The sequence below is a fragment of the Pseudomonas sp. stari2 genome, assembly GCF_040760005.1.
Taxonomy (GTDB): Bacteria; Pseudomonadota; Gammaproteobacteria; order Pseudomonadales; family Pseudomonadaceae; genus Aquipseudomonas.
Window position 1 is genome coordinate 1,560,229 of record NZ_CP099760.1, and the last position, 55,769, is coordinate 1,615,997.

The following is a 55,769-nucleotide window of genomic DNA, read 5'->3' on the forward strand; positions in this document are numbered from 1 at the left end:
TCGAAGCGAATCACCGCGATGCGGAAATGCTTCAGGTAATCGTCGCTGAAACGGCCGAGGGAGAAGCCTTTCTCGCGCACGTTCTTGCCGGTCAGCCAGGCATCGGAAATCACTTTGAGCTCGTCCATCGGCGCCTGGCCCGGTTCGAAGATCTCCAGCGACAGGCCATCGCGGGTGCCACGGTTCCAGGTGTAGCGCAGGTCCTTCATCTCCTTGCCCTTGGCGTCCAGGTCAAAGCGATGCAGATCGACCCGGGCTTCCTCGCCCAGCTTGATCGCGGTCAGACCGATGTCCATGTAGTACGGCAGGTTCTCGGCACGCACCTGATAGAACACCGGACGGGCGTGGTGAATGTCACACAGGTCACGGAACTGCCAGATCATTTCCGCCCGTTGCTGGCCCGGACCGATCGGGTCGTACAGCGCCACCAGACTGCGACCGCGACGGGCGTACATCAGGAACGCTTCGTCGTTGGGATGAAACAGTAGTGCCTTGTCACCGGTCAGGGCCAGGCCGCCATCCGGTTGCGAGGAGGCCATCAGGATCTTTGTGGCGCGCTCCAGTTCATCGGGCGTCGGCAGATGAATCACCGGGCGGGCGGTACGCAGCAGCCAGGTCAGGGCGATCACCAGCAACAGCACCGCAGCGCCGAGCAGCGAACGCAGACCGCGCGGGGCATCGGCGTCGAGGGTGAACTGCCACCACAACTGATGGCTGTACGGCACGTCCTGATAGGCGAACAGCAACAGCCAGGTCGATGCGCCGAGTACGCACAGACTCGCCACCAGATACAGCGGCGAGAACGGCACTTCAGTCAGACGGCTCGGCCGATAGAAAGAACGACGGAACACCCCCAGCAGCGCGGCGGTGAGGGTCATCAGCGTGGCTTCTTCCCAGTCGAAACCCTTGAGCAGCGAGAGCAGGGCGCCTACGAGCAGCAGAATGGTGGTCAGCATCCACGCCGCTGACAGTCGGCGACGAAGGCCCTGAGCGAGCATCAGGCACAGTACGCCAATCAGGCTGGCGCCGAAGTGCGAAGCATCGACCAGACGATGGGGAATCAGATAGGCGATGTGCTCCAGTCGGGTATCGATTTCGGGCGTAGCGCCGGAAAACAGCAGCACTACACCGGACAGGAATACGAGTACCGCGAGGATCGGTGCCGCCAGACCAGAAGCTGCGCGCATGGTCTGGGTCTGGAACAGACGCTGACCTTCGTTGATCAGCAGCAGTACACAAGCCACCAGCAATGGCAGCACCACGTAGATCATGCGATACAGCAGCAGGGCGGCAGCCAGTGGTGCTGCGCCGAGTTTGTCCGCGAACGCGGCGAGCAGAATTGCTTCGAAAACCCCGACCCCGCCCGGTACATGGCTGAGCACGCCGGCAGCCAGGGCCAGCAGGTACACCAGCAGGAACGCGCCGAATGGCGGTGCTTCCGGCAGCAACATGTACAACACGGTGGCGGCAGCGGCGACGTCGAGGGCAGTGATGACCAGCTGCAGGAACGTCAGGCGTCGGCCCGGCAGGCGCAGGGTGCGGCGACCGACCTTGACCAGCAGATTGTCGCGATAGGGTTGTTCCGGCAGACGCCGACGATAAATGCCCATGGCCAGAATCGCGCCGAGCAGCAGCACGGCAGAGGCAATCGTGGCCAGCAGACCCTCGGACAGGCCCAAGGCCTGGGAGGCGGCCGGCAGGTCACTCAGGGTGGCCAGCGCCGCCAGCGGCGGCAGGGCACAGCCCAGCGACAGGCTGGCGAACAGGGTCATGTGCGCCACTTCCGAAGCGCCCAGGCCAAGTCGTGCATATAAACGGTAGCGCACCGAACCGCCGGACAGCATCGACAGGCCGATGGCGTTGCCGATCGCGAACGCCGTGAAGCCGCCGAGCGCGAGCGTGCGCGGCGGAATGGTTACGCCGGCATAGCGGCTGGCCGACCATTCGTAGCCCAGCAGAATAATGAAGCCGACGACGGTCGCGCCGAAAGCGCCAAGCAGAGCGGGCTTCGGTACATCAAGAATCGAGTCATGCAAAGCATAGAGGTCGAGTTCGCTGAGCAGATGGCGACAGGCAATCAACGCGATAGCGAACAACAGCAAAGTGACCGCCAGACCAATCGGTTGCCGGTATTTGCTGATTCGATCCAGCAGGCGCATACGCTCAGGCTTGATCGATGGATTCACGGTGAGGGTGTCTTGTGGATCAGACGAGTTGGCGCGCATCAATCACCTCTTGGATTGTGCGCGACAGGATGGGGGTATCCAGCCAAGTTACCAATCCCTGTAGAAAAAAATAATCACAAAATACTACGCCTCTCGTCGGGTATCGGCGAGGGCAGGTCTCGGATTGCAGACGTCTTGCCCGCGACTCAAGCATAGTCGTAACTCGGCGGGTCTGAAGATCCTGAGCGGTTCACTGCACAGTGACAGATCATTGTTGCGAAAGGACTTTTTCCACAGATACAAAAAAGGCCACTCTTTCGAGCAGCCTTTTTTGATGTTTGGTTGCGGGAGCCGGATTTGAACCGACGACCTTCGGGTTATGAGCCCGACGAGCTACCAGACTGCTCCATCCCGCGTCTGTGTGGCGGCATTCTACAGGCGAACGGCGGGGTGTCAACCGTTAATACCGCGAAGGGTCAAATAAGCGTGAAAACGCGTCAATCCGTCGCAGGAGGGCGGTAAGTTTCGGAATTGCAAAGGATTCCTGTTTGGCCCGGATGATTGCCCAATGAAAAACAGGCGCGCACAAAAAAGGCCAATCTTTCGATTGGCCTTTTTCGATGTTTGGTTGCGGGAGCCGGATTTGAACCGACGACCTTCGGGTTATGAGCCCGACGAGCTACCAGACTGCTCCATCCCGCGTCTGTGTGGCGGCATTCTACAGAGGATTGCCGGGGTGTCAACCTTGAATCCGGATAAAATCTGTTCTGGTTCAATTGGTTAGCTATTTTTCGAGGTCGCTGACGGGGCCGCAGGTCAGGCAGGGCGTGGGTTTCAGCTCTATTGGTCAGCGATTCCCGATTGAGAAAATAAATTCAAAGGAAGTTTCTTACTGCTGGAAAAGAACCTTCATACCACTGGTGCTATATACAGTTGTCAGTGAGATACTGCCGGTCCGGCATGCCACTTTTCCATTTCTGCTATGACTCAGCGAAAAATCATCCACATCGACTGTGACTGTTTCTACGCCGCCATCGAGATGCGTGACGATCCGCGTCTGGCCGGCAAACCGCTGGCGGTGGGTGGTTCGGCAGACCGGCGCGGGGTGATCGCCACCTGCAACTATGAGGCGCGGGCTTACGGTGTGCGGTCGGCGATGTCCTCCGGGCATGCCTTGAAACTGTGCCCGGACCTGACGATCGTCAAGCCGCGTATGGACGCCTACCGTGAGGCATCGAAGGAAATTCACACGATCTTTCGCGATTACACCGACCTGATCGAGCCGCTGTCGCTGGACGAGGCCTACCTCGATGTCTCGGACAGCGCGCATTTCGGTGGCAGCGCCACGCGGATCGCCCAGGACATTCGGCGCCGGGTTTCCAATCAATTGCACATCACGGTCTCGGCCGGGGTGGCACCGAACAAGTTTCTGGCCAAGATCGCCAGTGACTGGAAAAAACCCAACGGCCTGTTTGTCATCACCCCGGACCAGGTCGAAGACTTCGTCAGCGGCCTGCCGGTGAGCAAGTTGCACGGCGTCGGCAAGGTCACTGCCGACAAGCTGGGCAAGCTCGGTATCAATGACTGCCTGCAACTGCGCGAATGGGACAAGTTGGCGCTGGTGCGCGAATTCGGCAGTTTTGGCGAGCGGATGTGGAGCCTCGCCCGTGGGATAGATGACCGTCAGGTGCATAACGACAGTCGTCGCCAGTCGATCAGCGTGGAAAATACCTACGATGTGGACTTGCCGGATCTGCGCAGTTGCCTGGACAAGCTCCCTGAATTGCTGGAAACCCTAAAAACCCGCATGGCGCGGATCGACAGCAGCTACCGGCCGGGCAAGCCGTTCGTCAAAGTGAAATTTCACGATTTCACCCAGACCACACTGGAGCAGGCCGGGGCAGGGCGAGATCTGGGCAGTTATCAATTGATGCTGACGCAAGCGTTCAATCGGGGTGGCAAACCGGTACGGTTGCTGGGGGTGGGCGTGCGGCTGGAGGATTTGCGCGGCGGCTTTGAGCAGATGGAGTTGTTTGAGCGGTAGGACGCATAAAAAAGCCCGAAACAGGTTCGGGCTCTTCTATAAGCGTTGTCAGTTCGGACCCGGGTCTGCCACCAGTCGCCCGGCATCCTTGGTCAGCGACTTGAGGAACTCGGCCTGCAACTCGGGATCGTTGCGTGTCAGCTCGATCAGGCTCTGTTCCAGCTCGCTGGCTTCTTCTTCCAGGCCTAGTTCCGACAGGCGTTTGACCCGGTGAACCCACTGGCTCACTTCGTCGTCTTCCAGATCGTCGTAAATCAGCCCGTGTGCTTCCAGCAGTTTGCCGCGCAGGTGACTGCTGATCGTCAGGGACGAGTCGGAGTGCACATCATCCTTGGCGTCTTCGACACTGATCTGCAGTTTGCCCACATGGTTCAGATCGTTTTCAGCGAAAGGACTGTCCAGCAGGTTCAGGCGCAGCACACCGTTACGGTCGGTGGTCATGTCGAAGCTCTGCTTGCCGGCCTTGACCTGCACCGGACGCTCGCTCCATGGCAGGCTTGAGTACTCCATGCGCTTGTCGCGCTGGACTTCATCGATACCGGCCAGGTTCTGCTGCGCACGACCATGGGACTGCACGTTCATGAACGGGTTGAGCCCGGCGAATCCGTAGCTCAACCAGTCCTTGGTCACGCTGTCCGGCAGGGTGCCGAGGGCGAACACGTTGACCACATTCGCACCGACACCAGCCACCACCGCCACTGCACCCAGCGGAATCTCGTAGATTTCGCGCCAGGGTTGGTAAGGCGTGTAGCGGTCATAACGACGGGTGACTTCGAACTCGGTGACTTCGAAGGTCTTCTGTTCGTTGATCTTCACACGTCGCTGCGGTAGCTCAAGCACCTTAGGCTCACCGACATCGATCTGCAGGCTGTGATCGAGCAGCTTCCGCTCGACCCGCTCTTCGTGCTCGCTGCGCTGTGACATGTGATTGGCACAGCCGCTGACCAGCAGGGCGCCACACAAGGTGACGCCTCCGAGGCCTAAGGTGTTTCGCTTGAACATGAGGTCTCTATCTGGTTTCAGCGGCGGATACGGGCCTGCAGGAAGGACAGCACGTCGGCAACCGGCAGCGCTTGCGCCTGGCCTTCGGTACGGCTCTTGTATTCCAGGTTGCCTTCGGCGAGACCGCGGTCGCTGACCACGATCCGGTGTGGAATGCCGATCAGCTCCATGTCCGCGAACTTGATGCCCGGGCTGGTTTTCTTGTCGCGATCGTCCAGCAGCACTTCGAAGCCGGCAGCGGTCAGTTCCGCGTACAGCTTGTCGGTGGCTTCGCGCACCTGCTCGGTTTCATAGCGCAGCGGTACCAGGGCGATCTGGAATGGCGCCAGAGCGTCGCTCCAGATGATGCCGTTCTCGTCGTTGTTCTGCTCGATGGCCGCCGCCACCACGCGGGACACGCCGATGCCGTAGCAACCCATTTCCAGGGTGACAGGCTTGCCGTTCTCGCCCAGCACTTCGCACTTCATCGCCTTGCTGTACTTGTTGCCCAGCTGGAAGATGTGTCCGACTTCGATGCCGCGCGCGATGTCCAGAGTGCCCTTGCCGTCCGGACTCGGGTCGCCGGCCACGACGTTGCGCAGGTCGGCCACGGTCGGAACCGGCAGGTCACGCTCCCAGTTCACGCCGAAGTAGTGCTTGTCGTCGATGTTGGCACCGATGCCGAAGTCGCTCATCAGCTCGACCGAACGGTCGATGATGATTGGCAGCGGCAGGTTCAGCGGGCCGAGGGAGCCGGCGCCGGCGCCGATGGCGTCACGCAGCTCTGCATCGGACGCCATGACCAGCGGGCTGGCAACGCCAGGTTGCTGGGCAGCCTTGATTTCGTTGAGTTCGTGGTCACCACGGATCACCAGGGCGATCAGCTTGCCTTCTTCTTCGGCGTGCACGATCAGGGTCTTGATGGTCTTTTCAATCGGCAGATTGAATTTCTCCACCAGGGCCGCGATGGTCTTGGTGTCCGGGGTATCGACCAGGCGCAGCTCTTCGGTCGGCGCAGCGCGGGAGGTTTCGCGCGGAACGGCTTCAGCCTTCTCGATGTTCGCGGCGTAGTCGGAACCGTTGCTGAAGACGATATCGTCTTCACCGGAATCGGCCAGTACGTGGAACTCGTGGGAGCCGGCGCCACCGATGGAGCCGTTGTCGGCTTCAACCGGACGGAATTTCAGGCCAAGGCGTGTGAACACGTTGCAGTACGCTTCGTGCATGCGGTCATAGGTTACCTGCAGCGACGCCTGATCGGCGTGGAACGAGTACGCGTCCTTCATGATGAATTCACGGCCACGCATCAAACCGAAGCGTGGGCGGATTTCGTCACGGAACTTGGTCTGGATCTGGTACAGGTTGATTGGCAGCTGCTTGTAGCTGCTCAATTCGTTGCGCATCAGATCAGTGATCACTTCTTCGTGGGTCGGGCCCGCGCAGAAATCGCGACCATGACGGTCTTTGAAGCGCAGCAACTCAGGGCCGTATTCTTCCCAGCGACCCGACTCCTGCCACAGCTCGGCCGGTTGGGTGCTCGGCATCAACACTTCCAGAGAGCCGGCGGCGTTCATCTCTTCGCGAACGATGGCTTCTACCTTGCGCATTACTCGCAAGCCCATCGGCAGCCAGGTGTACAGGCCCGAGGCGAGTTTGCGGATCATGCCGGCGCGCAGCATCAGCTGATGGCTGATCACGACCGCGTCGGAAGGCGTTTCTTTCTGTGTGGCGAGCAAAAATTGACTGGTGCGCATGGTTGGCCGTTGTCGGTTGCTATGACTGGAAATGACGGAGCAGTGTACCGGCGAGAGCTGCCGACGTACAGAAGTGCAGGTCCGGCGGGAACCCTCCCACCGGGTGCGAGATGTCTTACGACTCTTCGGCGACTGACGCTGGCACGGGTTCCGGTGTCGGCGTCGGGCCTTCGCGGCGGCTTTCCTGGAACCAGTGCAAGGCGATCAGCACCAGGGTCGGGACGCCGAGCAGCGCGGTGATCATGAAGAAGTTGTGATAGCCGAACTTCTCCACCATCACCCCGGAGTAGCCGCCGATGAGGCGAGGCAGCAGCAACATGATCGAGCTGAGCAGGGCGTACTGGGTGGCGGAGAATTTCAGGTTGGTCAGGCTGGACAAGTAAGCGACGAACGCCGACGTGGCCATGCCCGAACTGAAGTTGTCGAGGGAGATGGTCACGATCAACATCTTCAGGTTCGGGCCCATGTCGGCCAGCATCACGAATAACAGGTTGGTGCCCGCCGACGCCGCGCCGCCAATGAACAGGATCGGCAGGATGCCAAAGCGCACGATCAACAGGCCGCCCATGCCGGCACCGATCAGCGTCATGATCAGGCCGAAGATCTTGCTGACGCTGGCGATCTGGTCCTTGGTGAAACCCTGATCGATATAGAACACGTTGGCCATGACGCCCATGACCGTATCCGACATCCGATAAGTGGCGATCAAGCCCAGCAACAGCAGGGCCTGCCAGCGGTAGCGCAGGATGAAGTCGTTGACCGGGGTCAGCACCGGCGCCAGGCCACGGCGCCCCATGGTCGAAAGGCACAGGCCGGTCAGCAGGGTATAGAGGATGGCGCGCAGGAAGGCCCGGTCTTCCAGCAGCAGGTCCAGCGGGCTCATGGTGCCGAACAGCACGCTGGCGAAATCGGTGTTGTAGAGCTGGGTGAACATCGCCGGTACGGAGACCAGCAGGACGATCAGCACGAACACCGACATCAGTTGATGCATGAACGTATAGCGCCCGGCCTGCAGTTGGGTGCGCAGCGGTACTGGCGGTTCACGCATCAGAAAGGTTGTGAGCAGGGCAGGGATCATCAATGCACCGAACAGCACGTAGGTGCCGGTCCAGGCGGAATGCTGATAGTTGAACCCGGTGGAGCCGAAACCTTCGGCGAAGAACAAGGCGCCAGCAGTCGCGAGCAGCGCTGCGACCCGATAGCCGGACATATAACTGGCGGCCAGCGCGGCCTGGCGGTTGTCTTCGGCGATTTCCAGGCGATAGGCGTCGACGGCGATGTCCTGGGTGGCGGAGGCGAAGGCGACGATTACGGCAATAGCGATCAGCCAGGACAAGTGTTTCTGCGGGTCGCAGAAGCCCATCCCGATCAGGCCGAGGATCACCAGCGATTGAGAAAGCACGAGCCACGAACGGCGTCGACCCAGCTTGCCCAGCAAAGGCAGGCGCCACTGATCGAGCAGCGGCGACCAGACCCATTTGAAGGCATAGGCCAAGCCGATCAGGCTCGCATAGCCGATCGTCTCCCGGGCTACACCGGCTTCACGCAGCCAGACCGAAAGTGTCGAGAACACCAGCATGTACGGCAGGCCGGCGGCGAAACCCAGCAACAACAGCACGAGCGTCGAAGGACTGGCATAGGCGGCGAGCGCGGCGCGCCAGGTTTTACGGGGCATGGGCTGAAGTCTGCCTCAAGATTGCGAAAACAAAGCGCGCACTCTAACCGCTGTGCTCTACCGGACGCCAGCCATGGCGCCGAATATCCACACGATTGTTCAGGATCGTAACGCCCTCCATACGCAATCGTGCCCGCTGCTCATCACCCGAAGGGCTGCCCACCGGCAGGCTGATCCGACCGCCGGCACCGAGTACCCGGTGCCAGGGCAGCTTTGTGTCGCCGGGTAGTTGGCTCAGGGTACGGCCGACCCAGCGGGCGGCGCGCCCCAACCCGGCCAGTTCGGCCAACTGACCATAGCTGACCACCTTGCCCTCAGGTACCTGGGCAAGGGTCGAGTAGAGTGCCGTGCGTCGGATTTGCGGATCGTTTTCGCAGGCTTGTATCGGGTCTGTCACGTGCGCCGTTCCTGAACAGGGTCGATTCATGGATTAAAGGTTAATCCGTGATCGCGCAATTGAGAAATGAACTCAACAGAAATAGCCGAGTCATTCCTTGTCAGGGGATTATTCCTACGGATAATGCCGACCCTTTTTTTGCAAACTTGAGCTCCCGATTCGCTTATGTTGTCCAGAACCCTGCTTTGCCTTGCTGTCTTCAGTGCGTCCACGCCTTTGCTCGCCGATACCGTCTGGTTGAAGAACGGTGACAGGCTGAGCGGCAAAATCACCCTGTTCGATGGCGGCAAGTTGCTGGTCCAGACCCAGTACGCCGGCGCGGTCACCATTGACTGGAAGCAGGTCAAGACTCTGGAGAGTGATCAGGAACTGCTGGTCAAGCAGGACGCGTACAACGGCGAAAAAGCCAAGTCGCTGACTGCCGCCGAAGACGGCAAGGTCACTCTGGCCAACGGCGAAGCGCCGAAAACCGTCGAGCTGGCGAGTATCCAGCAGATTCTAAAGCCCAAGCCGGTGGTCGAGGATCTGGTCTGGAAGGGCAATGTCGATCTGGCCCTGGATTATCAGCGTGCTGAAAAAGACACCAATGACTACGACATCGGCTTCAAGACCTCTGCGCGTCACGGGCGCTGGCGACACACCGCCGAGGGCGAGTACAACCGCGAAGTCCAGGATGAGGTGGTCACCACCAACAACTGGCGTGCTGAATACGCACTGGACCGCTTCCTCACCGACAAGTGGTTCTGGCAAGGGCGTCTGAACTACAAGCGTGATTACGTCGAAGAGCTGTCGCGCCAGCGGGTGGTTGGTACTGGTCCGGGTTACCAGTTCTGGGATGACGAGCTCGGAGCGTTCTCGCTCGGCTCACTGCTCAACCGCACCGACTACGAGTACAGCGATGGCGGCAAGGACAACTTCTATTCCGTTGCCATGAAGTGGGACTACAACCGCTACCTGATCGGCAAGAAGGTGCAGTTCTTCACCACCGGCGAACTTGGCAAGCCACTGTCGGACGTCGCCAACTATGCCCTGGATTCGGAAGTGGGCCTGCGCTACAAGGTGACGGACTGGGCCTCGCTCAATCTCAAGGCCGAGCGTGACATCATCAGTGGTACCAAGGACGCGGACCTGAACAAGACCCGCTACACCGCAGGTTTCGGCGTAGCCTGGTAACGCCATTTAAAAAAATCGCAACCTTCGACAGGTTGCGATTTTTTTTGTCTCGACAAAACAGACACCCACAAAAAAGCCCCGCTTTAAGGGCGAGGCTTCTTGGCTAAGAAGCTACAAGTTAGATAACTTGTACTTCTTCAGCTTGCATGCCTTTCTGACCGCGGGTAGCGATGAAAGAAACCTGTTGGCCTTCTTTCAGGCTTTTGAAGCCGTCGGACTGGATAGCTTTGAAGTGAACGAACAGGTCGTCACCGGATTGTGGAGTGATGAAGCCGAAGCCTTTTTCATCGTTGAACCACTTAACGGTACCGGTTTGGCGATTAGACATGGTGTAACTCCTTGAACAAAGATAACTGCGACTCAGGAAGAACCCTGGCCGAGACTGAGTGCAAAGAGCAGGAAAAATTCTTGTAGATGGTTGGATCGAAATTCAACATATCGTGTAGAGATTCTCAGTGACACAAGCAGCACAGTGGCGCCACCTTAACCCTTTTTCCGGAACGTGCCAATGCTTCTTGCGAAGGTTTCTCCGTTTTAAGGATCGGCGGTGTGACGGTTCGTCGCCAGACCGCGTAATTCCTGCACGTTCGGCGAGAATTGCAGCCCGGACTTTGAACCCGGCGACGCGCCCGGTAAGATGCCGGACAGATTTTTTCCACCTCGCTATTCAGGACACCCGCCATGAGCATCAAATCGGACAAGTGGATTCGCCGCATGGCGCAGGAACACGGCATGATCGAGCCGTTCGTCGAGCGCCAGGTACGTGGCAGCGACGACAGCCGGGTGATCTCCTACGGTGTTTCGAGCTACGGCTACGATGTGCGTTGCACCAACCATTTCAAGGTGTTCACCAACATCAATTCGGCCATCGTCGATCCGAAGAACTTCGACGCCGGCAGCTTCGTCGATGTCCACAGCGACGTCTGCATCATCCCGCCGAACTCCTTCGCCCTGGCCACGACCGTTGAATACTTCCGTATTCCGCGCAATGTCCTGACCATCTGCCTGGGCAAAAGCACTTACGCCCGTTGCGGCATCATCGTCAACGTCACTCCGCTTGAGCCTGAGTGGGAAGGTCAGGTGACCCTGGAGTTCTCCAACACCACCAACCTGCCGGCGAAGATCTACGCCAATGAAGGTGTGGCGCAGATGCTGTTCCTCGAATCCGACGAGGAATGCGAAGTCTCCTACAAGGACCGTGCCGGCAAGTACCAGGGTCAGCGTGGCGTGACCCTGCCGCGCACCTGAGCCGTCCATCCGGCAGTTACCGGGAATTCTTCGGCGGGTAGACACTCTATGGGGTGTACTGCCCGTTTCGCGAACAGCGCAGCGGGCCTTCGCCGAGGAGTGCTCCATGAAGATCGATCCGCAAATCACTGCCGAACTGGCAAGGCTCGAGCCCAATCAGGTTGGCGTATTGGCCTGGTCCTTGTTGGCACACCCGCCTATCGCCATGGCTGGCGGAATTCCTCACCAGCCCGATCCCGATACCCCCAACGAAGAACCGACCGAGCCCGGCGAACCTACATTGCCGGACAAACCGCCACCTGCGCCTGTCGCTTGATTGAATGTATGGCCCGTCGGCTGAATCCTGAACAGGACTTCAGCCGACGGGCCATATTTCGTTATCACCAATGACAAAGATCCGACAGATGTCTTCCTTCTCCACCGGATAACCGCCAGTGAAGGCACCGAAGGCCGGCAGCAGGCTGACGCGCTCTCCCAACCTGAAACACGCCAGCCGCAGACGCTGACGCCCCTTGCCGTTCAATCGATAAACCGGATGCACGTGCCCGGCTAGGACATGGCGTTCAGGGTGCGGATCGGGTTCATGCTGCAAGGCGAAGGGTCCTAGCAGCAAGGGCTCCGGCACCACCCGAATATTCAGCGCCTGCGGCGGATCGCCGGCACGTTTATCGTGATTGCCGCGAACCAGCGTGATCGGCAGATCGGCATGACGCGCCCGCCACTGCGCCAATGCCTGCAAGGTGCCAGTGGCATGGGAGCCGGGCCCATGCAAAAAATCACCGAGGAAGATCAGTTGCCGACAGGGCAGTTTCGCCAGCAATTGCTCGATCACGGCGATATTGCTCGCCGTGGTGCCCTGCGGCACCGGTTGCCCCAGGCGCCGGTAAGCGGCAGCCTTGCCGAAATGTACGTCAGCAATCAGCAACGCTTGTTGCGCAGGCCAGTACAGCGCCTTTTCCGGCAGCAACCAGAGGTCTTCGCCTGCCAGGCGCACAGGATAGGGCGCGTTCATCAGGATGGGCCCTTGTCGGCGGTTTTTTCCAGATCGCCGACCATTCGGCGGATGCGGTCGGCGAGTTTTTCCGAACTCATGCTTTCGCGCATGCGCTCCACCAGCAATGGAAAACCGAGCGGTGTAGGACGTTTGATCAGGTGCATGTCCAGGTTCATCCGGTTGACTCGCTCCAATGTCTGTTCCAGCCGAAGAATATCCAGTTCTTCGCGCAGGACTTCTTCCCCGGCCTGTGCCAGTAGCAGATTGTCGGCGTCGTATTGTTTGAACACTTCGAAGAACAGACCGCTGGAGGCCTGCACCTGACGAGTGCTTTTCGGCGCACCGGGGTAACCGGCGAACACCAGACCGGCAATCCGGGCGATTTCCCGAAACCTGCGCAGCGCCAGTTCGCCCGCGTTGAGACTGGCGAGCACATCCCTCAACAAATCCTCGGGACTGAGCAGAGCGCCATCCAGTTGCACAGACCAATCAACGGGTGTGGCGCTAAGCAATTCCAGTCCGTAATCATTGACCGCAATCGAGAAGGTCACAGGCAGGCGCTGGCTGACCCGCCACGCCAGCAGGCTGGCCAGCCCCAGATGCACCTGACGTCCGGCAAACGGATAGAGGAAAAGGTGCCAGCCTTCGCGGGATTTCAGCACTTCGGCCAACAGGCTGTCGGCCGTCGGCAGGCCCGACCAGCGCAGCTGCGTTTCCAGCAGCGGGCGCAAGGCCTGCATTTCCGGGCCGGCAAACTCACCGTGTGCCGCCGCGCTGAACCGGGTGACCACCGCTTCAGCCAGTTCGCTGGACAGCGGCATGCGCCCGCCATTCCAGCGCGGCACGGCGGCTTTTTTCGCGGTGCTGCGTTTGACGTAGGCAGTCATGTTTTCCACCCGCACCAGTTCCAGCAAGCGTCCGGCGAACAGGAAACCGTCGCCGGGTTTGAGGCGTGCGATGAAGCCCTCTTCAACGCTGCCCAGTTGCTTGCCGCCTCCGCCCTTGCTCCAGAATTTCAGATGAATGCTGGCGTCGCTGACGATGGTGCCGATACTCATCCGGTGCCGCCGGGCCAGACGCGCGTCTGGCACTCGCCAGACACCCTGTTCGTCCGGCTCGACCCGACGGTAATCCGGGTAAGCCGTCAGTGACATCCCGCCATGGCGTACGAAAGCCAGCGCCCAAGCCCAGTCCGCGAGCGTCAGGTCGCGATAGGCCCAGGCGCTGCGGACTTCTTCGTACAAATCCTCAGGAGTAAAGCCACCCCCCAATGCAATGCTGACCAGATGCTGGACCAGCACATCCAGCGGTTTGTGTGGTGACAGTCGCGGTTCAATCCGTCGCTGCGCCACGGCATCGCGGGCGGCAGCGGCTTCGATCAGTTCCAGACTGTGGGTTGGCACCAGGGTGACCCGCGACGTTCGACCGGGCGCATGGCCTGAACGTCCGGCACGCTGCATCAGACGCGCCACGCCTTTGGCCGAGCCGATTTGCAGCACCCGCTCCACCGGAAGAAAGTCCACTCCAAGATCCAGACTCGAAGTGCAGACCACGGCTTTAAGCTGGCCGTTCTTCAAGGCGTGCTCGACCCAGTCCCGGGTCTCGCGGGACAGCGAGCTGTGGTGCAAGGCAATCAGGCCGGCCCAGTCGGGCCGTGCTTCCAGCAAGGCCTGATACCAGATTTCCGACTGCGCCCGGGTGTTGGTGAACACCAGGCTGCTGGCGCACACGTCCAGTTCGTCAATCACTTGCGGCAGCATCTTCAGACCGATATGCCCGGCCCAGGGAAAACGCTCGATAGCCGGTGGGAGCAGGGTATCGACACGTAGCGCTTTTTCGCTTTGCCCCTGAACACTCACGCCGCCGCCCTGTGGAATCAGTACCTGTTCGGCGTGGGATTGATTGCCAAGCGTCGCGGACACACCCCAGACAATCAGTCCCGGATGCCAGCGCCGCAGGCGGGCGAGGGCCAGTTGCAATTGCACGCCACGCTTGTTGCCGAGCAATTCGTGCCACTCGTCCACCACAACCATGCGTAACGTCGACAGCGCTGTTTTTGCGTCGGCGCGGGCGAGCATCAGGGTCAGGCTCTCCGGGGTGGTGATCAACGTGGTCGGCAGGCGCCGGTTTTGCCGGGCGCGCTCGCTGCTGCCGGTGTCACCGGTGCGCAGGCCGACGCTCCAGGGAATGTGCAGATCGTCCAGCGGAGTTTGCAGGGCACGCGCGGTGTCGGCGGCCAACGCTCGCATCGGCGTGATCCACAGGACAGTCAGCGGTTCGGCAGGCGGCGGGCGTTTGCGGGTGATTTCTCTGGCAGGCCCGGAGTGGGCAAAACGATCGAGCGCGGCAAACCACACCGCGTAGGTTTTACCGGCGCCAGTGCTGGCGTGCAGCAGACCGGATTCGTCGCGTTTGACCGCCGCCCACACCTGCTTCTGAAAGTCGAACGGCTTCCAGTCGCGGGCGCTGAACCAGTGTCTGGCGAAATCGGTGGAAGTGCCCATGCCGGCGACGTGTGCTCTGAATGTGTTCCTTCAGTGACCGCGCCGGCAGGGCAATAGTTTTACTTGAGATTGCCGCTGAGGAATTGCTTCAGGCGTTCACTTTTCGGATTACCCAGCACGTCTTCCGGCGCACCTTCTTCTTCCACCAACCCCTGGTGCAGGAACAGCACCTGGCTCGACACCTTGCGCGCAAAACTCATCTCGTGGGTCACCATGATCATGGTCCGGCCTTCTTCGGCCAGGCCTTGAATCACCTTGAGCACCTCGCCGACCAGTTCCGGGTCGAGTGCCGAGGTCGGTTCGTCGAACAGCATGACTTCCGGCTCCATCGCCAACGCGCGGGCAATGGCCACCCGTTGCTGCTGGCCGCCGGAGAGGAAGGCCGGGTATTGATCGGCGACCCGTGCCGGCAGGCCAACCTTTTCCAAATAACGACGGGCGCGGTCGTCGGCTTCCTGTTTGCTGCAGCCCAGTACCCGGCGCGGGGCCATGGTGATGTTTTCCAGCACGGTCATGTGGCTCCACAGGTTGAAGTGTTGGAACACCATCGCCAGACGCGTGCGCAGGCGTTGCAGTTCCTCGGCGTCGGCGACGTGCATGCCGTGACGGTCGGTGACCATGCGGATCGCCTGGCCGTCGAGGCTCATCGCGCCGTCGTTGGGTTGTTCGAGGAAGTTGATGCAGCGCAAAAAGGTGCTTTTGCCCGAGCCGCTGGCGCCGATCAGACTGATCACGTCACCGGTTTTGGCCTTGAGCGAAACGCCTTTGAGCACCTGATGGTCGCCATAGCTTTTGTGCAGGCCTTCTACGGTCAGTTTGTACATGGGACAGGCATCCTCAAGGCGAAAGTAAGTAGCCGCTGCGATAGGCTTCGGTGCCCGCGACGTGGGCGATCACCATACCGGCCGTGGCCATGCGCCGCAGCGAGCGGGCATAGAGCAGACCGGAAGCGGTGCAATGGACTGGCGTGACCCGATCATTGACCGGGTCGATGATTTCGGCGATTTGCTGCCCGGTTTCCAGATGCTGCCCGGGCGTGGCGGTGTACACCAGCAGGCCGCCGACCGGAGTGGTCACCGGCTCGACACCGGCCAGCGGAGTGGCCGGGAATGGCAACTCTGGCAGCGGTTTCGAAGCCCCGGCGATAGCGCCGAAGTGAGTCAGGTAATCGAGCAGCGCCTGGCAGTCACGACTGGCCACGGGATGGCTGACGTCGCCCTGGCCGCGCAACTCGACCGTCACCGAGAAACTGCCGAGGGGGATCTCGAAGTGCTCGCCGAAGCGTTCCTTCAATTGCCACCACAACAGGGTGAAGCATTCGTCGAACGACTGACCGCCGGAGTCGGTGGCCAGCAGGCTTGCCTGTGATTCGATATAGCGTGCCAGCGGCTCGACCTGCGGCCAGGCCTCGGGCGTGGTGTAGAGGTGAACCACGGATTCGAAATCGCAGTGCAGGTCCAGCACCATGTCTGCATCGCAGGCCAGCCGTTGCAGGGTCAGGCGCTGGGATTGCAGCTGAGTCGTGGCGGTATGGCGGGCGAGGGCGTTGCGCAGGCTGGTGCGGATCAGTTCGAGATTGCGCTGCGGGTCGTCGCACAGTTGCGATTCGATTTCGTTGCCGATCTCTTCGCTGAGGTCGACGAACCAGCGGTTGAAATTCTGCCCGCTTTCCAGCTCGTAGCGGCCCAGCGGCACGTCCATCAGCACCTGTTCAAGGCCGACCGGGTTGGCCACCGGCACCAGCACGATTTCGCTGATCAGCCGCCCGGCGGCTTCCAGCTCCGCCAGACGTTGCTTGAGGTGCCAGGCCACGAGCATGCCGGGCAGTTCGTCGGCGTGCAGCGAGGACTGGATGTAGATTTTGCCTTTGGCCTTTTCCGGGCCGAAGTGAAAGCTGTGGATCTGTCGCGCGGTCCCCGGCAGCGGGGCCAGCAGGTCATGTATCTGGTGGCGCATTGCAGAGAAGTCCTAGTGAGTCGGCCCGAGGAAGGCCAGCCATCGGCGTTCGGCAAGACGGAACAGGCCGACCAGCGCAAAAGTGATGGTCAGGTAGATCAGCGCGGCGATGCCGAAAGACTGGAAGGTCAGGTAGGTCGCCGAGTTGGCGTCCCGTGCGACTTTCAGGATGTCCGGGATCGTTGCGGTGAACGCCACGGTGGTCGAGTGCAGCATCAGGATTACTTCGTTGCTGTAATACGGCAGCGAGCGACGCAGCGCCGACGGCATGATCACGTAGGCATACAGCTTCCAGCCGGTCAGTCCGTAGGCTTTGGCCGCTTCGACTTCGCCGTGGTTCATGCTGCGGATCGCCCCGGCGAAGATTTCCGTGGTGTAGGCGCAGGTGTTGAGGGCGAAGGCGAGGATCGTGCAGTTCATAGCATCGCGAAAGAATGCATCGAGCACCGGTTGGGCGCGTACGGCGGCCAGGCTGTAGATCCCGGTGTAGCAGATCAGCAGCTGGATATAGAGCGGCGTGCCCCGGAACAGGTAGGTGTAGAACTGAACTGGCCAGCGAATGTAGAAGTGCGGGGAAACCCGGGCAATCGACAGCGGGATCGACACGATGAAACCGATGAAGATCGACGCACTGAGCAGCCACAGGGTCATGGCCAGCCCGGTGATGTTGTTGCCGTCGGTATAAAGGAAGGGTTTCCAGTATTCCTGCAGGAGTTCGATCATCGTACGGCCTCCCGGGCACCGGCGGCGTAACGGCGTTCGAGCCAGCGCAGGATGACGTTCGAGGCACTGGTGATCAGCAGATAGATCAAGGCGGCGAGTACCAGGAAGTAGAACAGTTGATAGGAGCTTTTGCCGGCATCCTGGGCGGCCTTGACCAGATCCGCCAGGCCGATGATCGACACCAGCGCGGTGGCCTTGAGCATCACCATCCAGTTGTTGCCGATGCCCGGCAGGGCGAAGCGCATCATTTGCGGGAACACCACGAAGCGAAAGCGCTGGCCGCGTTTGAGGCCGTAGGCCGTGGCGGCTTCAACCTGACCCCGTGGCACGGCGAGGATCGCACCGCGGAAGGTTTCGGTGAAGTACGCGCCATAAATGAAGCCCAGAGTGATCACGCCGGCCGTGAAGGAGTCGATTTCAATGTAATCCCACTCCATGACGTCGGTCAGCGCGGTCAGCCAGGTTTGCAGGCTGTAGAAGATCAGCAGCATCAGCACCAGGTCCGGCACCCCGCGAATCAGCGTGGTGTAGAGCTGGGCGGGCAAGCGCAGCAGTTTTGATTTTGACAGTTTGGCACTGGCGCCCAGCAGGCCGAGCAACACGGCCACCAGCAGCGACAACGCCGACAATTTGATGGTCATCCAGGTGCCTTCCAACAGCAACGGACCGAAGCCCTTGAGGCTGAAGGCGGAGAGCCCCAGATTTTGTAAGAGGTTTTCGAACATAAATCAGCAACCTGAGCGGATGAAAAAGGCACCCATCGAAGGATGGGCGCCGGTGCATTATTTGCCGCTGTACAGATTCAGATCGCCAAAGTGTTTCTTTTGAATCTCGGCGTATTTGCCGTCGTCGTGTAACGCTTTGATACCTTTATCTAAAAGCGCCTTCAGCTCTTTGTTACCTTTCTTAATACCGACAGCGGTTTTGGCCGGCAGCAATTCGCTGTCAACCGGCTTGCTGACTTCGTATGCGGCACCGTCCGGCGACTTCAAAAAGCCCAGTTCGGCTTGCAGCATGTCCTGGATCGAGGCGTCGAGGCGGCCGTTTTTCAGGTCGGCGTAGACCTGATCCTGGTTGGCGTAGGCCTGGATTTTCACCCCGGCCTTCTCCAGCACGGCCTTGGCGTAGGCTTCCTGGATGGTGCCTTGCTCGTAACCGACGGATTTGCCCTTGAGCGAAGCAACGTCATCGGTCAGGCCGGAACCCTTCTTGAACACGTAGGCCGTCGGGCCGGAGAACAGCTCGCTGGAGAAGTCGATGGCCTTTTCACGGGCCGGTGTTACCGTCATCGACGAGATCACACCGTCGAATTTATTGGCGTTGAGGCCCGGAATCATGCCGTCGAAGTCGCTTTCGACCCATTTGCACTTGACCTTCAGCTCGGCGCAGATCGCGTTGCCCAGATCGATGTCAAAGCCCACCAGACTGCCATCGGCCGCTTTCGACTCGAACGGCGCGTAGGACGGGTCAACGCCAAAACGCAGCTCTTTGTATTCCTTGGCCAGTGCGGAACCGGCGGCCATGCACAACGCCAGTGCAGAAAGGGTCAGCAATGCTTTTTTCATTATTCAATCCCTAAGAACCAATATGAGCGCTTGTGGCGCAGAATTATTGTTACTGGAACGCTTACGACTTATAGAAAGTAGCAATTTCCGAACCAGAGTCCCGAACAAGTGTTTTAAAAGGTGTAGGAAGTGAGGGCGCAGCAGGAAAAGTGCCCGAAAACGGGCACAGTAAAAGCGTTGCACCTTTTAAGCGCAGGAAGGGGTTTCAGGGGACAGGAATCAGGCCAGTAGATCCTGCAAGGTCGCCAGACTGTCCGCTTCGTCGACGGTCTTGTCCTGACGCCAGCGCAGCATGCGCGGAAAGCGCACGGCGATGCCGCTCTTGTGCCGGCGCGACAGGGCGATGCCTTCAAAACCCAGTTCGAACACCAGGCTGGGCGTCACGCTGCTGACCGGGCCGAATTTTTCCACGGTGGTCTTGCGCACGATGCTGTCGACTTCGCGCATTTCCGCGTCCGTGAGCCCGGAATAGGCCTTGGCGAAGGGCACCAGTGCGCGCGGGCTGACGCCGGGCGGGCCGTCCCACACCGCAAAGGTGTAATCGCTGTAAAGGCTGGCGCGCCGGCCATGGCCGCGCTGGGCGTAGATCAGCACCGCGTCGACGCTGAACGGGTCGACCTTCCATTTCCACCACACCCCCATGTCCTTGGTGCGACCGACGCCGTACATCGCGTCCCGGGCCTTGAGCATCATGCCCTCGACGCCCAGTCGTCGAGAGGCTTCGCGCTGGCGGGCGAGGTCGAGCCAGTCGCTGCCGGTCAGCACAGGGGAGGGTAGCAGCAACGGGTTATTGCACTGTGCGATGACGCGCTCCAGCTGTTCGCGGCGTCGGGATTGGGGCTGGCTGCGCCAGTCCTCACCTTGCCATTCCAGCAAGTCATAGGCGAGGACGACCACAGGCACATCTTCGAGGATCTTTTTGTCCAGGGTCTTGCGACCGATCCGTTGCTGGAGCAGGGCGAAGGGTTGTACCGCCGGTGGCGCTGTCGAATCTGGATCAAAGGCTTCGGCGTCAGGCCGGGTGTTTTTCCAGACTACGATTTCGCCGTCGATCACCGTGCCGTCAGGCAAACCCTCAACCAGCGAGTCGAGTTCGGGAAAGCGCTCGGTCACCAGTTCTTCGCCACGTGACCAGATCCATAGCTGCCCGTCACGCTTGACCACCTGTGCGCGGATGCCGTCCCACTTCCATTCAACTTGCCAGTTACTGGCCGGGCCGAGCAGGGCTTCGAACTGTTCGACCGGTTGCGACAATCCGTGGGCGAGAAAGAACGGATAAGGCTGGCCGCCGCGCTGAGAGTGCTCATCGCTGGATTCGGGGGCGATCAGTTTCAGGTAGCTGGCGGCGTTCGGCCGGTTGGACAGGTCGGTGTAACCCACCAGCCGTTGCGCCACGCGTTTGCTGTCCAGTCCGGCCATTGAGGCCAGGGCGCGGGTCACCAGCAATTTGGACACGCCGACCCGAAAACTGCCGGTGATCAGTTTGATGCACAGCATCAGGCTCGGCCGGTCGAGTTGCGCCCACAGCGCCGGTAACTGACGAGCAAGGTATTCCGGGGTTTCACCACGCAGCGGCAACAGCTTTTGCTCGATCCATTCGGCGAGGCCGGCTTCGGAGGTGTGCGGGCTTTCCGGCAATACCAGCGAAATGGTTTCCGCCAGATCACCGACCGCTTGATAGCTCTCCTCGAACAGCCATGGCGTGAGCCCGGACACTTCGACGGCGAGTTCGCGCAGAATCCGTACGGGCACCAGTTGCCGTGGTCGCCCGCCGGACAAAAAGTACACCGCCCACGCGGCATCTTGTGGTTCCGCCTGGGCGAAGTAGGCCTGCATGGCTGCCAGTTTCGCATTACTGGAAGTGGTGGCGTCGAGTTCGGCGTACAACCCGGCGAAGTCCTTCATGGTTGCACCTCGGCAACGGTAGGTTCGACGGCGAGGTTGTCCTGTTCATCATCGCCGTATTCGGTGTTGAAGCCTTGAGCGTCCAGGCCTTTTTCGCGCAGGTGCCGGACCAGCACGCTGATCGAGCCGTGCGTGACCATCACCCGTTCGGCACCGGTCTGTTCGATGGCCCACAACAGGCCGGGCCAGTCGGCGTGATCCGAGAGCACGAAACCGCGATCCACGCCGCGCCGCCGGCGGGTGCCGCGCAGACGCATCCAGCCGCTGGCGAAGCTGTCGCTGTAATCGCCGAAACGCCGCATCCAGCTGCTGCCACCGGCCGAAGGCGGGGCGATGACCAGCGCCTGACGCATCAGCGGATCGTTTTTCTTAACGTCGCCGGCGTAGATCGTCGACGGCAGATACACGCCGGCTTCGCGATAGACCCGGTTCAGTGGTTCCACCGCGCCATGGCTGAGGATCGGGCCCAGGGTTTCGTCGATACCGTGGAGGATGCGCTGGGCCTTGCCGAAGGAATAGCAGAACAGCACGCTGGTTTTGCCGGCCTCGATATTCCCTTGCCACCACTGGTTTATCTCGCTGAATACTTGCGCTTGCGGCTGCCAGCGGTAGATCGGCAGGCCGAAGGTCGATTCGGTGATGAAGGTGTGGCAGCGCACTGGTTCGAACGGCGCGCAGGTGCCGTCGGGTTCGATCTTGTAGTCACCGGACGCAACCCAGACTTCTCCCCCGTATTCGAGCCGCACCTGAGCCGAGCCCAGCACATGTCCGGCGGGGTGAAAGCTCAAGGTGACGCCGTGGTGATTCAGGCGTTGACCGTACTCAAGTGTTTGCAGGTTGATGTCCTGACCCAGGCGTGCACGCAGAATGCCTTCGCCGGCGCTGGCGGCCAGATAGTGTGCGTTGCCGGTGCGGGCGTGATCGCCGTGGGCATGAGTGATCACCGCACGTTCGACCGGGCGCCACGGATCAATGTAGAAATCCCCGGCGGGGCAGTACAGGCCTTCGGGGCGGGCGATAACAAGGTCCATGGCGTTACCGGAATGGAGGGACTTGTTAGCTATGAGGTTGGCGTGAAGTCAGAAGTTCGATTGTTTTATCGGGTCATCACAAAACCCTTGTGGGAGCCAGAAGACTGGTTCCCACAAGGGGGATCGCGCTTACTTGCCGGGAGTGAGGGTCAACCGCGTCTTGCCATACACCCGCTCAAAGTTCTGCGGCTGCATCGGCAAGCCGATGTACTGGCCCTTCAGCCATGGATCGATCCCGTTGAGGTAGTTCGGACTGGCCGGGTTACCCGATTGCCCCGTGCCGTTCTGGCCCATCAGCGGTTCGCTCTGGCTGAAGTCGACGATGAAACGCATCGACGGCGCCCGGGTGGTGTTGAAGTCCTGACCCCAGGCAAACGCCGCCGTGTTCAGAGTGGTGTGGTCACCGCCCGCTGCGATCGGACCGCGAATGGTCTGGCCGTTGGCATTCTTCCACTCGTAGCGGTGCAGTTTGCCCCACTGCCAGGCTTTGCGGTCGCCACCCAGTTGGCTGTCGCCGGCGCTGATCGCTGCCGCGAGGCTGCGGGCGAGGATGGCCGGTTTGTCTTCTTTCTGCGGGGTGCGGGCGTCGTCCCAGAACGGACTGTCCTCACGGCCCAGCAGGTGGTCGGCTTGTGCCGAGTAGGACAGATCGCCATTGGCGATAAACGCTTTCCACGCGGGGCTGCTTTGCGGGCCGAGTTCGTCGAGGAAGATCTGCTTCATGCTTTCCTGCAGGAACAACTCGTAGATCGCCGCATCGGCGGAGGTCGGGCTGAGCTTGCCGTCGAACGCCATCAAGCGGGTGTAGGCCTCGCGGGCCTTGCTGCGGTCGGCTTCCGGCAGGGCGTCGATCGCCTGTTTCAGCGGCTGCGCCATGCCCGGGGCTTCGAACATTTTCTTCAGCTTGGCGGCGAAGGTGGTGGTCTGGTCGTACTGCATGGCGATCATGCTGCGACCGTCCTGTTTGCCACTGCCGGCCAGTTCCGCGAGGCGCTCGCCACGCTCCGGCGCGGCCCAGGAATTGGACAACTGCATACCGTAGCCGTGAGGGATGACGCGCTGGTTGGCGGTGCCGAGCCAGCCCTGCGCCGGGTCCTGATCGTAGGGGTGCAGCATCGGGTCGGCGTAACCGTCCCAGTCGTAGCGACCTTCCCAGCCCGGCGACGGCAGCAGGCCTTCGCCTTCGCGGCGATTCGGGAAGCGCCCGGTGACCTGCCAGCCGATATTGCTGGCGTCGGCAAACACCAGGTTCAGCGCGATGGCGCGAATTTCCCGGCTGGCGTCCGAGGCGCGTTCAGCGGTTTGCGCGCGGCTCAGATCGAAAAACGCATCGAGGGATTTGTCATCGGTGAAGCTTGGCGTCTGCAAGGCCAGGCCGAAACCTGCGCCTTGAGCAGCGGCTTGGGCACTGTTGAGCAGCGCACCGTGGCGGGTTTCGTACACCGCTTCACGAATCGGCCGCTGGCCTTTGACGAAGTAGGTTTCGTTGCGCACGCCCAGCGGTTGCCATTTGCCGTTGACCTCGTAGCTCAGGCTGCTGCCTTGGCGTCGGATTTTTTCCAGGAACAGGTCCTGGTTGTCACCGAAGACGCTGGTCGCGCTCCACGCCACTTTGCCGTTGAAGCCACCGAGCACCATCGGCAGACCGGCCACGGTCACGCCGGCGGCCTGATATTTCGGTGCGTGAATCTGCACGAAACTCCACAGCGACGGTGCGGCCAGCGGGCCGTGGCTGTCGCTGGCCAGCAGGCTTTTGCCGCTGCGGCTGCGTTGCGGGGCAATCGCCCAGTTGTTCGAAGTGTTGGCGCCGAGCAGGTTCATCGCCGCCAGTTGTTCGCTGGCGTTGCTTAGCTCGCTCAGGCCCGGAATCTGCCCGTTGAGCTTGATGCCTTGCAGTTTGTCGGCTTCGGCCAGCGGCAGGTTTTCGTCGGGGGCGGACGGGGTCAGCCAGGCGAGCTTGTCGGTGGTGACGGTCTGCGCCAGCACCAGCGAAGCGATTTCTTCCGGCAGGTTGGCCGACTGGCTGAAGTTCAGCAGGCAGAAAATCAGCGCCGAATCTTCCGGTTTCCAGTATTCAGGCTTGTAGCCGCTGGAGGCCAGATCCCCCGGCAACTTGTCGGCGTAGCGGAACAGGTAGGCGTTGACGCCCCGCGCATAGACTTCGAAGAAGCGCTTGAGCCGTGGCGACGACGCCTTGTACAGCTCGCCAGCGCTTTTCTTCAGGTTGACGGCGCGCATGTAGCGGTCGGCGTCGAGCATCGACGCGCCGGACATTTCCGCCAGACGCCCCTGGGCCAGCAGGCGCAGGGTGACCATCTGATTGATGCGGTCGCTGGCGTGCACATAACCGAGGGCGAACAAGGCGTCGTGGAAACTGTTGCTTTCGATCAGCGGCATGCCCATGGCATTGCGGCGTACCGAAACGTTTTGCGCCAGGCCCTTGAGCGGCTGCACGCCGGAGGTTGGCGGGAGGGTGTCCTGTGCGTTCCAGGTCTGGCAACCGGAGAGGCTCAAGACACCGGTCACTGCTGCGGCAACGCCGAACCGGGGAAGAAAATGTGAAAGGGCTGGCGAGGCCATGGCAAAGCTCCTGCGGGGGTGTAGAGGCTGGGGGCGCAATAAAGCCGCTACGTTAGTGAGCAGGAGGGGGCCGCGCAAGCGGGGCAAGCGGTTATTTCTTCCCGTTGATCGTTCCCGCGCACGGGAACGATCAGGCCGGGTGACTCAAGCCTTCGGCGGATTGATCTTCTGTACCAGCGCGTAGGCCTTCACGGTCGCCGGGCGATCCTTGATGTGGTTGAACCAGCGCTGCACGTTCGGGAAGTCTTCCAGGTTCTGGCTCTGCCATTTGTGGGAGACGATCCACGGGTAGATCGCCATGTCAGCGATGCTGTATTCGCTGCCGGCGACGAACTCATTGTTGGCCAGTTGCTTGTCCAAAACCCCGTACAAGCGTGCAGTTTCATCGATGTAGCGCTTGATCGCGTAGGGGATTTTTTCCGGGGCGAACTGGCTGAAATGATGGTTCTGCCCGGCCATCGGCCCCAGCCCGCCCATTTGCCAGAACAGCCATTGCAGCGCCACCTGACGGCCACGCAGATCCTTGGGCAGGAACTTCCCGGTCTTCTCGGCGAGGTACAACAGAATCGCCCCGGACTCGAACAGCGACAATGGCTCGCCGCCATCAGCCGGCTCATGATCGACGATCGCCGGGATGCGATTGTTCGGCGCGATTTTCAGGAAGTGTGGCTGGAACTGCTCGCCCTGGCTGATGTTGATCGGGTGCACGTTGTAGTGCAGGCCGGCCTCTTCGAGGAACAGGGAAATCTTGTGGCCGTTGGGCGTGGTCCAGTAATACAGGTCGATCATGGAAAGCTCCAAATCAGGAAGGGTACGGACAGCAAACGCCGGCTTCAGGTTGTCCTGTGTGCGTTCGATAGCTTGCTTGGTTACAGGAGGTGATGCTCAAGTACGGGAAATTCAATGACCCCGCGTGAGAAAAATCGCCATGGAGCTTCAGGCCAACGCTGCACTGATCATCATCGACCAGCAAAAAGGCATTCTGGAGCCGCGTCTGGGGCGGCGGAATAATCCGTCGGCCGAAGAGCGGATCCTCGATTTGCTGGGTTTCTGGCGGCGCAGCGGGCGGCCGGTGATTCATGTGCAACATCTGTCGCGCTCGCCGGAATCAGTGTTCTGGCCAGAGCAGTCAGGGGTGGAATTTCAGGACAGGTTTTTGCCGCATGACGGCGAATGGCTGATCCAGAAACAGGTGCCGGATGCGTTTTGTGCAACAAAGCTTGAAGTGAAGTTGCGTGAAGCCGGGATCGGACAACTGGTCATTGTCGGCGTGGCGACCAACAACTCGGTGGAGTCCACGGCGCGCACGGCGGGCAACCTGGGGTTAGACGCGTGGGTGGCGGAGGATGCGTGCTTTACCTTCGACAAGGCTGATTACTTCGGTACGTTGCGTACGGCTGAAGAGGTGCATGCCATGTCGCTGGGGAATCTGCATGGGGAGTATGCGACGGTGGTCGATACCGAACAGGTTCTGGCAGCAGGCTGAAAGCTGCGGAGGAGGGTGCTATCGCGAGCTGGCCCGCGATAGCGATCTATCGGGCGAAACTAACGTCCGCCCGAAACATCAAGCGCCGTGGCACTTCTTGAATTTTTTGCCGTTGCCGCACGGGCAAGGGTCGTTGCGGCCGACGTCTTTAAGGGCGTTGCGCACCGGCTCCTGGTGGGCGTGGCCGCAGTTCGGGCCGTGGACATGGCCATGGTCGTGATCATGGTGGTGATGGTCATGATCGTGGTTGCAGTCAGGGCCATGGACATGAGGTTGCTGGGTCATCGGGGTCACTCCGTAATCAAATCGGCGGGGATTATCACGCCATTGCGTTCCAGGTGCACGTAGTGAGCGATGAATAAACCGGTTTCCATCTCGCCCTGCAGTCGGTAGGGAACCTGCTGGTGCGGATTCTTCAGCATTTTCACCACGTCCTTGACCTTCGGCCACAGGTTGGTGCGGATCGGCACCTTATAGAAAGCACTGCTTTTGGCCCCGACGGTGATCCAGTGCTCATGCTCGCCTTCGGCCAGCAGCATGTCCGCCAGGTGTACGCGGTATTCCAGGCCGCGCACGGTCAGCTCGCTGTCATTGGGATTGTCGATGCGAAAGTGCAGGATGAATTTCTGTTCCAGCAGCCTGGCGCGCACCACTTCGACTTTCACCAGGTGCACGGCGGGGTCGAGGGAGTCGTCGCTGAACCAGGACGCGCAGCCAGCGAGCCCCAGAAACACGAGCAGTGAGAGGACCTGAAATGTGCGCCAATGACCGAGCATGGTTTAACTCCCTTTGCTGCCCAGTCTAGCCTTAGCTGCCGAAATACCCCGCACAGCATTTCTTGAACTTCTGGCCGCTGGCGCACGGGCAGGCGTCGTTGCGCCCCAGTTTGAGTTGCACGCTCGGGTCGATGAAGTACCAGCGCCCGCCGTTCTGTACGAACGAAGAGCGCTCGCGGTGGCTGTGCTCACCCTGACTGTCATGCCAGCGCGCGGTGAAGGTGACGAAGGCGTGTTCCGGCTGGCCGCCGAAGACTTCCGAACTTTCGACATCGAGCCCGAGCCAGGTGCTCGAAGCGCTCCAGGCGCTGATCGACTGGCGATCGAGCCCTGTCTGCTGGGCGGGCAGAGTGGTCGCCACCAGATAATCGATCAGGCCCAGCACGTAGGCGCTGTAGCGCGAACGCATCAGGGCTTCGGCGCACGGTGCCGGGTGGCCGGCGTGATAATGGCCGCAGCAGGCATCCAGCAGGTTGCCGCTGCCGCAAGGGCAAATGGCTGTACTCATTGCATTACCACCAGTATTTCCCGAAGTTTTCCGGATTGGCCCAGAACCGTGAGTTGAGCCAGTCGGGGACTTGTTTGTAGTCAAGCAGATCATAGGTGAACAGGGTCAGCACCTGCTCATCCCGGGCGAAGCGTTCGCTGGCCTGCAGAGCCAGAGAATAGAAATCGGTTTCCTGCCAGCCGCTGGCCGGCAGGTCGGCCAGCACGGCGATGCGGCTGGCGTTGAGGTTACGGATCCCGCCGAGCAGATTCAGGCCATCACGTTTGGGCAAATGCTCCAGGCAATCGACCACCAGCGCCAGATCGAAGCGCTGTGCGGCCAGGTCCGCCGGCAAGGCGCCGGGCGCGGCGTGGGCGACGCAAGTGTCCGGATGTGCATCCTTGAAAGCGGCCAGAGCCGGAAATTCGCTGGCGCCGATCAGCAGCAGACGTGCCGGGGCGTAGCGGTCGAGCAGAGCGGCCAGCGCCTGCTGTGGCGTGCGGGAAGAAATCGCGACGTTCATCGAAGCTCCTCAATCAGATCGCCAAGACTAGCCTGCCCGAGCGTCGAGGCCTAGATCTCTGTTCTGCGGGTTTGCGGCAAATGCCTCGAAGTCCTGTGAACACGCTCGCAAACAGCGGTGGCCTATTGCTGGCGGAGATTAAAACTCCGGTCTTTACTCCCTGAATCGGTTCTAAGCCGATCCCTCAGGAGAAAACTAGATGAGCATAGTTCGGACAGCATTACCCTTGGTTCTGCTAACCAGTGTGTTGACTGGTTGCGCAGGTTTGCAGAAAACCGACTGGCCGACCTGTGCGGCAGTCGGCGGTGTCGTCGGTGCGGGTCTTGGCGCGACGGAAAGCTCTGCATGGGCAGGCTATGGCGCATTACTCGTTGGCGGTACGGCGGCAGCCTATTGCTGGGTGCATGGCGATGGCGATGAAGACGGCGACGGTGTGCCGGACAGTCGCGACAAGTGCCCGCACACGCCTCGCGGCACCAAGGTCGACGCAGACGGCTGCCCATTCCCGGCCCCTGCACCCGTGGTTGAAGAAGCTGTAGTGGTCAAGGAAGAAACCATCGTCATCCGCGATGTGCACTTCCAGTTCGACAAGGCCACCCTGACGCCTTCCGACAAGCTGGTACTCGATAAGGTCGCCACGCGCCTGAAACAGGAATCGAGCACAGCGCGGCTGACCGTGACCGGTCATACCGACAGCGTGGGCAGTGATGCCTACAACAAAAAACTGTCGGATCGTCGGGCGCATTCGGTGGTGGAATACCTGATCCATGACGGTGTGCCACGTTCCAGCTTCGTTTCGGTGACCGGTGCCGGTGAAAGCCAGCCAGTGGCGGACAACAAAACCGCCGATGGCCGTGCGCTGAACCGTCGCACGGAAATCAAAATCGAACGCTAGCCCCCCCCCTCGCATCCGCGGCTTGTGCAGTCGCGGATGCGGGTCTTTACTCCTGTGTAACCGGTATGGGCCGGTGACACAGGAGCTTTCATATGAGTGTTCTCTCACGGTCCGTCTTACCGGTGCTGCTGGCAGGCAGCCTGTTGACCGGCTGCGCTACCCACAGCGATGGCACTGCCCCCCTCAATCAACGTACCTGGCCGATCTGCAGCGTCATTGGCGGGCTGGTCGGCGGCGGGCTCGGCGCCATTGAAAACGGTGGCTGGGCCGCAGGCGGTGCGGCACTGGGTATCCTCACCGGCGGGCTGATCTGTTATGCCCAGGATGGCGACGAAGACGGCGATGGCGTGTTCGACCGTCGCGACCGTTGTCCTGACACCCCGGCCAACACCCCTGTCGACCATCGCGGCTGTCCGCTGCCGCAATACCCGGTCACCGAGAAACCGGCCGAACCGGCCCCGCAATCCGAAGTCATCACCCTGAGCGATGCCGGCAACGTGCTGTTCGCGTTCGACAAGTCCGACCTGACCCCGGCCGCGAAAAGCCAGCTCGATGCGCTGATGGACAAACTGCGCAATGCCGACGTGGTGAGCATCAAGGTGATCGGCCACACCGACAGCAAGGGCACCGATGCCTACAACCAGGCCCTGTCGGAGCGACGTGCAAGCAGTGTGGCGGCCTACCTGCTGAGCCAGGGGCTGGCGCCGGAAAAACTCACCAGTGAAGGGCGTGGCGAGCGTGAACCGGTCGCCGACAACGAGACCGAAGAAGGGCGCGCGCAAAACCGTCGCGTGGAACTGCACATCAATCGCTAGGACTCTTCTGTAGTCCGCAGGCTAGAGCTGTCGGTCGACGACCATCGTCGAACCGGCAGCCATCCGACGAGTGCCCGGAACTTTTTTATTTGACCCTCTGGCTTATCCCGTACGGAAGCCGTTACTGTGCGCCCAAAGAATAATTCGCAACACGGGGGAGCGTATGAAGGTGTTCTGTGGCCTGGGGCGATTGTTGACCCTGGTGTTCTGCTGCGTGGTACTGGCCAATCAGCTGGTGCCGTTTGTTCATCCGTTGCATCTGCTGGTCAATCTGGCTGGCATCCTGCTGCTGGCCGTCCACGTCCTTGAAGTGCTGCTGTGCAGCGCCAGCCTCAAAGGTCGGCCGCACCCGTGGCGTGATCGTGGCCGTGTCCTGCTGTTCGGCGTTTTCCACCTGCAAACCATCCCGGCCCCGGCCGCTCCGGAGGCTTCCCATGCGTAAACTCTGCCTGCTCGCTGCATTCATCAGTCCCCTGGCCTGTGCCCAGGTAGTGAATGTCGAGCCCAATTCCCTGATGCGTTTGCCCAACACCACCAGCACCCTGCAACTGGAAAAACTGGTGGTCGCCGATTACGGCACTTTGCTGGTGCCCTCGAACGTGACTGAGTTGAGCGTCGGCGAGTTGCAGTTGGGCCGCGAAGCGCGTATCGCCATCGTGCCGGGCGAAGCGGCGCTGGATCTGAAAGTCACCCGCGCTGCGCTTGCCGAAGGCAGCCGCATCACCGCTCGCGGCGCGCCGGGAACCTATGAAAAAGCGGCCCGTGCCGGACGTAACCTGAATCTGCAATTCAAGGCGTTGAATGCACCGCAACTGATCGTCGATGCACGTGGCGGCACCGGTGCACCGGGCTTTGTCGGGCTCGACGGGGCCAACGGTCAGGAACCGGGCTGCACCTGGGGGCAGGCCGGACACGGTTTCGACGGCAGTGACGGCAGCAATGGCCAGCCGGGAGCGCCGGGCGCGCTGGTGCGACTGGAAGTGCCTCGTGAGTTTCCGGCCGAGCTGATCAAGGTTGAAGTCGCCGGTGGTGCCGGTGGCCCGGCGGGGCCTGGCGGCAAACCGGGGGCGGGCGGCAAGTCCAAGGGTTGCCTGGTGTATCGCGCCGATGGCGGCAAGAGCGGCAAGCCTGGGGCTGATGGTCAGCCGGGGCCTGCAGGGGCGGCGGGGTCTGTCACCGTTCAGCGCCTGTAAGCCGTTCCCTGTCCGATCGTTCCCACTGAGTGGGAACGATCGACATCACTTCAGAACGACGGCCGCGCTGCGGCAATCGCTACCAGTACCAGCCCGACCAACAGATTGAACCCCACGACCTTGCGAATCCGCCCCAGTACCGCCGCACCGGCCGGCCAGTCCTTCGCTTCAACCGCTGTGCGCAACTCCGGCAGCATCAAGCCCTGAATCCGGATGAACAGCGCCGTCATCACGATGTACAAGCCCATCATCACCTGAACGTACTTCGGCGCTGTCTCGAACCCGATGTGCTGCAGATGCAACATGCCCACCCCGGTCACCGGCAGCAGAATCACCGCGCCCCACACCCAGCGGAAAAAACCTTGAAACACTTCCACCCACAGGGTCAGTCGGCCGGGGCCGTCCAGAGCCTTCACGGCCGCCGGGCGCAGCACCATCCAGGCGAAAAACATGCCTCCGACCCACAGCAGGGCGGCGAGGACATGCAGCGGGTAAACGAGGCTAAAAGGTGTCATTGGGGTACTCCGTTCTGCGCGGGACTGATTAGCGGGGTATGATAGCCGCCGAACCGAACCACTGAAAATTTATCCAGCGTTTTTTGCGCCCGACACTCAATGATCAGCACTGAACTCAAAACCACGATCCAGGGCGCCTACTCGCGTTTTCTAGAGGCCAAGAGCCTAAAGCCGCGTTACGGCCAGCGCCTGATGATCGCTGAAGTCGCCAAGGTCCTCGGGGATATCGACACCGACGACGAAGGCCGGCGCAGTGGCGACCCCGCGATTGTCGCGGTAGAAGCCGGCACCGGTACCGGCAAGACTGTGGCCTACAGCCTGGCCGCGATCCCGACCGCCAAACTGGCCGGCAAACGCCTGGTGATCGCCACCGCGACCGTCGCCCTGCAAGAGCAGATCGTCTACAAGGACTTGCCCGACCTGATGCGCAACAGCGGGCTGAACTTCAGCTTCGCCCTGGCCAAGGGCCGTGGCCGCTACATGTGCCTGTCCAAGCTCGACATGCTGTTGCAGGAAGGTCATGCACAGACCGCCACGGCGCAGCTGTTCGAAGAAGAAGGCTTCAAGATCGAGGTCGATGAGGCCAGTCAGAAGCTGTTTACCAGCATGATCGAAAAGCTCGCCGGCAATAAATGGGACGGTGACCGTGACAACTGGCCCAACGCATTGGAAGACGCCGATTGGGCACGCCTGACCACCGATCACAGCCAGTGCACCAACCGTCATTGCCCGAACTTCGGCCAGTGCGCCTTCTACAAGGCCCGCGAAGGCATGGGCAAGGTCGACGTGATCGTCACCAACCACGACATGGTGCTGGCCGACCTGGCGCTGGGCGGCGGGGCGGTGCTGCCCGATCCGCGCGACACCATTTACGTGTTCGACGAAGGCCATCACCTACCGGACAAGGCCATCGGCCACTTCGCCCACTACACGCGCCTGCGCTCAACTGCTGACTGGCTGGAAACCACCGCCAAGAATCTCACCAAACTGCTGGCCCAGCATCCGCTGCCGGGCGACCTCGGCAAGCTGATCGAGCAAGTGCCGGAGCTGGCGCGGGAGATCAAGACCCAGCAGCAGTTCATGTTCACCGCCTGCGAACAGATCGCCGATTTCAAGCCCGGCGAAGATGTCGAAGGCCGCGAGCGCCCGCGTCATCGCTTCGTTGGCGGGGTAATTCCCGAGCACATGCGCGAGATGGGCATCGAGCTGAAAAAAGGCTACTCACGTCTCAACGACCTGTTTACCCGTCTGACCGATCTGCTCAAGGAAGGCATGGACGGCGAGGTCAACATCGGCATCGCCAGCAACCAGGCCGAAGAATGGTATCCACTGTTCGGCAGCCTGTTGTCCCGTGCGTCCGGCAACTGGGAGCTGTGGACCGCGTTCACCGCCGAAGACCCGGAAGACAGCCCGCCGATGGCCCGCTGGCTGACCCTGGCCGAAAGCGGTTCGCTGTTCGACATCGAGGTCAACGCCAGCCCGATCCTCGCCGCCGAAACCCTGCGCCGCAGTCTGTGGAACGTGGCCTATGGCTGTCTGGTGACCTCGGCGACGTTGACCGCGCTCGGTACGTTCGATCGTTTCCGCATGCGTGCCGGCCTGCCGAAAAAAGCCGTCACAGCCGTGGTGCCGAGCCCGTTCCATCACGCCGATGCCGGTGTGTTGCGGGTGCCGGATCTGAAAGCCGATCCGCGTGATGCCGCCGCCCACACTGCCGCGATCATCCGCGATTTGCCGGAGCTGGTCGAAGGCTCGCGAGGCAGTCTGGTGCTGTTCTCATCGCGCAAACAGATGCAGGATGTGTTCGACGGTCTCGACCGCGACTGGCGCAAGCAAGTGTTCATTCAAGGCAACCTGTCGAAACAGGAAACCCTGAACAAACACAAGGCGCGGGTCGATGGTGGTGATTCCAGCGTTCTGTTCGGTCTGGCCAGTTTCGCCGAAGGGGTGGACTTGCCGGGGGCCTATTGCGAGCACGTGGTGATCGCCAAGATTCCGTTCTCGGTGCCGGACGATCCGGTCGAAGCCGCATTGTCGGAATGGATCGAAGCCCGGGGCGGCAATCCGTTCATGGAAATTTCGGTGCCCGATGCCTCGCTGAAGCTGGTTCAGGCCTGTGGCCGTCTGCTGCGTACCGAAGAAGACCGCGGCACCATCACCTTGCTGGACCGGCGGCTGGTCACCCAGCGCTACGGCAAGGCGATCCTCAATGCGTTGCCTCCTTTCCGTCGTGAAATATCCTGAGACATCGGTGGGCAGTTTTGCCCGCCGCGTTGTCTATCTCTACGACATCGCTTTTCCATTGGCCATTGCTGGTCGTTAGGGAGAAATCCGTTCTCATGATTCGTCGTTCGTTGCCTGCCTTTTTTGCCCTGGTTTTCGCTGCGCCTTTGCTGGCGGCACCTGCCGGGCAGCAGACCTTGTTCAACTTTGTCCGCCCCGCCGACGTGGTGAAAGTGGCGACCGAAAACGCCGACCTGCCACAAGCCAACGCCGAGCAGACCCCCGAGGGCGAAGTGTTGCGACGGGTGACTTTCAACCCGGTGGCGCGTCCGACCTTGCGCCTGACCCCGCAGACCGGTGCCTGGGATTGGTCGCAGTCCGGGATGATGAGCCTGCGCATCCAGAGTGCGATGAACTGGGCGGTGACCGTTTATGTACAGATCCAGAGCAACGACGGCAAGACCCTGGTCAGCCGCGTTGATCTGCCGGCCGGACCGGCGCAGACCTTGCTCGTGCCGTTGACCGCCACTTCGCCGCTGAGCCAGGGCATGAAGGCCGGACCACTGATGCCGATGACCATCGACGGGCAGCGCATCCTGCTGGCCAGCAGCTCCGGTGAACTGGATCGCAGCCAGGTGGTATCCGTCAGCCTGTCGATGGACCAGCCGAAAGCCGCGCAAAGCCTGTTGCTGGAGCGCTTTGGCGTGCAGGACGAGGGCGAGGTGATCAAAGCCGCCTACGGCAATCTGGTGGATGCCTACGGTCAGTCGACCCGCAGCAAATGGCCGGAGAAAGTCGCCAATGATGAACAGCTGAAATCCGCCGCCGCCAGGGAACAGCAACAGCTGAAAACCTGGCTGGCCGAACGTGAGAAGTCGTCGCTGGACAAGTTCGGCGGCTTGAGCAAAGGCCCGACGTTCCAGGCCAGCGGCTTCTTCCGCACCGAAAAACTCGACGGTCGCTGGTATCTGGTGACGCCGGAGGGCCATCCGTTCTATTCGCTGGGCGTAAACACCGTCAGCCCCGAGGTCAACCAGACCTACGTGGCCGGGCGCGAGTACATGTTCGAGTCCCTGCCGAAACCCGACGAGCCACTGGCCCGTCACTTCGGCGAAGGCGACAACCGTGGTGGCAACGGGGCCGGTCAGGGCCGTGGCTACGGCAACGGACGCTGGTACGACTTCTATGGCGCCAACCTGCAGCGCCTATACGGCGAGCCTTGTGCGACTCCGGCTGCGACCGAGAAAGCGCCTGCTGCGCCATGCAAGGCCGCCATCGACGAGCAGAAGTGGACCGTCCATACCCTCGACCGCCTGCAGGCCTGGGGCTTCAACACCGTCGGCAACTGGAGCGCACCGCAACTGGGCGACGCCGAGCGCGTGCCGTACACCTTGCCGCTATCGATCGTCGGCGATTACACCAGCATCAGCACCGGCAACGACTGGTGGGGCGGCATGCCTGACCCGTTCGATCCGCGTTTCGCCATGGCCACCGAGCGCGCTGTGGCGATTGCCGCCCGTGATCATCGCGACGATCCATGGCTGATCGGCTACTTCGCCGACAACGAACTGGCCTGGGCCGGTCCCGGTGATGATCCGAAGTCGCGTTACGCACTGGCCTACGGCACCTTGAAAATGACCACCGATGTACCGGCCAAGCGTGCGTTCCTCAAGCAGTTGCGCGACAAGTACCGCAATCAGGCGGGGCTGTCGAAGGCCTGGGGTATCGATCTGCCGGCGTGGGAATTGATGGAAGACCCGGGGTTCGAGGCACCGCTGCCGAATCCGGAACACCCGGAAATCGAGGCTGACTTCAAATACTTCCAGAAGGTCTTCGCCGACACTTACTTCAAGACCATTTCCGATTCGCTGAAATGGCACGCGCCGAACCAGTTGCTGCTGGGCGGTCGCTTCGCCATCAGCACCCCGGAAGCGGTGGCCTCCTGCGCGCAGTATTGCGACGTGCTGAGCTTCAACATGTACACCCTGAAACCGCAGGACGGTTATGACTTCGCCGCCCTGCGCAGCCTCGACAAACCGGTGCTGATCACCGAGTTCAACTTCGGTTCGACCGATCGCGGCCCGTTCTGGGGCGGCGTGACGCCGTTGAACAAGGAAGAGGATCGTGGCCCGGCCTACGCCAACTTCCTCAAGCAGGCGCTGAGCGAGCCGTCGATTGTCGGCGTGCACTGGTTCCAGTACCTCGACCAACCGGTGACCGGGCGTCTGCTCGATGGTGAAAACGGTCACTTCGGTCTGGTCGGTGTGACTGATCTGCCTTACCAGGGTTTCGTCGAAACCGTGCGCAAGAGCAATCTGGCGACGATCGATCAGCTTGGCAAAGAGGCCACGAAGGCTGCTGCGGCAGCGGACAAGGCCGGTCACGAAACCGAAGGTGGGCGCAAAGGCGAGGCCGGCAAAGGCCCGGGGCAGGGCGCCGGCCATACCGGCGGGCACTCCGGCAACGGTCATTAAGGCAGGACCGCCCGGCCCGCCGCTGTTCCCAAAACCCTCAAGGGCTGGAACAATGCGGGCCACTTTGTAGAGCGTTTTCGCGGGGGAGTTGCGGGTGCAGATTCAGGGACATTACGAGCTTCAATTCGAAGCGGTGCGCGAAGCCTTCGCCGCACTGTTCGACGATCCCCAGGAACGTGGCGCCGCGTTGTGCATCCGGGTCGGCGGGGAAACCGTCCTCGACCTCTGGGCCGGCACCGCCGACAAGGACGGCAGCGAAGCCTGGCACAGCGATACCATCGCCAACCTGTTCTCCTGCACCAAGACCTTCACCGCCGTCACCGCACTGCAACTGGTGGCCGAAGGCAAGTTGCAACTCGATGCGCCGGTCGCCCGTTACTGGCCGGAGTTCGCTGCGGCCGGCAAGGAATCCGTCACTTTGCGCCAGTTGCTCTGCCATCAGGCCGGCCTGCCGGCCCTGCGCGAACTGTTGGCCCCCGAAGCTTTGTATGACTGGCAAACCATGGTCGACGCCCTCGCGGCCGAAGCGCCGTGGTGGACGCCGGGCACCGGTCACGGTTATGCCGCGATCACCTACGGCTGGCTAGTCGGCGAGTTGCTGCGCCGGGCCGACGGTCGCGGGCCGGGTGAATCCATTGTGGCCCGAGTCGCCAAACCGCTGGGGCTGGATTTCCATGTCGGCCTGGCCGACGAAGAGTTCTACCGCGTCGCGCATATAGCCCGTGGCAAAGGTAACGTCGGCGATGCTGCCGCCCAGCGCCTGCTGCAAGTGACCATGCGTGAACCCACCGCCATGACCACCCGAGCCTTCACCAATCCGCCGTCGGTGCTCACCAGCACCAACAAACCGGAATGGCGACGCATGCAGCAGCCGGCGGCCAACGGCCACGGCAATGCGCGCAGCCTGGCCGGGTTCTACGCCGGTCTGCTCGACGGCAGCCTGCTGGAAAGCGAAATGCTCGACGAGCTGACCCGCGAGCACAGCCTCGGCGAGGACAAGACCTTGCTGACCCGCACCCGGTTCGGTCTCGGTTGCATGCTTGATCAACCTGATGTTCCGAACGCCACCTACGGCCTCGGTCCACGGGCGTTCGGGCATCCGGGGGCGGGCGGTTCCATCGGTTTTGCTGATCCGGAGCACGATGTGGCCTTCGGATTTGTGACAAATACCCTGGGGCCGTACGTCTTGATGGATCCGCGCGCGCAGAAGCTGGCGCGGGTACTTGCCACTTGTCTGTAAAACGTTATTGGAGGTTCCAGGGCCGGAACCTCAATCGGCTTTTCGATTCAAAGCGTCTGTTTATCCGGGCGAAAGTCCTCTGATTGTCCATTACTAATTTTTGTGGGTTTCCAATGTCGTCCAAACAAACTCTCGCTCTGGCCCTGTGTTTCGCGATTACCGGTTGTGCACAGACTCCGAAGAATGACGCCGATGGCGGCAGCTGGTGGCCGTTCGGCTCCTCCGACAAGGTCGCGGCCAAGGAGCCGGCTCCGGCACCTGCACCCGCACCGGTGAAACCCGCCGCTACCGCCCCGGTCGCCAAGACCGAGAGCAGCAGCCACTGGTACTGGCCGTTCGGCTCCGACGATTCGGCAGACAAGGCCAAGGCCGACGTGAAGCCCGAAGTCAAACCGCAAGCCGCGCCTGCCGTTGTCGCCAAGGCTGATGCCGATACCGGCAGCAAGTGGTGGTGGCCGTTCGGCGGCAAGTCTCAGGACACCGCCAAAGCCGTGCCGATGCCTGACCCGAAAGTGACCCAGGCCTGGCTCGACGACTACGAGCCACGCCTGCGTGACGCGATCAAGGGCAGCAACCTGCAATTCGAGCGCCGTGAAAACGTCCTCGTGGTGACCGCGCCGGTTGAAGGTTCGTTCAACCCGAAACGCCCGGCCATGCTGCTGCCGGTGACCCTGAGCCCGTTTACCAATATCGCCAAGATCCTCGAAGCCGACCCGAAAACCGCGGTCCTGGTACTGGGCCACAGCGACAACGCCGGTGTCGCAGCAGACAACACCAAACTCAGCCAGGAACGTGCCCAGTCGGTGGCGGCAATCTTCCGCCTCAGCGGCTTGCAGCGTGATCGCCTGATGCTGCGCGGCATGGGCGCCGATGCCCCGCGTGCGGCCAACGACAGCGTTGAAGGCCGTGCCCTGAACCGTCGCGTCGAACTGCTGGTAACCCCGCAGAACACCATGGTCGCGTTGCTGAGCAAGTACAACATGCCGGCACCGAAGCCGGTGACCATGGTCGCTGCCCAGGACGTCAAGCCAGTCGCCAAGCCTGTGACTCCGGCACCTGCCGCGAAGAAAGCCGCTGTCCCGGCCACCAAAAAGGCACCGGCCAAGAAGGCCGCAGCCAAGGCTCCAGCGAAGAAGGCCGCGGCGAAGAAAACCGCTCCAGCCAAAGCCGCTGCCAGCGACAAGAAAGTCGCGGCGACCGACGCGGCAAAACAGTGATCCGCTAACGAAAAGGAATGCGCCATGACCCAGGCTCTGGCAGATATGCGTCGTGATTACACCCGGGATGGCCTGACCGAGGCGCAAGCCCCGGTCGAGCCTTTTGCGCTGTTCCACCAGTGGTTCGCCGACGCGGTGAAAACCGAACAGGCGCCGGTGGAGGCCAACGCCATGACCCTGGCCACGGTCGATGCGGACGGGCGTCCGCACTGCCGCATTCTGCTGCTCAAGGGCCTGGACGAGCAGGGCTTCACCTTCTTCACCAACTACGAAAGCGCCAAGGGCCAGCATCTGGCCGCGAATCCGTTCGCGGCCATGACGTTCTTCTGGCCGACCCTGGAGCGTCAGGTGCGCATCGAAGGGCGAGTGGTGAAGGTCACGCCGCAAGAGTCCAACGCCTACTATCAAGTGCGTCCGCTGGGCAGCCGTCTGGGTGCGTGGGCGTCACCGCAGAGCCGGGTGATCAACGGCCGGGGTGAATTGGAAGATTTGCTCAAGGCTACCGAGCAACGTTTCACCGACACCCAGCCCGACTGCCCGGAACACTGGGGCGGTTACCGTTTGCTGCCGGAGCGCATCGAGTTCTGGCAAGGTCGCGCCAGCCGCCTGCACGATCGCCTCAACTACCGTTTGCAGGGCGCCGACTGGATTCTTGAACGTCTGGCACCTTAAGCAGTCTACCGAGCGGGATAGCCTGCCGCAGCGGCCTCAAGCCACTTCGGCAAGTCCCGACGCCTGATCTTCTGTGATCGGGCTTGCGCCAGACGTTCGAGCATGTAGGCGCGTTTGCCTTCATCCTTGCCGGCCAGCGACAATGCCAGATCGCGGTCCATCCAGCGTTTGATCCGCACGTACAACCACCAGTGGAAGTACAAACCGGCGACGGTTGTGACGACAATGATGAAGTAATCCATGAAAATCCTTGGGGTCGGCGGCGCAAGCTCTGTATTTTGGCGCTACTGTTGGGTGAGTTCGTGGAGGCCCTGTACCGGGCCTGAATGAAACCAAATTTATCCGGGCGGCGCCGTGACAGGCGTCAAGCTGCGGAGTTTAATGAATACCTGTCCTTTGGAGTTGATCCTATGCGTAAGTCTGTTCTGCTGGTTGCTTCCTTTTCCACGATGGCGATGTTGCTTACCGGCTGCCAATCGAGCCTGACCGGTGACTCCTACTCCCGTGACGAAGCGCGTCGCGTGCAGACGATTCGCATGGGCACCATCGAATCCCTGCGTCCGGTGAAAATCGAAGGCACCAAGACCCCGATCGGCGGCGCTGCCGGTGCAGTGGTCGGCGGTGTCGGCGGCAGCGCCATCGGCGGTGGTCGTGGCAGCATCGTGGCAGCCGTTATCGGTGCCGTGGCCGGCGGCCTGATCGGTTCCGCTACCGAAGAAGGCCTGACCCGTACTCAAGGTGTTGAAATCACCGTGCGCGAAGACGACGGCAGCATGCGCGCCTATGTGCAGCAAGTGCAGGAGAACGAAGTGTTCCGCGTCGGCGAGCGCGTACGGATTTCGACCGTCGGCGGGACCAGCCGCGTTTCGCACTAAGCGGGAACGAGCGGTAAAGGAAAACCCCGATCAGGTGACTGGTCGGGGTTTTTTGTTTGGCGTTTACCAGTGATCGCAGTAGTCGAACGAGACCTGGTAGTCATACAAAGCTAAATTGATGGCATGAGTGAAATGGGTTTGAAGAATATTTACCCAGTCGTTGGTAACGTTAAATCCGCCGTTATTTATGTTGTTTTCTATTGGTATGCCCAGCGCCTCGATCACGGAGCCATCGTCACCGAAGTCTTTCGAAAACTCTTCTCCGACGCCGAGATTAGTTTCTTTGTCATACCAATCGAGGCTGATTTTCAAACCCACAAGTTTCTCCTAAAACGTCTCGCGACGTAGAGTGCTTTTATACATTGCATGTCAATTGGAAGTAGAAATCCTGATTCACAATTGATCTACCTATAAGTTTTTCGATCGCTTGTATCTGTTGGGGGCTTAAATCGTAACCTTCCCAGCCGTGTTGCTCTTTTGTCCAACCCATGATGGCTTTTATTTTCTCATCACATCCCGCTGGCAACTCAATCACGAAAGCCTGGAAGTCTGTTTTTTTGTCAAAAGCTTCTACTAAAAATCTCAAGGTTCAATGCTCCTTTTTTTGCCTTTCTTCGACTTTTTATTCTTTTTTGTAGATGTTGGCTCACCTGTATTTTGGTCGAACTCTCCAATGTGTTTGCCTCTGGAGTCGTATTTTTCGACTGTGCCATGCATAGAGTCCCATTCGAGAATAATACCCTTAGCAGTTTTCCATCTTTTGCGCTTGGCTCCGCCACCTTGTACGGCTGTTTTACGACCTACAATTTTCGCATCAGGAAAGGCTGGGAGTACGTCGGGGGCCGGATGGTACTCGTGATCTCCTGCTCGAGTGCTGACAACAATATAAAGCGGCTTAACTCCAGAATCCGCCGGAAACACCAATATGAAATCCCGATACTCCGGCGGATAAACCGGATTCACCAGAATTCCGCCTGCCGCTTTCGTCGGCGGATACACCCAGATATGCGGCGTCTGCGGAGCGGCCTCCAGCGCGGGGATGCCGAGGATGTCGGAGCCGTCCACGGCGGGTGTCCAGATCAGTTCGATGCCTTCGCCCAGGTCTGCAACAAACCGGTTGCCGCGTGCGGTGAACTGCACGACATCGACCATTTCCCAGTCACGATTCTTGCCGGTGTAGAAGCCGTAACCCTTGAGACTGCCATCGGCCTGTTGTTCGACGCGCAGGCGCACACGGGTTCGGGCTTGCTTGAGGGCGAGCAACTGGTCTTCGGTGTAGAGGGCGCTGTCGCCCAGGTTCGATGGCATGAACAACGCCACCAGCCCGACCAAGGGGGTCACGACGGCGGCGGAAGCCATCGCGGGCAATGCCTTGAATGCTTCACCCGCAAGGGCGAAGGTACCCAGGCCTGCCGGGATGGCGGTGCCGCTGATTTTCTTGAGTGCAACGCCGCCGCTGTTGTCGGCCTCACGGCCGCCGAGCAGGATCAGGTCGCCGTAATCTTTCAGGCTGTCAGTCGGCACCATCCCCGAAGGAATCGCGTAATCGATGATCGCATCCGGCAACTTGCACGACTTGGCGAACGTGCAGCCGGCGCGCACCGGCTCGGGTTTGTTCGCCGCGACCTCTCGGCTGCGCTCGAAAGCCTCCTGCCGCGCCAGCATGGCGTCGTATTTGTTTTGTCGCCCGTCCTGATCGGCCAGCTCGGTGGCCGTCATGTAGCGGTAGGTGACGTGATGCCCGTCGCCTGCCGGTGGGTTGGGAACCCGGGGAAAGTCCTTTTGACCAGTCACTTATTGTCCTTTCGTTCATGCATCGGCAGCCCCTCGAAAGGGGCTGCACGACGTTAACGAAGCAGGAAAATCGTGGCTGTAGGACGCGTCTCTAAAGACGTGGGGATTGTTCGCTACGGCATCAGGAAGGCAGCGCAGTGTTCTTTCTGCTCGCGGCCAAGGTCACCGCATAACCGATCAATGCGGCGAACACCGAACCGGTGAGAATACCCATCCGGTCCATCCCGGCGTATTCACTGGCACCCGGCACGAAGGCCAGCGAGCCGACAAACAGGCTCATGGTGAAGCCGATCCCGCAGAGGATCGCCACGCCAAGCACCTGGCCCCAATTGGCGTTCTGGGGCAGGGCGGCGATGCCGGTTTTCACGGCGAGCCAGGTCAGGCCGAACACGCCGATGGTCTTGCCCAGCAGCAGGCCGACGGCGATGCCCATCGGCACGTGGTGGGTGAAGCTTTCGGCGGTCACACCGGTCAGCGACAAACCGGCGTTGGCGAAGGCGAACAGCGGCAGGATGCCGTAGGCCACCCATGGGTGCAGCGCGTGTTCCAGGGTCAGCAGCGGCGAAGGCTCGGCGTTTTTCGTGCGCAGCGGGATGCAGAATGCGAGGGTCACGCCGGCCAGCGTCGCATGGACACCGCTCTTGAGCACGCAGACCCACAGGATCAGGCCGATGATCATGTACGGCCCGAGCTTGACCACCCCGAGCCGGTTCATCGCCACCAGCGCCGCAATGCACGCGGCCGCCAGACCCAGCGACAGGGTCGAGAGTTCGCCGGAATAGAAGATCGCGATGATCACGATGGCGCCAAGGTCGTCGATGATCGCCAGGGTCATCAGGAACAGCTTCAGCGACACCGGCACCCGCTTGCCGAGCAAGGCCAGCACGCCGAGGGCGAAGGCGATGTCGGTGGCGGTGGGGATCGCCCAGCCATCAAGGGCGGCCGGGTTGTCGCGGTTGAGGAACCAGTAGATCAGGGCCGGCACCAGCATGCCGCCGATGGCCGCCGCGCCGGGCAGGACGATCTGTGAAGGTTTCGACAGTTGGCCGTCGAGCACTTCGCGCTTCACTTCCAGGCCGATGAGCAGGAAGAACAGCGCCATCAGGCCGTCGTTGATCCACAGCAGCAGGGGTTTGGCGATTTTCAACGCACCGATCTGCGCGACCACCGGGGTGTCGAGCAGGCCGGTGTACAGCCACGACAGCGGCGAGTTGTTGATGATTAGAGCCAGGATGGCCGCGGCGATCAGTAACAGACCGCTGGCAGCTTCCAACTGAAAGAAACGCGTGAAAGTGCTACGCAGAGGCAAGGTCGCTCTCCATCGATAAAGTCAAAAGGTGGGACACCCTAACCCGTACTGTTAGTTGTTAAAACAAAAGTTATATTCTTTTTTGTTATATATGGTTGCAAGGCGCCTGCCAGACCTGCAGCAGAGCCTAGCAGTTGCCAAAGGTATTGAAGCTCAGCTGTATCTGTCAGTGCGGTGGGATTTTTCCTAAGCTTGAGGGCTAAGCCTGTGAAGGCACTTCTGCCCGATTCAACGAGAACAACAGCCATGAGCGACAACCGACAGTGGGCCCGCGAAGCCATCCGGATCATCGAAGCGGACTTCCAGCGCAGCGCCGACACCCACCTGATCCCCCTGCCGCTGCCGGGGTTTCCGGGTATCGAGTTGTACTTCAAGGACGAATCCAGCCATCCCACCGGCAGCCTCAAGCACCGTCTGGCCCGTTCGCTGTTTCTCTACGCGTTGTGTAACGGCTGGCTCAAGCCCGGCGCGCCGGTGATCGAGGCGTCCAGCGGTTCGACGGCGATTTCCGAAGCGTACTTTGCGCGGATGCTCGGGTTGCCGTTCATTGCGGTAATGCCGGCGACCACCTCCAAGGAGAAGATTGCCCAGATCGCCTTCTATGGCGGCAAGAGTCATCTGGTGGACGATCCGACCCAGATCTACGCCGAATCCGAGCGTCTGGCCCGGGAGCATGACGGGCACTTCATCGACCAGTTCACCTACGCCGAACGCGCCACCGACTGGCGGGCGAACAACAACATCGCCGAGTCGATCTTCCAGCAGATGCGCTACGAGCAGCATCCATGCCCGGCGTGGCTGATTTCCAGCCCCGGCACCGGCGGCACCACTGCGACGCTCGGTCGTTACGTGCGCTATCGCCAGCATTGCACCCGCGTGCTGTGCGCCGATGCCGAGCGTTCGGTGTTCTTTGACTTTTACCAGACCGGTGATGCCAGCCTGCGTCTGGACCACGGTTCGCGGATCGAAGGCATTGGCCGGCCACGGGTGGAAGCTTCGTTCCTGCCGAAGGTAATTGATGCGATGGTCAAAGTGCCGGATGCCTTGTCGCTGGCGGCCATGCATTACCTGGCGCAGCGTCTGGGCCGGCATGTGGGCGGGTCGAGCGGCACCAACCTGATCGGCGCGCTGATGGCGGCGCAGCAGATGAAAGCGGCGGGGGAGTCGGGGTCGATCGTGGCAATTCTGTGCGATGGCGGCGAGCGCTACGCGGACACCTATTACGATCCGGCGTGGCTCAAGGCGCAGGGCTATGAGCTGGAGGGATTGATGGCGGCCGTGGCGGCGAGTGCCGAGAAGGGTGAAGTGCTCCCGGCCTCGGTTCTGCGCGCCAATATCTGACGCCGAATACGACTGTGGGAGCGAATTCGCTCCCACAGTTTTTTGCATCGTTTCAGGTTAGGCGTATCAGGCCTCGAGGCCCAGGATGTCACGCGCCACAGCTTCCGCGATACGAATCCCGTCAACGCCCGCCGACAGAATCCCGCCCGCATAACCTGCGCCTTCACCGGCCGGGAACAGACCTTTGACGTTCATGCTCTGCAGCGACTCGTTGCGCGTGATCCGCAGCGGCGACGAAGTCCGCGTCTCGATCCCGGTCAGCACCGCATCGTGCAGCGAATAACCGCGAATCTGCTTCTCGAACGCCGGCAATGCTTCGCGAATTGCTTCGATGGCAAAGTCCGGCAGTGCCAGGGCCAGATCCCCCAATGCCACGCCCGGTTTGTACGACGGCTCAACCTCGCCCAGCTCGGTGGACGGCGTGCCGTTGATGAAGTCGCCGACCAGTTGCGCCGGCGCCTTGTAGTCGCTGCCGCCGAGGATGAAGGCGTGGGATTCCAGACGCTCCTGCAACTCGATCCCGGCCAGCGGACCGCCCGGATAATCGACTTCCGGGGTGATGCCGACGACGATGCCGGAGTTGGCGTTGCGCTCGTTACGCGAATACTGGCTCATGCCGTTGGTAACCACGCGGTTCGGCTCGGAAGTCGCCGCCACCACGGTGCCGCCCGGGCACATGCAGAAGCTGTAGACCGAACGGCCATTCTTGGCGTGGTGCACCAGTTTGTAGTCGGCAGCGCCGAGTTTCGGGTGACCGGCGTATTTGCCCAGTCGCGCGCGGTCGATCAGCGATTGCGGGTGTTCGATGCGGAAACCCACCGAAAACGGTTTGGCTTCCATGAACACACCACGGCTGTGGAGCATGCGGAACGTGTCGCGGGCACTGTGGCCGAGGGCCAGAATCACATGTTTCGAATGCAGGGTTTCGCCGCTGGCCAGTTCGACGCCGACCAGTTGGCCGTCTTCGATCAGCACGTCGGTGACGCGTTCCTGGAAGCGCACTTCGCCGCCCAGGGCGCGGATCTCTTCACGCATGGTTTCGACCATGCCGGTCAGACGGAACGTACCGATGTGCGGCTTGCTGACGTAGAGGATTTCTTCCGGCGCGCCGGCCTTGACGAACTCGTGCAGGACTTTACGGCCGAGGAATTTCGGATCCTTGATCTGGCTGTACAGCTTGCCGTCGGAGAACGTGCCTGCACCGCCCTCGCCGAACTGCACGTTGGACTCGGGGTTGAGCACGCTTTTGCGCCACAGGCCCCAGGTGTCCTTGGTGCGCTGACGCACTTCGGTGCCGCGTTCGAGGATGATCGGCTTGAAGCCCATCTGCGCCAGCAGCAGGCCGGCGAAGATTCCGCACGGACCGAAACCGACCACGATCGGACGCTGGCTCAGGTCGCTTGGCGCCTGGCCGACGAATTTGTAGCTGACATCCGGCGCCACGTTGACGTTGCGGTCATCGGCGAACTTGCCCAGCACCTTGGCCTCGTCGCGCACTTCGAGGTCGATGGTATAGATGAAGCACAGTTCGGAAGACTTTTTGCGTGCATCGTAGCTGCGCTTGAACAAGGTGAAGTCGAGCAGGTCATCGCTGGCGATACCCAGGCGTTGCACGATGGCGGCGCGCAGGTCTTCGTCGGGATGGTCGATCGGCAGCTTGAGTTCAGTGATTCGTAACATGACAGGATCCGGTTCGCGGGGCGCACAACTGCGCCAGGGCGTTTGAAGGCGGCGATTATAAGCCGCAACGGCCGGATCCCGTGAGGGTAAAACGATCAGTCGTTGCGCGAACCGCCGAAATACCCGCAACCGCGCTGCACCTTGCCGTCGATACGCAGCTCGGCACTCATGTGCTGCAAGCTGCCGCTGTTACTGTCGACACAGCGTTGCGGCGCCACCCACAGCTCGATGCGCTGGTTGTTGGCTTCGCTGCTGAGGTTGAAACGACCGTCGCCCAATTGCTCTTCGACGTAAGGCACGGCGAGCGGTGGCTGGCCTTCGCGGTCGATGACCATGCCTTTGCCACTGACCTTGACGTTCCATTCCGGACCATGACCGGCCGCACGCAGGATCAACTGTTTGAAATTGGGATCGTCACAGGCAGTGCCGGAACGTTCCACGCGGTACAGCTGGGTCAGGTCGAGGCGGTCACCGGCGATCTTGCCGCGAACGTCGGCGAACAGCTTGCCCTGTTGGTCGGCCAGCGTGGCGGCCTCCTGCAGGACGCTGGTGCTGCCGATGTCGTTGACCACGTACTGGCGCTGCTCGCCGCAGGCCTGGAACACCAGTTTGCCGTCGGCAGCGGTCAGTTGCCCCTGCATCCGCGTCTGGCCGACGTGGGAGGCGCTGGTCCGCGCACCCTCGAACAACTGGCACGCGGCAAACAGAGGGAGCAGGGCAACAACGATCAAGGAACGGGCAACACGCATCTTCGGCTCTCCAGACAAGTGCCGCCACGTTACGCAGGCTGACCGCTTATCACAACCATGAGTTGGATTTGCCACGTACCGGAAACATTTGGCTTAACTTTCGAAGTCGGGACGAAGGACATTTGGCCGTACCTTGTCCGCCTTTTCGATACGCGAGGTTTTTATGAACGGATCAGGCAGGGTGCTTTTGGCGGTACTGGCAATGATGGCTGCATGGCCGTCGATGGCGGCAGAAATTGCTTTTTCATCGGAGACGGATTTCTCCGAAATGAGCCTCGAGCTCAAACGAATCGATGATCCGAATCCGCATGCCGTCATGCTCAATGTCACCTTGAACCCGGATGCGCAGCATCGCCTGCAGCGGGTGACGACCGAGGGACTGCATCAACCCCTGCAGCTGTCCATCAACGGCGTTCAAGTGTCGAGCGCAACGATTCAATCGGTAATCAAAGGCCCGAGTCTGATGATAAGCGTGCCCCGCGAGGTCGCCAGCAAGCTGCTTCCGACGCTGCTGGAGCATTAAAACCTTGATGCGACGCTGACCCAGCGCCGCATGCCGAGGCTTTTCAGCCCACGTGAAATGTCTGACCTGTCTGCAGGCCTTCGACACTTTTGGCGTAGGCCAATGCCACATCCGCCGCAGGAACCGGCTTGTAGCCGCGGAAGTACGGGGCGTAACTGCCCATGGCTTCCACCAGCACGGTCGGGCTGATCGAGTTAACGCGCAGGCCCCGTGGCAGTTCGATGGCGGCGGCACGGACGAAGCTGTCGAGCGCGCCGTTGACCAGTGCAGCCGACGCACCGCTGCGGATCGGATCGTGGCTGAGCACGCCGGTGGTGAAGGTGAAGGATGCGCCGTCGTTGGCGAATTCGCGGCCGATCAGCAGCAGATTGACCTGGCCCATCAACTTGTCTTTCAGGCCGAGGGCGAAGCTGTCTTCGTTCATGTCGCCCAGCGGGGCGAAGGTCACGTTGCCGGCGGCGCAGACCAGGGCGTCGAACTTGCCGGTCTGCTCGAACAGCTTGCGAATCGATGCGCTGTCGCTGATATCCACCTGGAAATCGCCGCTGTTGCGACCGATGCGAATGACTTCGTGACGCTGCGACAGCTCTTTGTCCACGGCCGAACCGATGGTGCCGCCTGCGCCGATCAACAGAATTTTCATCGTGCTTGCCTCAAGTGATTGAACGAGTTTTCAGTCTAGAGTGGTTTTTTCGGCTGATAAGCGCGCTAATGGGCAACCTTTGGTTTTCAAATGGAAACAATCCATGAGCGAGATGGATGATCTGGCGGCGTTTGCGGTGTTGATCGAGGCGGGTAGTTTTACTTTGGCGGCGCAGCAACTGGGGTGCAGCAAGGGACAACTGTCCAAGCGTATCAGTCAGCTGGAAACGCGGTTTTCCGTGGTGTTGCTGCAGCGCACGACGCGTCGGCTCAGCCTGACGGCGGCCGGTGCGGCGTTGTTACCGCAGGCTCAGGCGCTTGTAGTCCAGGTCGAAAGGGCGCGTCAGGCATTGGCGCGCTTGAAGGACGACATGGCCGGTCCCGTGCGTATGACGGTGCCGGTGTCGCTGGGGGAAACGTTCTTCGATGGACTGTTGCTGGAGTTCTCCCAGAAATATCCCGAAGTACAGATCGAGCTTGAGTTGAACAACAGCTATCGCGATCTCTCCCGCGACGGCTTCGATCTGGCTATTCGCACGGAAGTCGCCAACGACGAGCGACTGGTGGCCAAGCCCTTGCTGGCCTGGCAGGAAATGACCTGCGCCAGTCCGGCGTATCTGGAGCGTTTTGGTGAGCCGCAGACGCCGCAGGCGCTGGCCGAGCACCGTTGTCTGCTTAACAGTCATTACAGCGGTCGCGAAGAGTGGCTGTATCACCAGCAGCACGAACTGCTGCGAGTGCGGGTGTCGGGACCGTTCGCCAGCAATCACTACAACCTGTTGAAGAAAGCCGCACTGGCCGGCGCCGGCATTGCACGCCTGCCGTCCTATCTGTTGCAGGCGGAATTGGCTGACGGCCGATTGCGCTGGCTCCTTCGTGATTTTCAGACCCGGCGTATGCCGATGTACCTGGTGCATCCTTATCAGGGCGGTTTACCGAAACGTACCCAAGTGCTGGCGGACTACCTGATCGGCTGGTTCAAGCGTAGTGGCGAGGCGCTCGACCGGCTTCAGCGGTAACGTCGGGCGATCAGATGGTCGATCGACAGTTTGCCCGGTCCGGTGGTCATCAGGTACAGCAGAACGGCCGCCCAGGTGCCGTGAGTCGGGTAGGCGTCGGGGTACACGAACAACTCGATGACCAGCGTCATGCCCAGCAATGCAAGCGCCGAAAATCGCGTGGCGAAGCCGACGAGGATCAGGATCGGGAAAAAGTGCTCGGCGAATGCCGCCATGTGAGCGGCAATTTCCGGTGACACCAGCGGCACGTGGTATTCACTCTGGAACAGCGGAATCGTCGAGTCGGCCAGATGCGGCCAGCCAATCTGAAAGGTGCCGTCGATCAGGTCGATGGCCAGGCCCTCGACCTTGGTCTGCCCGGACTTCCAGAACACCGCCGCAATGGAAAAACGCGCGATGAGGGCAATCAGGCTGCGTGGGATTTTTTCCAGCAGCGCGATGGCGCGGGCAATGAGGCTGTTCATGGCGAAACCTTGTGATGTAAATGGGTGATGGACTGGCGACTGATCAACAGGGCCAGGGTTTGGCTGAGGTCGAAGGCTTCTGTGGATTCCAGCGCCAAGGTGAGTGACAGGCCGGCCTTGAGCTGGCGGATGAACTGGCTGACGCCGGGATCCACGGCGAACACCTCGACCTCCAGCCCGTTGCGCAGGATCAGCGTGTGCTGGGCCTGATTCAGATCGATCCCGGCCAATGTGGCGTCTTGCTGATGCGCGGCCCAGATATCCACCACAGCAAAGGCTGAATCGAGCACATGCAGCGAAGGATGCAGACCGATTTGCAAGCGACTCAGGCCTTCCTGATCCGCGAAGGCCGCAGCGATCCGGTCCTGGCTGAGCGGCGCGATATCGGCGGCGTGATAGGCCAGCGTGCGTAAGCGCTCCAGCCGCGCGACATCGGCCAGGTAGGGCACGCTCGACGCCGGCTCGAATCTGCTGATGAAGTCCGCCAGATCACTGCCGTAGTCGCTCATCATCGGGCTTTGTGGTGGGTGGTTTTGAATGAAAATTCCGGCCATGGCACGGAAGAATTCCTCTCCCACCAACTGCATCACCACGGGATAACTGTCGGCCAGTGCATTGCTCAACGAGCCTTGCACGTTGTTGCGGTACACCGCGAAACGACTGGCCGGATCGGCCCCGTTGGCGCTGCACAATCCGTCGGGGCAGGGCAGGCCGACATCGAGCAGTGCGGCGCTGAACACGGCTTGGGTGCTCATGGCCGAACTCCCGCGCAAAGCAGAAGCGCGTCGGCCTGTTGCGCCTCGGCCATCAGCACGTCGAAGGCCGGCACCTGATTGTCCCGTTCGATCAGCGTCGCCACCGGGCCGACGCGCTCGAGCGCCTGTCGGTACAAAGACCAGACAGCCTGATCGACCGGTGCGCCGTGATCATCGATCAGCAAACGATCACCGAGGCTGTCGGAATCTTCGGCAAACCCCGCCAGATGGATCTCGCCAACCGCGTGCAGCGGCAGCGCGTCGAGGTAGGCCAGAGGATCGCGCTGATGGTTGATGCAAGAGACGTAGACGTTGTTCACGTCCAGCAACAGACCGCAGCCGCTACGACGGATGACTTCACGGATGAAATCCGCTTCGTCCATCGTCGAGCGCTCGAACGCCAGATAGGTCGCCGGGTTTTCCAGCAGCATCGGACGCTTGAGGGTGCTCTGCACCTGGTCGATGTGATCGCAGACGCGATTCAGCGTCGGCGTATCGTAGGCCAGAGGCAACAGGTCATTGAGAAACACCGGGCCGTGAGTCGACCAGGCCAGGTGTTCGGAAAAGGAGTGGGGTTGATACCGCTCGATCAGCGCGCTCAGACGTTTGAGGTGTTGCACATCCAGCGGGCCTTCGGCACCGATGGACAGGCCGACACCGTGCAGCGACAACGGATACGCCTCGCGAATCAAACCCAGAAAATGATGAAACGGGCCGCCGGCCACCATGTAGTTTTCGGCGTGGACTTCGAAGAAACCGATGTCCGGTAGAGAGCCGAGCACTTCACGAAAGTGCCCGGTTTTGAGCCCCAGCCCGGCACGGGGCGGGAGCCCGGTGAGGGCTGCCCGAGTGCGGGGGGAGGCATGGTCGCAGGAAGTGATCATGATCGACACTCGGGCAGCCTCCGGATCAGGACTTGGCCTTGAAGGCTTCCATCTGACCGAAACCGGTCGGCGAAGTCTTGCTTTCGGTGGTGGTGCAAGTGCCTTTCGGAACGAACTTCCAGGAGTTGGCCTGGTAATCCATTTTCGCCGTGCCTGCACAGGTGGTACCGGCGCCGGCGGCGCAGTCGTTATGACCTTTCATGGCCACGCCGAAGCATTTTTCCATGTTGCTGTTGTCGGCAGCCTGGGCGGTCGAAACGGCGGCCATGCTCAGGGCGGAACCAAGGGCCAGAACCAGGGCGGTGGCGGACAGGGTGCGGGTGGTAGCAGTCATGATGTTTCTCCGGTTTCAACTTGGGTTGGAACAAGCGATGTGCGCTTGCTTACCCCTCTAGAGAAACGACTTGGGAATGCGTTACAGCGATCGCGAAAATAATTTTCAAAGCGCAAAAAAAAACGGCCCGAAGGCCGTTTTTTGTTTGTAGCGATCCATCAACCGCCGAGGTACGCCTCGCGTACTTTCGGGTCGGTCAGTAGCGCTTCGCCGGTGCCTTGCATCACCACCCGGCCGTTTTCCAGCACGTAGGCTCGGTCAGCGATTTTCAGCGCCTGGTTGGCGTTCTGCTCGACCAGGAACACCGTCACACCGTCCTTGCGCAGCTGTTCGATGATGTCGAAGATCTGCTGGATGATGATCGGTGCCAGGCCCAGTGACGGTTCGTCGAGCAGCAGCAGTTTCGGCTTGCTCATCAGCGCCCGGCCGATGGCGAGCATTTGCTGTTCGCCGCCGGACATGGTGCCGCCGCGCTGGTTGAAGCGTTCTTTCAGGCGTGGGAAAAGTCCGAGAACCTTGTCCATCTGTTCCTGATAGTCGCCCTTGTCGGTGAAGAAGCCGCCCATGGACAGGTTTTCTTCGACGGTCAGACGGGCAAACACCCGACGACCTTCCGGCACCACGGCGATGCTCTTGCGCATGATCTGCGACGAGTCCTGGCCGACCAGTTCCTCACCCATGTAGCGGATGCTGCCGCTGTGCGCCTGCGGTGAACCGCAAAGCGTCATCAGCAGGGTGGACTTGCCGGCACCGTTGGCGCCGATCAGGGTCACGATCTCGCCCTGGCGGACTTCGACGTTGACGCTGTGCAGGGCCTGGATCTTGCCGTAGAAGGTGGAAACGTTTTCGAACTGCAGCATTTACGCTTCCCCCAGGTAGGCTTTGATCACTTCAGGATTGTCGCGGATCTGTTCCGGCGTGCCGTCGGCCAGAGGTGTGCCCTGGTTGATCACGACGATGTGGTCGGAAATGCTCATGACCAGTTTCATGTCGTGTTCGATCAGCAACACGGTGACGTTGTGTTCTTCACGCAGCACGCTGATCAGCGCCTTCAGGTCTTCGGTTTCCTTCGGGTTCAGACCGGCAGCGGGTTCGTCGAGCATGAGGATCCGTGGACGGGTCATCATGCAGCGAGCGATTTCCAGGCGACGCTGCTGACCGTACGCCAGGGTGCCGGCCGGACGGTTGGCGAACTCCTTGAGGTTGACCTTGTCCAGCCAGTACTCGGCGTATTCCATGGCCTCGCGCTCGCTTTTGCGGAACGCCGGGGTCTTGAACAGGCCGGACAGGAAGTTGGTGTTCAGGTGACGGTGCTGGGCGATCAACAGGTTCTCGACCGCCGTCATGTCCTTGAACAACCGCACGTTCTGGAAGGTGCGCACCACACCCTTGAGGGCGATCTTGTGGCCAGGCAGGCCTTCGATCGGCTCGCCATCGAGCTTGATGCTGCCGCCGCTCGGCTTGTAGAAACCGGTCAGGCAGTTGAACACGGTGGTCTTGCCCGCGCCGTTAGGCCCGATCAGCGCCACCACTTGTTTCTCTTTCACGGTCAGGGCCACGCCGTTGACCGCCAGCAGACCGCCGAAGCGCATGCTCAGATTTTCGACTTTCAGGATCTCGCGGCTCATTTGCGCAGCTCCATGTGAGGACGTTGCATGGGCAGCAGACCTTGAGGTCGCCAGATCATCATCAGCACCATCAGGGCGCCGAACATCAGCATGCGGTACTCACTGAACTCACGCATCATTTCCGGCAGCAGGATCATCACGACCGCCGCCAGTACCACGCCCAGCTGAGAGCCCATGCCGCCCAGCACCACGATGGCGAGAATGGTCGCCGACTCGATGAAGGTAAAGGACTCCGGCGTTACCAGACCCTGACGGGCGGCGAAGAAGCTGCCGGCGAAACCGGCGAAGCAGGCACCCAGGGTGAACGCTGAAAGCTTGATGAGCGTCGGGTTCAGGCCCAATGCACGGCAGGCGATCTCGTCCTCGCGCAACGCCTCCCAGGCACGGCCCAGAGGCATGCGCAGCAAGCGGTTGATGACGAACAGCGCGAACAGCGCCAGGAACAACGCCACCAGATACAGGAAGATCACCTTGTTGATCGAGTTGTATTCCAGGCCGAAGTATTCGTGGAACGTCTGCAGACCCTCGGCGGCTTTACGTTCGAAGGTCAGACCGAAGAACGTTGGCTTCTCGATGTTGCTGATACCGTTCGGGCCGCCGGTGATGTCGGTGAGGTTGCGCAGGAACAGACGGATGATTTCACCGAAGCCCAGCGTCACGATCGCCAGATAGTCACCGCGCAGACGCAGTACCGGGAAACCGAGCAGGAAGCCGAAGGTGGCCGCCATCAGTCCGGCGATCGGCAGGCAGATCCAGAAGCTCAGGCCGTAGTAGTGCGACAGCAGCGCATAACTGTAGGCGCCGACGGCATAGAAGCCGACGTAACCGAGGTCGAGCAGGCCAGCCAGGCCGACCACGATGTTCAGGCCCAGGCCGAGCATCACGTAGATCAGCACCAGCGTCGCGATATCCACCGCGCCGCGAGAACCGAAAAACGGCCAGACCAGTGCACCGATGATCAACGCAATGATGATCCAGCGCTGAGTGGTCGGCAGGGTCAGGAAGCTGCTGGCCTTGGCCGGCATTTTTGGCAGGTTCGGCGAGGATTTCCACGCCGCGCCGATCTGCTGGTCGAACAGCACACGCAGGAACATCAACACAGAGCAGACGGCAATGGTGATCAATGTCGAGGTACTGGTGCCATGCACTTCGAGGTTGATGCCGACGATGGTCAGCTTCAGACCGAGTACCGGGTAGGCCACTGCCCACACCAGCAGGGCGCTGAACAGCGCCTGTTTAAGATTCCTAGTCATACTTTCTCAACCTCCGGACGACCCAACAGGCCGGTTGGCCGGAACAACAGCACCAGAACCAGCAGCCCGAACGCCACGACGTCCTTGTACTGGTCGCCGAAGATATCGGCACCAAAGGCTTCCGCCACACCCAGCACCAGCCCGCCGAGCATGGCGCCGGGGATGCTGCCGATGCCGCCCAGTACCGCGGCGGTGAAGGCCTTGAGGCCGACAAGGAAGCCGGCGTTCGGGTTGATCACGCCGTATTGCATGCTCAGCAGCACGGCTGCGATGGCCGCCAGCGCAGCACCGATGACGAAGGTCAGGGCGATGATGTTGTTGGTGTTGATGCCCAGCAGGTTGGCCATCTTGATGTCTTCGGCACAGGCACGGCAGGCGCGACCCAGACGAGAGCGGGAGATGAACAGCGTCAGGCCGAGCATGGCGACCAGGGTCACCACGAAAACCACGATTTGCATGTAGGAAATCAGCACTTCATGTGCGCCACCTGGTCCGATGGAGAAGTTGCCGGGGATCAGGTTGGGGATGGATTTGTCCTTGGAGTCTTGCGCCAGCAGAACCGTGTTCTGCAGGAAGATCGACATACCGATGGCGGAAATCAGCGGGATCAGACGGTTGCTGCCGCGCAAGGGGCGGTAGGCGACCCGTTCGATGCTGTAACCGTAGGCACTGGTCACGACGATGGTTGCGAGAAAAGCGGCGGTCATCAACAGCGGAACACTGTCGAGTCCCATCATGGACAGCCCGGCGATGGCGATGAATGCCACGTAGGAGCCGATCATGTACACCTCGCCATGGGCGAAGTTGATCATTCCAATGATGCCGTAGACCATCGTATAGCCGATGGCGATCAGGGCATACGTGCTGCCAATGGTCATGCCATTAACCAGCTGTTGGAAGAAGTGATAGATGTCAGGCATTACAGCGCTCCTAAAAACCTGATACGCATTTCACTGGTGGAGTCATTTTCCCGCCCGGCCCCGTGGATCTTTATCCACTTCGAATCCGGGTTTTGCCAGCGAACCGCTGATGACGGTTTTGAGATTTTCAGGTGGGGAGACTGGCGGATCACGCCAGTGCGGCCCAATACATTCGTAAAACAAAGCCCACGGCACGCCGTGGGCTTTATTGGCAGTCAGTCAGGCAGCGCCTTACTGAGGCGAAACTTCGGTTTTAGGTTTGCCGAAGTGCCACTCGTAGACCACGAATTTGAAGTCCTTCAGGTCGCCCTTGGCGTCGAAGCTCAGGTCACCGGTAGGGGTCTTGAAGGTGCCGGCGTGAATGGCGGCCGCCACTTTGGCAGGGTCT

The 55,769-nt window shown here is 60.9% G+C and carries 57 protein-coding genes and 2 tRNA genes (2 of these 59 only partly in view); 18 read left to right on the top strand and 41 right to left on the bottom strand.

The annotated features are described in order from the left end of the window. From mprF to NH234_RS07040, 3 genes are all read right to left on the bottom strand, one after another. Positions 1–2,225 carry the 5' portion of a bifunctional lysylphosphatidylglycerol flippase/synthetase MprF gene (mprF, locus tag NH234_RS07030; protein ID WP_085729877.1) on the bottom strand. Its footprint begins 415 nt before the window's first position, so only the first 2,225 of its 2,640 coding nucleotides appear in the window; its start codon is at positions 2,223–2,225; the stop codon falls past the left edge of the window. A 279-nt stretch (positions 2,226–2,504) separates the two neighbouring features. Continuing rightward, positions 2,505–2,581: transfer RNA gene (locus tag NH234_RS07035), tRNA-Met, on the bottom strand. A 209-nt stretch (positions 2,582–2,790) separates the two neighbouring features. Further along, positions 2,791–2,867: transfer RNA gene (locus NH234_RS07040), tRNA-Met, on the bottom strand. Positions 2,868–3,147: 280 nt separating this feature from the next. Here NH234_RS07040 and dinB point away from each other — a divergent pair. Beyond that, positions 3,148–4,209, top strand: a complete 1,062-nt coding sequence (dinB, locus tag NH234_RS07045; RefSeq protein WP_367256101.1) for a DNA polymerase IV — start codon at positions 3,148–3,150, stop codon at positions 4,207–4,209. A 48-nt stretch (positions 4,210–4,257) separates the two neighbouring features. Here dinB and NH234_RS07050 read toward each other — a convergent pair whose 3' ends face one another. The 4 genes from NH234_RS07050 to NH234_RS07065 all read right to left on the bottom strand — a co-directional run bounded on the left by NH234_RS07050 (position 4,258) and on the right by NH234_RS07065 (position 9,046). Then, entirely contained in the window at positions 4,258–5,211 is a 954-nt protein-coding gene (locus NH234_RS07050) for a hypothetical protein (protein WP_085729879.1), read from the bottom strand. A 17-nt stretch (positions 5,212–5,228) separates the two neighbouring features. Further along, on the bottom strand, positions 5,229–6,944 hold the full coding sequence (locus tag NH234_RS07055; RefSeq protein WP_085729880.1) for a proline--tRNA ligase: 1,716 nt from the start codon (positions 6,942–6,944) through the stop codon (positions 5,229–5,231). 115 nt (positions 6,945–7,059) lie between these two features. Further along, the gene (locus NH234_RS07060; RefSeq protein ID WP_085729881.1) at positions 7,060–8,619 is read right to left on the bottom strand and encodes an AmpG family muropeptide MFS transporter; all 1,560 of its coding nucleotides are present in this window, start codon (positions 8,617–8,619) and stop codon (positions 7,060–7,062) included. Between the two features lie 43 nt (positions 8,620–8,662). Then, positions 8,663–9,046, bottom strand: coding sequence for an MGMT family protein (locus tag NH234_RS07065; RefSeq protein WP_170929612.1), 384 nt, complete (start codon positions 9,044–9,046; stop codon positions 8,663–8,665). 135 nt (positions 9,047–9,181) lie between these two features. Here NH234_RS07065 and NH234_RS07070 point away from each other — a divergent pair, with 135 nt between their 5' ends. Further along, complete coding sequence (locus NH234_RS07070; protein WP_085729883.1) at positions 9,182–10,189, top strand: DUF481 domain-containing protein; 1,008 nt, start codon at positions 9,182–9,184, stop codon at positions 10,187–10,189. Positions 10,190–10,307: 118 nt separating this feature from the next. Here the strand turns inward: NH234_RS07070 and NH234_RS07075 are convergent, their stop codons facing one another. Next, positions 10,308–10,517 carry a cold-shock protein gene (locus NH234_RS07075; RefSeq protein WP_002554837.1) on the bottom strand — a complete coding sequence of 70 codons (210 nt, stop codon included), beginning with the start codon at positions 10,515–10,517 and terminating at the stop codon, positions 10,308–10,310. 353 nt (positions 10,518–10,870) lie between these two features. Between NH234_RS07075 and dcd the strand changes: the two genes are divergently transcribed. Both dcd and NH234_RS07085 read left to right on the top strand, forming a co-directional pair. Further along, complete coding sequence (dcd, locus tag NH234_RS07080) at positions 10,871–11,437, top strand: dCTP deaminase (protein WP_007954988.1); 567 nt, start codon at positions 10,871–10,873, stop codon at positions 11,435–11,437. 106 nt (positions 11,438–11,543) lie between these two features. Then, a complete protein-coding gene (locus NH234_RS07085; protein ID WP_085697404.1) occupies positions 11,544–11,753 on the top strand; it encodes a hypothetical protein in 210 nt (69 codons plus the stop codon). 39 nt (positions 11,754–11,792) lie between these two features. On the opposite strand, the gene pdeM is transcribed toward NH234_RS07085, so the two are convergent. The 11 genes from pdeM to NH234_RS07140 all read right to left on the bottom strand — a co-directional run bounded on the left by pdeM (position 11,793) and on the right by NH234_RS07140 (position 25,484). Beyond that, a complete protein-coding gene (gene pdeM, locus NH234_RS07090; RefSeq protein WP_367256104.1) occupies positions 11,793–12,449 on the bottom strand; it encodes a ligase-associated DNA damage response endonuclease PdeM in 657 nt (218 codons plus the stop codon). Continuing rightward, positions 12,449–14,935, bottom strand: a complete 2,487-nt coding sequence (locus tag NH234_RS07095; RefSeq protein ID WP_367256106.1) for a ligase-associated DNA damage response DEXH box helicase — start codon at positions 14,933–14,935, stop codon at positions 12,449–12,451. Before NH234_RS07095 ends, pdeM begins: the two co-directional genes overlap by 1 nt. 59 nt (positions 14,936–14,994) lie before the next feature. Next, positions 14,995–15,759: an ABC transporter ATP-binding protein gene (locus NH234_RS07100; protein WP_085729886.1), complete on the bottom strand. Its 765-nt coding sequence runs from the start codon at positions 15,757–15,759 to the stop codon at positions 14,995–14,997. A gap of 13 nt (positions 15,760–15,772) precedes the next feature. Next, positions 15,773–16,891 (bottom strand): succinylglutamate desuccinylase/aspartoacylase family protein, encoded by a 1,119-nt coding sequence (locus NH234_RS07105; RefSeq protein ID WP_367256108.1) that lies wholly within the window; start codon positions 16,889–16,891, stop codon positions 15,773–15,775. Positions 16,892–16,903: 12 nt separating this feature from the next. Continuing rightward, positions 16,904–17,614, bottom strand: a complete 711-nt coding sequence (locus NH234_RS07110) for an ABC transporter permease (protein ID WP_085729888.1) — start codon at positions 17,612–17,614, stop codon at positions 16,904–16,906. Further along, on the bottom strand, positions 17,611–18,339 hold the full coding sequence (locus NH234_RS07115; RefSeq protein WP_065259276.1) for an ABC transporter permease: 729 nt from the start codon (positions 18,337–18,339) through the stop codon (positions 17,611–17,613). The genes NH234_RS07110 and NH234_RS07115 overlap by 4 nt, the downstream gene beginning before the upstream one ends. 57 nt (positions 18,340–18,396) lie before the next feature. Continuing rightward, positions 18,397–19,179 (bottom strand): transporter substrate-binding domain-containing protein, encoded by a 783-nt coding sequence (locus NH234_RS07120; protein WP_065259277.1) that lies wholly within the window; start codon positions 19,177–19,179, stop codon positions 18,397–18,399. A 219-nt stretch (positions 19,180–19,398) separates the two neighbouring features. Further along, the gene (locus tag NH234_RS07125; protein ID WP_367256110.1) at positions 19,399–21,084 is read right to left on the bottom strand and encodes an ATP-dependent DNA ligase; all 1,686 of its coding nucleotides are present in this window, start codon (positions 21,082–21,084) and stop codon (positions 19,399–19,401) included. After that, positions 21,081–22,115, bottom strand: coding sequence for a ligase-associated DNA damage response exonuclease (locus NH234_RS07130; protein WP_367256112.1), 1,035 nt, complete (start codon positions 22,113–22,115; stop codon positions 21,081–21,083). The genes NH234_RS07125 and NH234_RS07130 overlap by 4 nt, the downstream gene beginning before the upstream one ends. Positions 22,116–22,244: 129 nt before the next feature. Next, positions 22,245–24,695 (bottom strand): penicillin acylase family protein, encoded by a 2,451-nt coding sequence (locus tag NH234_RS07135; RefSeq protein ID WP_367256113.1) that lies wholly within the window; start codon positions 24,693–24,695, stop codon positions 22,245–22,247. Positions 24,696–24,839: 144 nt separating this feature from the next. Further along, positions 24,840–25,484 carry a glutathione binding-like protein gene (locus NH234_RS07140; RefSeq protein WP_367256115.1) on the bottom strand — a complete coding sequence of 215 codons (645 nt, stop codon included), beginning with the start codon at positions 25,482–25,484 and terminating at the stop codon, positions 24,840–24,842. Positions 25,485–25,623: 139 nt separating this feature from the next. Here NH234_RS07140 and NH234_RS07145 point away from each other — a divergent pair, with 139 nt between their 5' ends. Then, entirely contained in the window at positions 25,624–26,181 is a 558-nt protein-coding gene (locus NH234_RS07145; protein WP_367257134.1) for a cysteine hydrolase family protein, read from the top strand. Positions 26,182–26,259: 78 nt separating this feature from the next. On the opposite strand, the gene NH234_RS07150 is transcribed toward NH234_RS07145, so the two are convergent. Genes NH234_RS07150 through NH234_RS07165 form a run of 4 tightly spaced genes read right to left on the bottom strand, consistent with a single transcriptional unit; the run spans position 26,260 to position 27,967 of the window. Continuing rightward, a complete protein-coding gene (locus NH234_RS07150) occupies positions 26,260–26,466 on the bottom strand; it encodes an SEC-C metal-binding domain-containing protein (protein ID WP_007955014.1) in 207 nt (68 codons plus the stop codon). A 5-nt stretch (positions 26,467–26,471) separates the two neighbouring features. Beyond that, positions 26,472–26,957 (bottom strand): LEA type 2 family protein, encoded by a 486-nt coding sequence (locus NH234_RS07155; RefSeq protein WP_085729894.1) that lies wholly within the window; start codon positions 26,955–26,957, stop codon positions 26,472–26,474. A gap of 31 nt (positions 26,958–26,988) precedes the next feature. Beyond that, positions 26,989–27,465, bottom strand: a complete 477-nt coding sequence (locus NH234_RS07160; RefSeq protein ID WP_085729895.1) for a YchJ family protein — start codon at positions 27,463–27,465, stop codon at positions 26,989–26,991. A gap of 4 nt (positions 27,466–27,469) precedes the next feature. After that, positions 27,470–27,967 carry a DUF6231 family protein gene (locus tag NH234_RS07165; protein WP_065261926.1) on the bottom strand — a complete coding sequence of 166 codons (498 nt, stop codon included), beginning with the start codon at positions 27,965–27,967 and terminating at the stop codon, positions 27,470–27,472. Between the two features lie 199 nt (positions 27,968–28,166). Here NH234_RS07165 and NH234_RS07170 point away from each other — a divergent pair, with 199 nt between their 5' ends. The 4 genes from NH234_RS07170 (at position 28,167) to NH234_RS07185 (ending at position 30,870) form a co-directional block, all read left to right on the top strand. Continuing rightward, positions 28,167–28,862: an OmpA family protein gene (locus NH234_RS07170; protein WP_085712933.1), complete on the top strand. Its 696-nt coding sequence runs from the start codon at positions 28,167–28,169 to the stop codon at positions 28,860–28,862. A gap of 92 nt (positions 28,863–28,954) precedes the next feature. Further along, positions 28,955–29,677, top strand: a complete 723-nt coding sequence (locus tag NH234_RS07175; RefSeq protein WP_134825708.1) for an OmpA family protein — start codon at positions 28,955–28,957, stop codon at positions 29,675–29,677. Positions 29,678–29,840: 163 nt separating this feature from the next. Further along, on the top strand, positions 29,841–30,119 hold the full coding sequence (locus NH234_RS07180; RefSeq protein ID WP_085729897.1) for a DUF1145 domain-containing protein: 279 nt from the start codon (positions 29,841–29,843) through the stop codon (positions 30,117–30,119). Beyond that, positions 30,112–30,870, top strand: a complete 759-nt coding sequence (locus NH234_RS07185) for a collagen pro alpha-chain precursor (RefSeq protein ID WP_085729898.1) — start codon at positions 30,112–30,114, stop codon at positions 30,868–30,870. Before NH234_RS07180 ends, NH234_RS07185 begins: the two co-directional genes overlap by 8 nt. 50 nt (positions 30,871–30,920) lie before the next feature. On the opposite strand, the gene NH234_RS07190 is transcribed toward NH234_RS07185, so the two are convergent. Next, the gene (locus NH234_RS07190) at positions 30,921–31,385 is read right to left on the bottom strand and encodes a CopD family protein (RefSeq protein WP_367256118.1); all 465 of its coding nucleotides are present in this window, start codon (positions 31,383–31,385) and stop codon (positions 30,921–30,923) included. A gap of 99 nt (positions 31,386–31,484) precedes the next feature. Here NH234_RS07190 and dinG point away from each other — a divergent pair, with 99 nt between their 5' ends. The 5 genes from dinG to pdxH all read left to right on the top strand — a co-directional run bounded on the left by dinG (position 31,485) and on the right by pdxH (position 39,211). Next, entirely contained in the window at positions 31,485–33,629 is a 2,145-nt protein-coding gene (gene dinG / locus NH234_RS07195; RefSeq protein WP_367256120.1) for an ATP-dependent DNA helicase DinG, read from the top strand. 95 nt (positions 33,630–33,724) lie between these two features. Continuing rightward, positions 33,725–36,082 carry a beta-agarase gene (locus NH234_RS07200; RefSeq protein WP_367256121.1) on the top strand — a complete coding sequence of 786 codons (2,358 nt, stop codon included), beginning with the start codon at positions 33,725–33,727 and terminating at the stop codon, positions 36,080–36,082. Between the two features lie 94 nt (positions 36,083–36,176). After that, entirely contained in the window at positions 36,177–37,322 is a 1,146-nt protein-coding gene (locus tag NH234_RS07205; RefSeq protein ID WP_265812127.1) for a serine hydrolase domain-containing protein, read from the top strand. Between the two features lie 113 nt (positions 37,323–37,435). Continuing rightward, a complete protein-coding gene (locus tag NH234_RS07210; protein ID WP_367256122.1) occupies positions 37,436–38,539 on the top strand; it encodes an OmpA family protein in 1,104 nt (367 codons plus the stop codon). A gap of 24 nt (positions 38,540–38,563) precedes the next feature. Then, positions 38,564–39,211, top strand: coding sequence for a pyridoxamine 5'-phosphate oxidase (pdxH, locus tag NH234_RS07215; RefSeq protein WP_085729903.1), 648 nt, complete (start codon positions 38,564–38,566; stop codon positions 39,209–39,211). A 5-nt stretch (positions 39,212–39,216) separates the two neighbouring features. Here the strand turns inward: pdxH and NH234_RS07220 are convergent, their stop codons facing one another. After that, positions 39,217–39,453, bottom strand: coding sequence for a hypothetical protein (locus tag NH234_RS07220; RefSeq protein WP_085712943.1), 237 nt, complete (start codon positions 39,451–39,453; stop codon positions 39,217–39,219). 168 nt (positions 39,454–39,621) lie between these two features. Here NH234_RS07220 and NH234_RS07225 point away from each other — a divergent pair, with 168 nt between their 5' ends. Beyond that, a complete protein-coding gene (locus NH234_RS07225; RefSeq protein ID WP_024776354.1) occupies positions 39,622–40,086 on the top strand; it encodes a glycine zipper 2TM domain-containing protein in 465 nt (154 codons plus the stop codon). A 63-nt stretch (positions 40,087–40,149) separates the two neighbouring features. Here the strand turns inward: NH234_RS07225 and NH234_RS07230 are convergent, their stop codons facing one another. From NH234_RS07230 to nhaA, 4 genes are all read right to left on the bottom strand, one after another. Further along, positions 40,150–40,404 (bottom strand): colicin E3-like toxin immunity protein, encoded by a 255-nt coding sequence (locus NH234_RS07230; protein ID WP_367256123.1) that lies wholly within the window; start codon positions 40,402–40,404, stop codon positions 40,150–40,152. Positions 40,405–40,441: 37 nt separating this feature from the next. After that, positions 40,442–40,672 (bottom strand): hypothetical protein, encoded by a 231-nt coding sequence (locus NH234_RS07235; protein ID WP_367256124.1) that lies wholly within the window; start codon positions 40,670–40,672, stop codon positions 40,442–40,444. Beyond that, positions 40,669–41,880, bottom strand: coding sequence for an S-type pyocin domain-containing protein (locus tag NH234_RS07240; RefSeq protein ID WP_367256125.1), 1,212 nt, complete (start codon positions 41,878–41,880; stop codon positions 40,669–40,671). The genes NH234_RS07235 and NH234_RS07240 overlap by 4 nt, the downstream gene beginning before the upstream one ends. A gap of 121 nt (positions 41,881–42,001) precedes the next feature. Then, entirely contained in the window at positions 42,002–43,189 is a 1,188-nt protein-coding gene (gene nhaA, locus NH234_RS07245) for a Na+/H+ antiporter NhaA (RefSeq protein WP_085729906.1), read from the bottom strand. Between the two features lie 246 nt (positions 43,190–43,435). Between nhaA and NH234_RS07250 the strand changes: the two genes are divergently transcribed. Continuing rightward, positions 43,436–44,530 carry a PLP-dependent cysteine synthase family protein gene (locus tag NH234_RS07250; RefSeq protein ID WP_085729907.1) on the top strand — a complete coding sequence of 365 codons (1,095 nt, stop codon included), beginning with the start codon at positions 43,436–43,438 and terminating at the stop codon, positions 44,528–44,530. 66 nt (positions 44,531–44,596) lie between these two features. Here the strand turns inward: NH234_RS07250 and NH234_RS07255 are convergent, their stop codons facing one another. Next, positions 44,597–46,210, bottom strand: coding sequence for an NAD(P)/FAD-dependent oxidoreductase (locus NH234_RS07255; RefSeq protein WP_085729908.1), 1,614 nt, complete (start codon positions 46,208–46,210; stop codon positions 44,597–44,599). Positions 46,211–46,305: 95 nt separating this feature from the next. Beyond that, complete coding sequence (locus tag NH234_RS07260; RefSeq protein ID WP_367256126.1) at positions 46,306–46,959, bottom strand: COG3650 family protein; 654 nt, start codon at positions 46,957–46,959, stop codon at positions 46,306–46,308. A gap of 163 nt (positions 46,960–47,122) precedes the next feature. On the opposite strand from NH234_RS07260, the gene NH234_RS07265 reads away from it, so the two are divergent. Beyond that, entirely contained in the window at positions 47,123–47,482 is a 360-nt protein-coding gene (locus NH234_RS07265; protein ID WP_085729910.1) for a hypothetical protein, read from the top strand. Between the two features lie 43 nt (positions 47,483–47,525). On the opposite strand, the gene NH234_RS07270 is transcribed toward NH234_RS07265, so the two are convergent. Beyond that, complete coding sequence (locus NH234_RS07270; protein WP_085729911.1) at positions 47,526–48,125, bottom strand: short chain dehydrogenase; 600 nt, start codon at positions 48,123–48,125, stop codon at positions 47,526–47,528. Positions 48,126–48,228: 103 nt separating this feature from the next. Here NH234_RS07270 and NH234_RS07275 point away from each other — a divergent pair, with 103 nt between their 5' ends. Further along, on the top strand, positions 48,229–49,143 hold the full coding sequence (locus tag NH234_RS07275; RefSeq protein WP_085729912.1) for a LysR family transcriptional regulator: 915 nt from the start codon (positions 48,229–48,231) through the stop codon (positions 49,141–49,143). On the opposite strand, the gene NH234_RS07280 is transcribed toward NH234_RS07275, so the two are convergent. The 9 genes from NH234_RS07280 to NH234_RS07320 form a co-directional block, all read right to left on the bottom strand. Beyond that, the gene (locus tag NH234_RS07280) at positions 49,134–49,607 is read right to left on the bottom strand and encodes a DoxX family protein (RefSeq protein ID WP_367256128.1); all 474 of its coding nucleotides are present in this window, start codon (positions 49,605–49,607) and stop codon (positions 49,134–49,136) included. The genes NH234_RS07275 and NH234_RS07280 overlap by 10 nt on opposite strands. Beyond that, the gene (locus NH234_RS07285; protein WP_367256129.1) at positions 49,604–50,362 is read right to left on the bottom strand and encodes a DUF2063 domain-containing protein; all 759 of its coding nucleotides are present in this window, start codon (positions 50,360–50,362) and stop codon (positions 49,604–49,606) included. The genes NH234_RS07280 and NH234_RS07285 overlap by 4 nt, the downstream gene beginning before the upstream one ends. After that, positions 50,359–51,246, bottom strand: a complete 888-nt coding sequence (locus NH234_RS07290; RefSeq protein ID WP_367256130.1) for a DUF692 domain-containing protein — start codon at positions 51,244–51,246, stop codon at positions 50,359–50,361. The genes NH234_RS07285 and NH234_RS07290 overlap by 4 nt, the downstream gene beginning before the upstream one ends. A 25-nt stretch (positions 51,247–51,271) precedes the next feature. Continuing rightward, entirely contained in the window at positions 51,272–51,580 is a 309-nt protein-coding gene (locus NH234_RS07295; protein WP_085729915.1) for a DUF2282 domain-containing protein, read from the bottom strand. A gap of 158 nt (positions 51,581–51,738) precedes the next feature. Next, the gene (locus NH234_RS07300) at positions 51,739–52,440 is read right to left on the bottom strand and encodes an ABC transporter ATP-binding protein (RefSeq protein ID WP_003222380.1); all 702 of its coding nucleotides are present in this window, start codon (positions 52,438–52,440) and stop codon (positions 51,739–51,741) included. Further along, positions 52,441–53,208, bottom strand: a complete 768-nt coding sequence (gene livG, locus NH234_RS07305; protein ID WP_085729916.1) for a high-affinity branched-chain amino acid ABC transporter ATP-binding protein LivG — start codon at positions 53,206–53,208, stop codon at positions 52,441–52,443. Beyond that, the gene (locus NH234_RS07310; protein ID WP_085729917.1) at positions 53,205–54,461 is read right to left on the bottom strand and encodes a high-affinity branched-chain amino acid ABC transporter permease LivM; all 1,257 of its coding nucleotides are present in this window, start codon (positions 54,459–54,461) and stop codon (positions 53,205–53,207) included. Before NH234_RS07310 ends, livG begins: the two co-directional genes overlap by 4 nt. After that, positions 54,458–55,381: a high-affinity branched-chain amino acid ABC transporter permease LivH gene (gene livH / locus NH234_RS07315; RefSeq protein WP_085729918.1), complete on the bottom strand. Its 924-nt coding sequence runs from the start codon at positions 55,379–55,381 to the stop codon at positions 54,458–54,460. Before livH ends, NH234_RS07310 begins: the two co-directional genes overlap by 4 nt. 231 nt (positions 55,382–55,612) lie before the next feature. After that, a protein-coding gene (locus tag NH234_RS07320; protein ID WP_085712959.1) for a branched-chain amino acid ABC transporter substrate-binding protein crosses the window boundary here: on the bottom strand, positions 55,613–55,769 show its 3' end. The gene runs 971 nt beyond the window's last position; 157 of the gene's 1,128 nt are visible here — the last part of the coding sequence; the start codon falls outside the window, past its right edge; the stop codon is at positions 55,613–55,615.

Coding starts and splice junctions, on each gene's coding strand:
- NH234_RS07160 (WP_085729895.1), bottom strand. CDS start 27,465: ATGAGTACAGCCATTTGCCCTTGCGGCAGCGGCAACCTGCTGGATGCC.
- NH234_RS07135 (WP_367256113.1), bottom strand. CDS start 24,695: ATGGCCTCGCCAGCCCTTTCACATTTTCTTCCCCGGTTCGGCGTTGCC.
- NH234_RS07250 (WP_085729907.1), top strand. CDS start 43,436: ATGAGCGACAACCGACAGTGGGCCCGCGAAGCCATCCGGATCATCGAA.
- NH234_RS07145 (WP_367257134.1), top strand. CDS start 25,624: ATGGAGCTTCAGGCCAACGCTGCACTGATCATCATCGACCAGCAAAAA.
- NH234_RS07210 (WP_367256122.1), top strand. CDS start 37,436: ATGTCGTCCAAACAAACTCTCGCTCTGGCCCTGTGTTTCGCGATTACC.
- NH234_RS07100 (WP_085729886.1), bottom strand. CDS start 15,759: ATGTACAAACTGACCGTAGAAGGCCTGCACAAAAGCTATGGCGACCAT.
- NH234_RS07065 (WP_170929612.1), bottom strand. CDS start 9,046: ATGAATCGACCCTGTTCAGGAACGGCGCACGTGACAGACCCGATACAA.
- NH234_RS07265 (WP_085729910.1), top strand. CDS start 47,123: ATGAACGGATCAGGCAGGGTGCTTTTGGCGGTACTGGCAATGATGGCT.
- NH234_RS07085 (WP_085697404.1), top strand. CDS start 11,544: ATGAAGATCGATCCGCAAATCACTGCCGAACTGGCAAGGCTCGAGCCC.
- NH234_RS07050 (WP_085729879.1), bottom strand. CDS start 5,211: ATGTTCAAGCGAAACACCTTAGGCCTCGGAGGCGTCACCTTGTGTGGC.
- NH234_RS07125 (WP_367256110.1), bottom strand. CDS start 21,084: ATGAAGGACTTCGCCGGGTTGTACGCCGAACTCGACGCCACCACTTCC.
- NH234_RS07180 (WP_085729897.1), top strand. CDS start 29,841: ATGAAGGTGTTCTGTGGCCTGGGGCGATTGTTGACCCTGGTGTTCTGC.
- NH234_RS07140 (WP_367256115.1), bottom strand. CDS start 25,484: ATGATCGACCTGTATTACTGGACCACGCCCAACGGCCACAAGATTTCC.
- NH234_RS07270 (WP_085729911.1), bottom strand. CDS start 48,125: ATGAAAATTCTGTTGATCGGCGCAGGCGGCACCATCGGTTCGGCCGTG.
- dcd (WP_007954988.1), top strand. CDS start 10,871: ATGAGCATCAAATCGGACAAGTGGATTCGCCGCATGGCGCAGGAACAC.
- NH234_RS07280 (WP_367256128.1), bottom strand. CDS start 49,607: ATGAACAGCCTCATTGCCCGCGCCATCGCGCTGCTGGAAAAAATCCCA.
- NH234_RS07300 (WP_003222380.1), bottom strand. CDS start 52,440: ATGCTGCAGTTCGAAAACGTTTCCACCTTCTACGGCAAGATCCAGGCC.
- dinG (WP_367256120.1), top strand. CDS start 31,485: ATGATCAGCACTGAACTCAAAACCACGATCCAGGGCGCCTACTCGCGT.
- NH234_RS07060 (WP_085729881.1), bottom strand. CDS start 8,619: ATGCCCCGTAAAACCTGGCGCGCCGCGCTCGCCGCCTATGCCAGTCCT.
- NH234_RS07290 (WP_367256130.1), bottom strand. CDS start 51,246: ATGATCACTTCCTGCGACCATGCCTCCCCCCGCACTCGGGCAGCCCTC.
- NH234_RS07295 (WP_085729915.1), bottom strand. CDS start 51,580: ATGACTGCTACCACCCGCACCCTGTCCGCCACCGCCCTGGTTCTGGCC.
- NH234_RS07055 (WP_085729880.1), bottom strand. CDS start 6,944: ATGCGCACCAGTCAATTTTTGCTCGCCACACAGAAAGAAACGCCTTCC.
- pdeM (WP_367256104.1), bottom strand. CDS start 12,449: ATGAACGCGCCCTATCCTGTGCGCCTGGCAGGCGAAGACCTCTGGTTG.
- NH234_RS07115 (WP_065259276.1), bottom strand. CDS start 18,339: ATGTTCGAAAACCTCTTACAAAATCTGGGGCTCTCCGCCTTCAGCCTC.
- NH234_RS07095 (WP_367256106.1), bottom strand. CDS start 14,935: ATGGGCACTTCCACCGATTTCGCCAGACACTGGTTCAGCGCCCGCGAC.
- dinB (WP_367256101.1), top strand. CDS start 3,148: ATGACTCAGCGAAAAATCATCCACATCGACTGTGACTGTTTCTACGCC.
- NH234_RS07220 (WP_085712943.1), bottom strand. CDS start 39,453: ATGGATTACTTCATCATTGTCGTCACAACCGTCGCCGGTTTGTACTTC.
- NH234_RS07165 (WP_065261926.1), bottom strand. CDS start 27,967: ATGAACGTCGCGATTTCTTCCCGCACGCCACAGCAGGCGCTGGCCGCT.
- livH (WP_085729918.1), bottom strand. CDS start 55,381: ATGCCTGACATCTATCACTTCTTCCAACAGCTGGTTAATGGCATGACC.
- NH234_RS07150 (WP_007955014.1), bottom strand. CDS start 26,466: ATGACCCAGCAACCTCATGTCCATGGCCCTGACTGCAACCACGATCAT.
- NH234_RS07275 (WP_085729912.1), top strand. CDS start 48,229: ATGAGCGAGATGGATGATCTGGCGGCGTTTGCGGTGTTGATCGAGGCG.
- NH234_RS07225 (WP_024776354.1), top strand. CDS start 39,622: ATGCGTAAGTCTGTTCTGCTGGTTGCTTCCTTTTCCACGATGGCGATG.
- pdxH (WP_085729903.1), top strand. CDS start 38,564: ATGACCCAGGCTCTGGCAGATATGCGTCGTGATTACACCCGGGATGGC.
- NH234_RS07120 (WP_065259277.1), bottom strand. CDS start 19,179: ATGAAAAAAGCATTGCTGACCCTTTCTGCACTGGCGTTGTGCATGGCC.
- NH234_RS07110 (WP_085729888.1), bottom strand. CDS start 17,614: ATGATCGAACTCCTGCAGGAATACTGGAAACCCTTCCTTTATACCGAC.
- NH234_RS07255 (WP_085729908.1), bottom strand. CDS start 46,210: ATGTTACGAATCACTGAACTCAAGCTGCCGATCGACCATCCCGACGAA.
- NH234_RS07105 (WP_367256108.1), bottom strand. CDS start 16,891: ATGCGCCACCAGATACATGACCTGCTGGCCCCGCTGCCGGGGACCGCG.
- NH234_RS07070 (WP_085729883.1), top strand. CDS start 9,182: ATGTTGTCCAGAACCCTGCTTTGCCTTGCTGTCTTCAGTGCGTCCACG.
- NH234_RS07190 (WP_367256118.1), bottom strand. CDS start 31,385: ATGACACCTTTTAGCCTCGTTTACCCGCTGCATGTCCTCGCCGCCCTG.
- NH234_RS07200 (WP_367256121.1), top strand. CDS start 33,725: ATGATTCGTCGTTCGTTGCCTGCCTTTTTTGCCCTGGTTTTCGCTGCG.
- livG (WP_085729916.1), bottom strand. CDS start 53,208: ATGAGCCGCGAGATCCTGAAAGTCGAAAATCTGAGCATGCGCTTCGGC.
- NH234_RS07285 (WP_367256129.1), bottom strand. CDS start 50,362: ATGAGCACCCAAGCCGTGTTCAGCGCCGCACTGCTCGATGTCGGCCTG.
- NH234_RS07130 (WP_367256112.1), bottom strand. CDS start 22,115: ATGGACCTTGTTATCGCCCGCCCCGAAGGCCTGTACTGCCCCGCCGGG.
- NH234_RS07310 (WP_085729917.1), bottom strand. CDS start 54,461: ATGACTAGGAATCTTAAACAGGCGCTGTTCAGCGCCCTGCTGGTGTGG.
- NH234_RS07175 (WP_134825708.1), top strand. CDS start 28,955: ATGAGTGTTCTCTCACGGTCCGTCTTACCGGTGCTGCTGGCAGGCAGC.
- NH234_RS07155 (WP_085729894.1), bottom strand. CDS start 26,957: ATGCTCGGTCATTGGCGCACATTTCAGGTCCTCTCACTGCTCGTGTTT.
- NH234_RS07260 (WP_367256126.1), bottom strand. CDS start 46,959: ATGCGTGTTGCCCGTTCCTTGATCGTTGTTGCCCTGCTCCCTCTGTTT.
- NH234_RS07075 (WP_002554837.1), bottom strand. CDS start 10,517: ATGTCTAATCGCCAAACCGGTACCGTTAAGTGGTTCAACGATGAAAAA.
- NH234_RS07185 (WP_085729898.1), top strand. CDS start 30,112: ATGCGTAAACTCTGCCTGCTCGCTGCATTCATCAGTCCCCTGGCCTGT.
- NH234_RS07170 (WP_085712933.1), top strand. CDS start 28,167: ATGAGCATAGTTCGGACAGCATTACCCTTGGTTCTGCTAACCAGTGTG.